At 68.4% G+C, this 57671-nt stretch carries 54 protein-coding genes (1 of these 54 running past the window's edge); 24 read left to right on the top strand and 30 right to left on the bottom strand.

From position 1 onward, the window contains the following. The 4 genes from MK177_05740 to MK177_05725 all read right to left on the bottom strand — a co-directional run. Positions 1–299: the beginning of a TrkH family potassium uptake protein gene (locus MK177_05740; GenBank protein MCH2426820.1), read on the bottom strand. 1270 nt of this gene lie to the left of the window's left edge; the window shows 299 of its 1569 coding nt (coding positions 1–299); its start codon is at positions 297–299; its stop codon lies off the left edge, out of view. Beyond that, on the bottom strand, positions 296–1732 hold the full coding sequence (locus MK177_05735) for a hypothetical protein (protein ID MCH2426819.1): 1437 nt from the start codon (positions 1730–1732) through the stop codon (positions 296–298). Before MK177_05735 ends, MK177_05740 begins: the two co-directional genes overlap by 4 nt. A 100-nt stretch (positions 1733–1832) precedes the next feature. Beyond that, positions 1833–3233 (bottom strand): Trk system potassium transporter TrkA, encoded by a 1401-nt coding sequence (gene trkA, locus MK177_05730; protein MCH2426818.1) that lies wholly within the window; start codon positions 3231–3233, stop codon positions 1833–1835. A 78-nt stretch (positions 3234–3311) separates the two neighbouring features. After that, entirely contained in the window at positions 3312–3887 is a 576-nt protein-coding gene (locus tag MK177_05725) for a 5-formyltetrahydrofolate cyclo-ligase (GenBank protein MCH2426817.1), read from the bottom strand. A 213-nt stretch (positions 3888–4100) separates the two neighbouring features. Here MK177_05725 and MK177_05720 point away from each other — a divergent pair, with 213 nt between their 5' ends. Further along, entirely contained in the window at positions 4101–6197 is a 2097-nt protein-coding gene (locus tag MK177_05720) for a sodium-translocating pyrophosphatase (GenBank protein MCH2426816.1), read from the top strand. 65 nt (positions 6198–6262) lie between these two features. Here the strand turns inward: MK177_05720 and MK177_05715 are convergent, their stop codons facing one another. Next, positions 6263–7429 carry a peptidoglycan DD-metalloendopeptidase family protein gene (locus tag MK177_05715; protein MCH2426815.1) on the bottom strand — a complete coding sequence of 389 codons (1167 nt, stop codon included), beginning with the start codon at positions 7427–7429 and terminating at the stop codon, positions 6263–6265. A gap of 135 nt (positions 7430–7564) precedes the next feature. On the opposite strand from MK177_05715, the gene MK177_05710 reads away from it, so the two are divergent. From MK177_05710 to MK177_05700, 3 genes are read left to right on the top strand one after another with little or no spacing between them, the layout of a single operon-like run. Then, positions 7565–9952, top strand: a complete 2388-nt coding sequence (locus MK177_05710; GenBank protein ID MCH2426814.1) for a CoA transferase — start codon at positions 7565–7567, stop codon at positions 9950–9952. 48 nt (positions 9953–10000) lie between these two features. Continuing rightward, entirely contained in the window at positions 10001–10729 is a 729-nt protein-coding gene (locus tag MK177_05705; GenBank protein MCH2426813.1) for a TylF/MycF family methyltransferase, read from the top strand. Beyond that, positions 10726–11457, top strand: a complete 732-nt coding sequence (locus tag MK177_05700; GenBank protein MCH2426812.1) for a class I SAM-dependent methyltransferase — start codon at positions 10726–10728, stop codon at positions 11455–11457. The genes MK177_05705 and MK177_05700 overlap by 4 nt, the downstream gene beginning before the upstream one ends. A gap of 7 nt (positions 11458–11464) precedes the next feature. Here MK177_05700 and MK177_05695 read toward each other — a convergent pair whose 3' ends face one another. Next, the gene (locus MK177_05695; protein ID MCH2426811.1) at positions 11465–13015 is read right to left on the bottom strand and encodes a sulfatase-like hydrolase/transferase; all 1551 of its coding nucleotides are present in this window, start codon (positions 13013–13015) and stop codon (positions 11465–11467) included. Continuing rightward, positions 13015–13461 carry an SRPBCC family protein gene (locus MK177_05690; protein MCH2426810.1) on the bottom strand — a complete coding sequence of 149 codons (447 nt, stop codon included), beginning with the start codon at positions 13459–13461 and terminating at the stop codon, positions 13015–13017. The genes MK177_05695 and MK177_05690 overlap by 1 nt, the downstream gene beginning before the upstream one ends. 60 nt (positions 13462–13521) lie before the next feature. Here MK177_05690 and MK177_05685 point away from each other — a divergent pair, with 60 nt between their 5' ends. The 3 genes from MK177_05685 to MK177_05675 all read left to right on the top strand — a co-directional run bounded on the left by MK177_05685 (position 13522) and on the right by MK177_05675 (position 15927). Further along, positions 13522–14433, top strand: a complete 912-nt coding sequence (locus MK177_05685) for a 1,4-dihydroxy-2-naphthoyl-CoA synthase (GenBank protein MCH2426809.1) — start codon at positions 13522–13524, stop codon at positions 14431–14433. A gap of 63 nt (positions 14434–14496) precedes the next feature. Then, the gene (locus MK177_05680) at positions 14497–14982 is read left to right on the top strand and encodes an NAD(P)H-dependent oxidoreductase (GenBank protein ID MCH2426808.1); all 486 of its coding nucleotides are present in this window, start codon (positions 14497–14499) and stop codon (positions 14980–14982) included. Between the two features lie 174 nt (positions 14983–15156). Then, entirely contained in the window at positions 15157–15927 is a 771-nt protein-coding gene (locus tag MK177_05675) for a metal ABC transporter ATP-binding protein (protein ID MCH2426807.1), read from the top strand. Between the two features lie 12 nt (positions 15928–15939). Here MK177_05675 and MK177_05670 read toward each other — a convergent pair whose 3' ends face one another. From MK177_05670 to MK177_05655, 4 genes are all read right to left on the bottom strand, one after another. Beyond that, a complete protein-coding gene (locus MK177_05670) occupies positions 15940–16614 on the bottom strand; it encodes a 1-acyl-sn-glycerol-3-phosphate acyltransferase (GenBank protein ID MCH2426806.1) in 675 nt (224 codons plus the stop codon). Between the two features lie 44 nt (positions 16615–16658). After that, entirely contained in the window at positions 16659–17591 is a 933-nt protein-coding gene (locus MK177_05665; GenBank protein MCH2426805.1) for a polysaccharide deacetylase family protein, read from the bottom strand. 97 nt (positions 17592–17688) lie between these two features. Then, the gene (gene upp, locus MK177_05660) at positions 17689–18312 is read right to left on the bottom strand and encodes a uracil phosphoribosyltransferase (protein ID MCH2426804.1); all 624 of its coding nucleotides are present in this window, start codon (positions 18310–18312) and stop codon (positions 17689–17691) included. 65 nt (positions 18313–18377) lie between these two features. Then, positions 18378–19298 (bottom strand): LysR substrate-binding domain-containing protein, encoded by a 921-nt coding sequence (locus tag MK177_05655; protein MCH2426803.1) that lies wholly within the window; start codon positions 19296–19298, stop codon positions 18378–18380. Positions 19299–19387: 89 nt separating this feature from the next. Here MK177_05655 and MK177_05650 point away from each other — a divergent pair, with 89 nt between their 5' ends. The 8 genes from MK177_05650 (at position 19388) to MK177_05615 (ending at position 29143) form a co-directional block, all read left to right on the top strand. Beyond that, positions 19388–20662, top strand: coding sequence for an aromatic ring-hydroxylating dioxygenase subunit alpha (locus tag MK177_05650; protein MCH2426802.1), 1275 nt, complete (start codon positions 19388–19390; stop codon positions 20660–20662). A gap of 3 nt (positions 20663–20665) precedes the next feature. After that, entirely contained in the window at positions 20666–21955 is a 1290-nt protein-coding gene (locus MK177_05645; protein MCH2426801.1) for an FAD-dependent oxidoreductase, read from the top strand. Continuing rightward, positions 21955–22203 carry a sarcosine oxidase subunit delta gene (locus MK177_05640; GenBank protein MCH2426800.1) on the top strand — a complete coding sequence of 83 codons (249 nt, stop codon included), beginning with the start codon at positions 21955–21957 and terminating at the stop codon, positions 22201–22203. Before MK177_05645 ends, MK177_05640 begins: the two co-directional genes overlap by 1 nt. Next, positions 22200–25052 (top strand): 2Fe-2S iron-sulfur cluster-binding protein, encoded by a 2853-nt coding sequence (locus MK177_05635; protein MCH2426799.1) that lies wholly within the window; start codon positions 22200–22202, stop codon positions 25050–25052. The genes MK177_05640 and MK177_05635 overlap by 4 nt, the downstream gene beginning before the upstream one ends. Beyond that, positions 25045–25626 (top strand): hypothetical protein, encoded by a 582-nt coding sequence (locus MK177_05630; protein ID MCH2426798.1) that lies wholly within the window; start codon positions 25045–25047, stop codon positions 25624–25626. The genes MK177_05635 and MK177_05630 overlap by 8 nt, the downstream gene beginning before the upstream one ends. An 87-nt stretch (positions 25627–25713) precedes the next feature. Further along, positions 25714–27117: an amidase family protein gene (locus MK177_05625; protein MCH2426797.1), complete on the top strand. Its 1404-nt coding sequence runs from the start codon at positions 25714–25716 to the stop codon at positions 27115–27117. A gap of 167 nt (positions 27118–27284) precedes the next feature. After that, positions 27285–27770: a thioesterase family protein gene (locus tag MK177_05620; GenBank protein MCH2426796.1), complete on the top strand. Its 486-nt coding sequence runs from the start codon at positions 27285–27287 to the stop codon at positions 27768–27770. Continuing rightward, positions 27767–29143 (top strand): MFS transporter, encoded by a 1377-nt coding sequence (locus MK177_05615; GenBank protein MCH2426795.1) that lies wholly within the window; start codon positions 27767–27769, stop codon positions 29141–29143. Before MK177_05620 ends, MK177_05615 begins: the two co-directional genes overlap by 4 nt. Before the next feature lie 22 nt (positions 29144–29165). On the opposite strand, the gene MK177_05610 is transcribed toward MK177_05615, so the two are convergent. The 5 genes from MK177_05610 to MK177_05590 are packed head-to-tail and all read right to left on the bottom strand — an operon-like array spanning position 29166 to position 34226. Continuing rightward, complete coding sequence (locus MK177_05610; GenBank protein ID MCH2426794.1) at positions 29166–29696, bottom strand: hypothetical protein; 531 nt, start codon at positions 29694–29696, stop codon at positions 29166–29168. Positions 29697–29751: 55 nt separating this feature from the next. Next, on the bottom strand, positions 29752–31368 hold the full coding sequence (locus MK177_05605) for an FAD-dependent oxidoreductase (GenBank protein ID MCH2426793.1): 1617 nt from the start codon (positions 31366–31368) through the stop codon (positions 29752–29754). Beyond that, positions 31369–32928, bottom strand: coding sequence for a hypothetical protein (locus MK177_05600; GenBank protein MCH2426792.1), 1560 nt, complete (start codon positions 32926–32928; stop codon positions 31369–31371). Positions 32929–32952: 24 nt separating this feature from the next. After that, positions 32953–33735 carry a TauD/TfdA family dioxygenase gene (locus MK177_05595; GenBank protein ID MCH2426791.1) on the bottom strand — a complete coding sequence of 261 codons (783 nt, stop codon included), beginning with the start codon at positions 33733–33735 and terminating at the stop codon, positions 32953–32955. Further along, entirely contained in the window at positions 33732–34226 is a 495-nt protein-coding gene (locus MK177_05590) for a MarR family transcriptional regulator (GenBank protein ID MCH2426790.1), read from the bottom strand. The genes MK177_05595 and MK177_05590 overlap by 4 nt, the downstream gene beginning before the upstream one ends. Positions 34227–34367: 141 nt before the next feature. Here MK177_05590 and MK177_05585 point away from each other — a divergent pair, with 141 nt between their 5' ends. Then, complete coding sequence (locus MK177_05585) at positions 34368–35156, top strand: alpha/beta hydrolase (GenBank protein MCH2426789.1); 789 nt, start codon at positions 34368–34370, stop codon at positions 35154–35156. A gap of 21 nt (positions 35157–35177) precedes the next feature. Here the strand turns inward: MK177_05585 and MK177_05580 are convergent, their stop codons facing one another. From MK177_05580 to MK177_05570, 3 genes are all read right to left on the bottom strand, one after another. Next, positions 35178–35450: a YciI family protein gene (locus tag MK177_05580; protein MCH2426788.1), complete on the bottom strand. Its 273-nt coding sequence runs from the start codon at positions 35448–35450 to the stop codon at positions 35178–35180. Between the two features lie 22 nt (positions 35451–35472). Beyond that, the gene (locus MK177_05575; protein MCH2426787.1) at positions 35473–36735 is read right to left on the bottom strand and encodes a flavin-dependent oxidoreductase; all 1263 of its coding nucleotides are present in this window, start codon (positions 36733–36735) and stop codon (positions 35473–35475) included. A gap of 69 nt (positions 36736–36804) precedes the next feature. Beyond that, complete coding sequence (locus MK177_05570) at positions 36805–38010, bottom strand: MFS transporter (GenBank protein ID MCH2426786.1); 1206 nt, start codon at positions 38008–38010, stop codon at positions 36805–36807. A 116-nt stretch (positions 38011–38126) separates the two neighbouring features. Between MK177_05570 and MK177_05565 the strand changes: the two genes are divergently transcribed. Both MK177_05565 and MK177_05560 read left to right on the top strand, forming a co-directional pair. Then, a complete protein-coding gene (locus MK177_05565) occupies positions 38127–38993 on the top strand; it encodes an SMP-30/gluconolactonase/LRE family protein (protein MCH2426785.1) in 867 nt (288 codons plus the stop codon). Beyond that, positions 38990–39910 carry a TauD/TfdA family dioxygenase gene (locus MK177_05560; GenBank protein MCH2426784.1) on the top strand — a complete coding sequence of 307 codons (921 nt, stop codon included), beginning with the start codon at positions 38990–38992 and terminating at the stop codon, positions 39908–39910. Before MK177_05565 ends, MK177_05560 begins: the two co-directional genes overlap by 4 nt. A 25-nt stretch (positions 39911–39935) precedes the next feature. On the opposite strand, the gene MK177_05555 is transcribed toward MK177_05560, so the two are convergent. After that, entirely contained in the window at positions 39936–40457 is a 522-nt protein-coding gene (locus tag MK177_05555; GenBank protein ID MCH2426783.1) for a nitroreductase family deazaflavin-dependent oxidoreductase, read from the bottom strand. Between the two features lie 129 nt (positions 40458–40586). On the opposite strand from MK177_05555, the gene MK177_05550 reads away from it, so the two are divergent. The 5 genes from MK177_05550 (at position 40587) to MK177_05530 (ending at position 45761) form a co-directional block, all read left to right on the top strand. After that, positions 40587–42023: a sulfatase gene (locus tag MK177_05550; GenBank protein MCH2426782.1), complete on the top strand. Its 1437-nt coding sequence runs from the start codon at positions 40587–40589 to the stop codon at positions 42021–42023. 113 nt (positions 42024–42136) lie between these two features. Next, complete coding sequence (locus MK177_05545; GenBank protein MCH2426781.1) at positions 42137–42904, top strand: alpha/beta hydrolase; 768 nt, start codon at positions 42137–42139, stop codon at positions 42902–42904. Positions 42905–43041: 137 nt separating this feature from the next. Beyond that, positions 43042–44124 (top strand): alcohol dehydrogenase catalytic domain-containing protein, encoded by a 1083-nt coding sequence (locus tag MK177_05540; GenBank protein MCH2426780.1) that lies wholly within the window; start codon positions 43042–43044, stop codon positions 44122–44124. 43 nt (positions 44125–44167) lie between these two features. Continuing rightward, positions 44168–44947: an SDR family NAD(P)-dependent oxidoreductase gene (locus MK177_05535; protein MCH2426779.1), complete on the top strand. Its 780-nt coding sequence runs from the start codon at positions 44168–44170 to the stop codon at positions 44945–44947. Positions 44948–44987: 40 nt separating this feature from the next. After that, positions 44988–45761 (top strand): crotonase/enoyl-CoA hydratase family protein, encoded by a 774-nt coding sequence (locus MK177_05530; protein MCH2426778.1) that lies wholly within the window; start codon positions 44988–44990, stop codon positions 45759–45761. A 19-nt stretch (positions 45762–45780) separates the two neighbouring features. Here MK177_05530 and MK177_05525 read toward each other — a convergent pair whose 3' ends face one another. The 10 genes from MK177_05525 to MK177_05480 form a co-directional block, all read right to left on the bottom strand. Next, positions 45781–46617, bottom strand: a complete 837-nt coding sequence (locus tag MK177_05525) for a thioesterase family protein (protein MCH2426777.1) — start codon at positions 46615–46617, stop codon at positions 45781–45783. Further along, positions 46614–47957, bottom strand: a complete 1344-nt coding sequence (locus tag MK177_05520; GenBank protein ID MCH2426776.1) for a M20/M25/M40 family metallo-hydrolase — start codon at positions 47955–47957, stop codon at positions 46614–46616. Before MK177_05520 ends, MK177_05525 begins: the two co-directional genes overlap by 4 nt. Before the next feature lie 7 nt (positions 47958–47964). Then, complete coding sequence (locus MK177_05515; GenBank protein ID MCH2426775.1) at positions 47965–50253, bottom strand: arylsulfatase; 2289 nt, start codon at positions 50251–50253, stop codon at positions 47965–47967. A 77-nt stretch (positions 50254–50330) separates the two neighbouring features. Next, a complete protein-coding gene (locus MK177_05510; GenBank protein ID MCH2426774.1) occupies positions 50331–51320 on the bottom strand; it encodes a sterol desaturase family protein in 990 nt (329 codons plus the stop codon). A 92-nt stretch (positions 51321–51412) separates the two neighbouring features. Next, the gene (glpK, locus tag MK177_05505; protein ID MCH2426773.1) at positions 51413–52903 is read right to left on the bottom strand and encodes a glycerol kinase GlpK; all 1491 of its coding nucleotides are present in this window, start codon (positions 52901–52903) and stop codon (positions 51413–51415) included. A 12-nt stretch (positions 52904–52915) separates the two neighbouring features. After that, complete coding sequence (locus MK177_05500; GenBank protein ID MCH2426772.1) at positions 52916–53569, bottom strand: pyridoxamine 5'-phosphate oxidase family protein; 654 nt, start codon at positions 53567–53569, stop codon at positions 52916–52918. Positions 53570–53606: 37 nt separating this feature from the next. After that, on the bottom strand, positions 53607–54404 hold the full coding sequence (locus tag MK177_05495) for a PhzF family phenazine biosynthesis protein (protein MCH2426771.1): 798 nt from the start codon (positions 54402–54404) through the stop codon (positions 53607–53609). A gap of 14 nt (positions 54405–54418) precedes the next feature. Then, a complete protein-coding gene (locus MK177_05490) occupies positions 54419–55264 on the bottom strand; it encodes a hypothetical protein (GenBank protein MCH2426770.1) in 846 nt (281 codons plus the stop codon). After that, positions 55261–55740, bottom strand: coding sequence for a hypothetical protein (locus MK177_05485; protein ID MCH2426769.1), 480 nt, complete (start codon positions 55738–55740; stop codon positions 55261–55263). The genes MK177_05490 and MK177_05485 overlap by 4 nt, the downstream gene beginning before the upstream one ends. A gap of 15 nt (positions 55741–55755) precedes the next feature. Beyond that, positions 55756–56667 (bottom strand): haloalkane dehalogenase, encoded by a 912-nt coding sequence (locus MK177_05480; protein ID MCH2426768.1) that lies wholly within the window; start codon positions 56665–56667, stop codon positions 55756–55758. A 192-nt stretch (positions 56668–56859) separates the two neighbouring features. Here MK177_05480 and MK177_05475 point away from each other — a divergent pair. After that, the coding region (locus tag MK177_05475; GenBank protein MCH2426767.1) for an alpha/beta fold hydrolase at positions 56860–57671 on the top strand (812 nt) is incomplete at its 3' end.

The following is a 57671-nucleotide window of genomic DNA, read 5'->3' as shown; positions in this document are numbered from 1 at the left end:
AGTGCCCCGAACGCCGAAGCCACCAGCCACGTCGTCCCCACCGCGGTGAAGATCGAGGCGTGGTCGAGGGCGCCGGGCCGAGTCGGCCACCAGAGGGCCATGCCGCCGAGGGCCGTGGCCAGGGTCGCCAGCAGCAGGGCGTTTCCGGCGGTCCCGTCAACGTATTCGACGACCGCGGAAAGCAGCATTCCCACGGAGATAAACAGCAGCGCGAGGCCGGCTACATGCGCCGTGGTGCTGCGGAAGCGGCCCTTGAGCGGGCTCGCACTCTCTCCTTCCACGGCACCTGCGTTCCTCATCCCGTTCGCCTCCGGAATGCCCGGATCCGACGTCCCAGCCTGGCCCGATGGCGTACAACGGAGATTGCGCTGCTGGCGGCCACCATCGCCGGGTAGATCGACAGTCGGCCGATCACCATGGCCGGGAGGATCGCCAGGCGGACCGGCGCAGACCAGTCAGTCGGGTCCAGCAGCGAGCCGTCCAGGGCGCGTACCGGTCCCCCGGTTGAAATCGCGTGGACAGCGACACCCAGCGCCGTCGCCAGGTCGAGGCCCAGGGCGGCCACCACGGTGGCGGTGGCGAACAGCACGCTCACCACCAGGAACTGGATGACCACGATCCGGGCGAGGGTTGACTCGGATGCGACCCGACCCCCCAGCCGCACCTTGGAGACCACCCGCGGGTGGAGTTGGCGGACCATCTCCCTGAGGGCGATCTGGAGCAGGGCCCTGTGCCTCAGGATCTGGAAGCCACCGCCCGCCGAACCGGTCATCGGGCCGATCGACACGAGGCCCAGGAGGAGCACGGGTGCCGCTGCCGCCCAGGTGCCCGCCGGCGCCGACGGGAAGCCGGTGGTGGTCAGCGCTGCCGTCACCGTGAAAGCGGCCCGTCGGATGCCGTCCGGTCCGGAGCCGTCCGTCCATAGGAGGAGGAGACCGGTCCCGACCACCAGCAGGCCCAGATAGGAGCGGAGTTCGGTCGAGCGGAGGAGTCCCCGGGAGCGTCCGACGACCAGGCGCCAGAGGACCACCAGGCTGGTTCCGGTAACCGCCATGCCGACGACCGCCACCCACTGCACGGCGGGGTCCGTGAACGGGTCTCCGTCCACCATCCCACCGGTAGACGCCGTCGCCATGGCCACCAGGAGGGCGTCGAATACGCCCAGCCCGGCCAGGGTGTAACCAACCCAGGTTCCGAGCGAGACCGCGCCGTGGACGTAGAGGATGTTGCGCACCGCCGTGCGCTGGTTCGGCGCCATGGGTCGGCGTCCGTGCAGCCGGGACCGGTCCGCGAACTCGCGCTCCGCACCGAAGAACGGGAGTACGGCGACGGCGACCATGAGGGCTCCCAAGCCGCCGATCCACTGGCTGCCCGCCCGGAGGAAGCGCCCTCCGTGGTCGGCCGAGTCGGGTGTCACGGTCCCGAGGGCGGTGGTCGTGAGCCCGGCGGTCGCGTCGGTCACGGCATCGACTACCGAGCCCGTCGTCCCGACCAGCAGGTGCAGGACCGCGACCATCCCAACCAGGAGCAGGAGGCAGGAGGTGGCACCACCCAGGACATCGGCGTCCCGGATCCGCTCGGCTGGGCGGATCCGGCTGAGCAGGAACGTGGCGGCCAGGCCGGCCAGTCCACCGAGGGTCAGGAGGAGCACGGTGTCGTCGCCGTTGCCGAGCATGTCGGCCAATCCCGAGGTGGTGGACAGGAGCGAGAAGAGCCCCGTGGCAACAACCACGGATGTTGCAGCGGAGGTCGTCCACGATGCCCAGGGCGGCTCCGACGCCCCCGCCGACCGGAGCCCGGCCAGGACGGTGCGGATCATCCGACCGGCCGGGTCACTCGAACAGGGAGGAGAGGAGTGGCGCCGAGTTGGGTCGGGTCACCGCGATGACGTGGTCACGGGCCCGCAGGGTGCTCCGGCCACGACCGATTTGGGGCTTGCCGTCCCGTACGATCGCGGCGATGAGGACGTCCTCGTGGAGGCCCAGGTCGGCGATCGACTGGCCGTCGCAGCGGCAGCCTTCCGCCACGGCGAACTCCAGGACCTCGGCATCACCGTGGAGGGAGGTGGCAACTGCGGTCACGGTCTCACCCTCGCCCCGGACGAAGCGCAAGACGCTGTTGGCCGTGGCGGTCCTCGGGCTGAGGGTCGCATCCACCTCGTGCGCCTCCAGGAGATCCAGCAACTGCAGTCGGTGGACCACGGCAATGGTCTCGGGTCCGGCGGCGCCCGACCGGCTGTGCCGTGCACCGGCCGCCTTGGCGTAGAGGCAGGCCAGGACGTTGGCGTCGTCCGCGCCGGTCAGGGCTATGACCACATCCTGGCTGGCCACGCCGGCCTCCTCCAGAATCGTGGCGTCGGTGATGTCGCCCAGGTAGACGGTCACCCGACGGTCCAATTCGTCGGTCAACTCGTCGGCCCGTTCCTCCTTCTTCTCGATTATGGCCACGTCGAGGCCGCGCTGGATCAGCGATTCAGCCAGCATCTGGGCTGTCCGGCCGCCGCCCAGGAGGAGTGCCCGGGTGGGCATATCATGGGCCAGGCCCATCCGGGCCGTGACGTCCCCAAGGGCACGACGCTTGCAGATCACGGTGAGTAGGTCACCCTTGCGGAGGATCCAGTCGCCGCGCGGGATGATCGTGCGCTCCTCGTCGGCGTCGGCCTCCCTGCGTGTGATCGATCCCACGATGAAGTCCCAGTCGGGCTCCAACTCGGCACCCAGAGCCCTGAGGGAGACACCGACGAGGGGCGCGTGGCCCGGCAGGCGAGCGGTCAGCACCTCCACCTCGCCACCCGCCATCTGGTTGACCTCCATGGCTCCCGGGTACTCCATGAGCCGAAGGACGGCGTGGGCGACCTCCTCGTCGGGGTCGATTACCAGGTGGTCGTCGGCGCCGTCGAACAGGGCAGCCACCTCGGGGCGACGCAACGGACGCGACTCCACCCGGATGATCGTCTTGGACACGCCGGCCCGACGGGCCAGCAGGGCACTCACGATGTTCGTCTCGTCGACCGCTGTAACGGCGACCAGCAGGTCGGCCTGCTCGATGCCCGCCGCCGCGAGCGTCACTGGGTCGGTGCCGCTCCCCCGGAGGGTCATGACGTCCAGGTCCTGGTCCACCTGACGGAAGCGTTCTGTGTCCGACTCGATCAGGACCACGTGGTGGCCCTGGCGGCTGAGGCGTTCGGCAACGTAGGAGCCGACCTCGCCGGCACCCACCACGATTATGCGCACGGCCCAATCCTTCCCCATGGACGGGCGGCCGGGGTGGCAATCCCTCGGCCTACAAATTTCTGGAGGCCCACCACCCGCTCAGCCTCCCGGTCGGATCAGGCCGGCGTCGGTCACCAGCAGGTCCATGGACACGTCCCAGGGGCGTGGGTCGATCTCTGGCACAACCTGGAAGGCGTGGCAGATCCCGACGAGGACAGGGCCGCCCCCCTCCGACCCGCGGCAGTCGGCAAAGGTCCGGTCGTAGAACCCTGCCCCGTGGCCAACCCGGTTGCCCCGGGAGTCGACGGCCACCAGGGGCACCAGGACGATGTCCAGGGTGCACGGGTACACCTCACGCCCGGAGTCGGGCTGCGGTATCCCGAACGGACCCGCCCGAAGGGGGCCGCTCGGCACGACGAAGCGGAGAGCTTCGCCTTCTCTCGTCACGGGAAACGCCACCTCGAACCCAGGCTCGTCGCGCAGCAGTGAGGGGTCGACCTCCCCGCGGACGCCCATGTATGCCCCGACCACCTGCGCATCCCGGACCTCCGGTAGTCCCAGGATGCGCTCGACTACCAGCGCCGAGGCACGTGCCACCAGGTCGGGTGCCAGGGCCCGGCGACGGGTCAGCATGCCGGACCTCACCCGGCTGACGTCGCCCCGCACGGATTCCATGGTGAGATCGTGGCCCACGGATGGGCGATCCGCCACCCTCACCGGAGTGACCTCCGGCGCATTGCTCATGTGCGGCCCGGGGCCCGTATCTCACTAGAGTTCCCCCGGTTCCGGTGCGAGCCCGCCCCACTCGGCGTGTTCCGTCGAACCACTCCGTCCAAAGACAACCGGCCGGAGTGTCGCTACGTCCCACCTGATCGAGGAGACAATTCCTTGGACGCCATTCCATATCTGGCAGCCGCGTCGGCCCTCCTGGGCCTGCTGCTCGCCGGATTCTTCTTCAAGAACGTGAAGGCCGCCGATCCCGGCAACGACCGCATGGTCTTCCTGATGATCGAGATCCAGAAGGGCGCGAAGGCTTTCCTCAAGAAGGAATACAGCTGGGTCTCGGTCTTCGTGGTCGCCATGGCGATCCTCATCGCCTCCCTGATCGCCCCGGCGGCGGCCGTTACCTACGTGATCGGCGCCTCCCTCTCGGCCCTCGCCGGCTACATAGGAATGACGGTGGCCACCATGGCCAACGCCCGGACCACCCAGGCGGCCAAGGACGGTCCCGGCAGGGCCCTGCCCATTGCATTCCGCGGTGGTGCGGTCATGGGCTTCTCCGTGGCCGGCCTCGCCCTGTTGGGCCTGATGGCCGTCTACATCGTCTTCGTCCTCCTACTCGAGGTCGACGATGCCTTCGAGGTCGTCACCGCCTACGGCCTCGGCGCCTCCTCAATCGCTCTGTTCTCCCGTGTGGGCGGAGGCATCTACACCAAGGCAGCCGACGTCGGTGCAGACCTGGTCGGCAAGGTCGAGGCAGGCATTCCCGAGGACGACCCCCGCAACCCGGCGACCATCGCCGACAACGTCGGCGACAACGTGGGCGACGTGGCCGGCATGGGCGCCGACCTGTTCGAGAGCTACGCCGGGTCGATCCTGGCTCCGATCTCGCTCGTGGCCTTCGCCCTCGGGCTTGGTGCCGAACAGGCATCCGCCATGACGAACATCTCGCTACTGTCGTTCCCGATGGCCATCGCCCTGGCGGGAATGCTGGCCTCGATCGTCGGCTCCTTCTTCGTGAAGGGGTCGCCGTCCACCGACACCAAGGCGCTGGCCAAGGCCCTGCACATGGGCACCAACGTCGCCATGGTCATTGCGGCCGCGGCCACCGTGGCGATTGCATACTGGCTGTTTGGTGACAACGACGCCTTCGACAACCCGCTGGGCCTGGCCATCGCCGTGATCGGTGGCCTGATCGTGGGCTGGGCCCTGGGCAAGACCGCCGAGTTCTACACCTCTGACCACTTCTCGCCGGTCAAAAAGATCGCAAGCCAGACCGAGACCGGTCCCGCCACCACCATCCTCGGCGGCGTATCCACTGGCATGATCTCGGTGGCCGCCTCGGTGGGCCTCCTGGGGATCGGCGTCGGCGTCGCATACTGGGGCGGCGAGATGGCCTTCGACTCGATCGGGGCGTTGGACGGTGGCATCTACGGCATCGCCGTCGCCGCCATCGGCATGCTGGCCACCACGGGCATGGTGGTCTCAGTGGATGCCTACGGTCCGATCGCCGACAACGCCGGCGGCATCGCCGAGATGGCCGAGCTGGACCCGAGCGTCCGCGAGGTCACCGATGCCCTGGACTCGCTCGGCAACACCACCGCCGCCGTCGCCAAGGGCTTCGCCGTCGGATCCGCCGCCCTGACGGCCCTGGCCCTGTTCAAGAGCTTCGAGTTCGCGGTCATCCAGGCCGGCGGCTCGCTGTCCCTGAACGTCGGCGAGGTGGAGGTCTTCATCGGCCTCTTCCTCGGCGCCATGCTGCCGTTCCTGTTCGCAGCTCTCACCATCGACGCCGTGGGTCGGGCCGCCCAGGAGATGATCGAGGAGGTCCGCCGCCAGTTCCGGGAGATCCCCGGCCTGCGCGAGGGCCTCGACGGCGTGCACCCCGATTCGGCCCGCTGCGTGGCCATCTCCACCACCGCCTCGCTCAAGGAGATGGTGGTACCGGGCTCCCTGGCGGTGGTAATTCCGCTCGTCCTGGGGTTCATCAGCATCGACGTGCTGGGTGGCTTCCTGGCAGGCGCCCTGGTGACCGGCTTCTGCCTAGCCATCTTCATGGCCAATGCCGGTGGCGCCTGGGACAACGCCAAGAAGTACATCGAGGCCGGACACCATGGCGGCAAGGGCTCCGACTGCCACAAGGCGGCCGTTGTCGGCGACACAGTGGGCGACCCCTTCAAGGACACCTCCGGGCCGGCGATGAACATCCTCATCAAGGTGATGACGATCGTGTCGTTGGTGTTCGCCTCGGCGTTCGTCGGCTGACCGACCCGTCCGAACCGGTTCGCCAGGGGCCCTTCGGGGCCCCTTCGGCCGTTCCGGGCGGTTGCTCAGCCAGGTAGGACGATGAGGGGGTCCTTGGCCTCGCCGCCGGTGCGGACCTCGAAGTGGAGGTGCGGCCCGGTCGCCCATCCGGTGGAGCCGCACCTGCCGAGCACTTCGCCCTTGTCGATCATGTAGTTATTCGACACGCTGACCTCCTCCTGGTGGGCGTACAGGGTGATCACCGGGCCCTCGTGCTCGATCAGGACCACGTTTCCGTAGCCGTTCCTCCAGCCGGCGAAGAGGACCTTGCCGGCCTTGGCTGCCCAGATCGGCTGTCCCCGGACGCAACCGATGTCGACCCCGTTGTGCTGGCGCATCGTCCCGAAGATCGGGTGCTTCCGGGACCCGAACCCCGATCCGAGCCGGCCCTCCATGGGCATGATGAACCCCTGGCCCGATTCCTTCGTCAGGTCGGGTGCCGACTTGCGGAGTTCCTCAGCGATCAGGTTATCGATCAGGATCGCCATCACGTACTGGTCTCGTTCGAACTGGCGGATCTCTGCCTCGTAGGCCCGAATCCGGTCGTCGAGCTCCTCCTTGACGTTCTCCTTGGCGGCGATCCGTCTGTCCAGGACGAGGATCGACGACTCCAGCTCCCGCTGGCGCACCTCGGCCTCCCGGATGGCATCGTCAGCCGAGCGTGCGATGTCCTCCAGGTCCGACTCGAGCGCCCGCAGCCGGTCCACCAGATCGCCCCGATCACCCGTCACGGCATTCAGGATCGCCGACCGACGGACCCCCTCGGTCAGGTTCTGTGACTCCAGGAAGCTTCCCGGCCGCATCCGCGAGATGTAGACGTCGATTGCGAGCTCCTGGATGCGCCGTCGGAGGTCACCCACCTCAGCCGCAGCCTGGTCGGCCTGGACCCAGCGGAGCGTGGCCTCGGACTCGGCTGCCTCGATTGCCTGACGGGCCGCCAGGATCCTGGCCTGCTGGAGTGCCACGGCGTCGTCCAGGGCATGGAGGGCGTCGGAGACCTGGTCGTCCTCGGCGGTCACGAGGTGGAGTGCCTCGGCGGCCGAAGCGGCCTCGTTCCGGGCGGCCTCTCGCCTGTCCCGAGCCTCCCTGATCGACTCGGTCTCCTTCACCGCTCCGGCCGGTACGGCCATCCCCACGACCAGCAGGCAGGCGACGGCCATGGTTCGGCGGAGGGAGGTGGCAGGTCGGTTCATCACGGAAGGGTCGCCCCATCGCGGGCCTGCGCAGGGTACCTGTGCCCCCGGGTCGGCGCCGTACCCGTGGTGACGCCCTGCCCGCAACCGGGTGGTAGACCCTCGACAGAACCCGCTGCCATTTGCCGAGGGCCGATGCCGACCACCGACCGACCGTTGGAGGACCTCCGGGTCCTGGACCTGACCGACGCACGGGGGGACCTCTGTGCGCGGCTCCTCGGAGACCTCGGCGCCGACGTACTACGGGTCGAGCCCCCGGGTGGGGTCCGTAGCCGTCGCCTTCCGCCCTACGGACCCGACGGCAGGTCGCTCCACTTCGCCTACCGGAACACCAACAAGCGGAGCACGGTCCTGGATCTGGGAACTCCCGAGGGCCGTACCAGCCTCCTGGCGCTGGTGGCCGAGGCCGACGTGCTGGTCGAATCCTTCCAGCCCGGCGCGCTGGCCGACCTCGGGATCGGGCCCACTGTCCTCCTGGACCTGAACCCCGAACTCGTCGTGGCCTCACTGACCGACTTCGGACAGACGGGACCGGATCGGGACCTGGTCGCCACCGACGACGTGGTGGTTGCGATGTCAGGGTGGCTGGCGCTGTCCGGCATCCCGGAAAAGCCGCCGCTGCTGCCACCGGGCAGCCTGGCCTCTGACGTCCTCGGCGTCATGGGTGCCTACGCCGTCATCCTCGGCCTCATCCAGGCGAGCCGGGGCGGCGGCGGCCAGCACCTGGACGTCTCTGCACTGGAGGCCGTGGCCCAACTGAACACGTGGGGGCTTCCCAACTCCAGCCACAGCCTCGCACGAGGCTCGGTGCCGCAGGTGCTCCGCTCAGGTGACAGCCCCATGTACCCGACCATTCCGTGCGCAGATGGCCACGTCCGGCAGGTGGTCATGGCCCCCGGACAGTGGCGTGCCCTGTGGGAATGGATGGGCTCGCCCGAGGCGTTCGCCGACGAGTACTGGGAGAGCTTCTTCAACCGCCTCACCAACCTCGACATCCTGAACCCCATGTTCGAGGAGCACTGGGCCACCATCGAGATGCTCGACGGCTGCCGGGAGGCCCAGGCCAGGGGCATCGTGGCCACGCCGATGCTGTCACCGGGCGACATCCTGGCCGAGGAGCACTTCGACGCCCGGGGCTCGTTCGTCCATGCCGAGGTGGCCCGCGGGACGGAGGCCTCCGTCATGGCAGGCTTGTGGGAGGTCGACGGAGAGCGGGTCGGCTACCGCTTCCGGGCCCCGGAGGTCGGAGAACACGGGACGTTCTTCGCCGGGCCACGATTCCAGGTCGACGGACGACCGGGCGGGCCACCCGACATGCCACTGCGTGGCCTTCGGGTCGCAGACTTCGGTCACGGGGGCGTCGGCGTCGAGTGCGGGCGGATGCTGGCCGAGTACGGCGCCGACGTCGTGAAGGTGGAGAGCCACGCCTACCCGGACTTCATCAGGATCTTCCTCGGCAGCGAGATGACACCCTCCTTCGCCTCCTCCAGTCGGACGAAGCGCTGCCTCGGCCTGGATCTGAAGCACCCGGACGCCGCCGAGGTCCTGGACCGCCTGGTGGGGTGGGCCGACGTGATCGTGGAGAACAACTCCACCGGCACCATGGATGAGCTGGGCCTCGGCTGGGAGGACGTCCACGCCATGAATCCTCGACTGGTGATGGTGAGCAGCCAGCTGATGGGCTCTCGGGGCCCACTTGCCGACTGGACCGGCTACGGGCCGACCATCCAGACCGTGGGCGGGTTGAGCTGGCTCTGGGCGTTCGACGACGGTGACGGACCGCCCGGCAGCAACGCCATCCACCCGGACCACCTGGCAGGTCGGATCTGTGCCCTGGGGGCACTGGCCGCCGTGATCGGGCGGAACCGGGGCGGCAGCGGTGCCCACGTCGAGGTCGCCCAGGTCGAGGCCCTCATGGGAACCCTAGGAGACCTGTTCCTGAGCGAGTCCCTCACGCCCGGATCGGCCCGACCGGAGGGCAACGACTCTCCCATGGGCGCCCCCTGGGGAGTGTTCCCCTGTGCCGGCGACGAGCAGTGGTGCGTGGTCTGCGTCCGGGACGACGTGGACTGGATGAACCTTCGCCGCGCCATGGAGAATCCAGCCTGGGCAGGCGGCACCGATCTGGACTCGACGGCCGGCCGACTGGCCGCCCGTGACAGGGTGAATGCCGGCGTCTCGTCGTGGACCGCCACCATGACGCCGCTGGACGTTCAGGACCGCTGCCAGGCGACCATGGTGCCCGCCGGACGGCTCATGGACACGGTTGACCAGTTGGAGGACCCTCACCTGGAGGAGCGCGGGTTCCTCGTGCGGCTCGACCAGCCCGGACTGGGGGCAGTCGTTCTGGAGGGGGCATGCATCACCGGTAGCGGCATGGCCGGGCCGGTCGTCGGGCCGGCTCCGTTCATCGGGGAACACACGCGCCGCTTCTGCGTGGAGGACCTCGGAATGGACCCGGATCTCGTCGAGGAGCTCATCGCCGCCGGGGCGATGGAGGCCGTCGACGGGCCGGCCTCCTAAGCCGATGTCGACCGACCTCCGTCGCCGGGCCGTCGTCGAAGGCCCATGGTGACCGACCTCCGTCGCCGCTACCTCGACCTCCTGGCTGGCTGCCTCTCCCGAGATCTCTTCGGGGAGTACGAGCCGGACGTGGACCCGGCGGATCGACACGAGGGCCTGGACTGGCCGGCCACTGCCGAGACGATGATCGGCAGGCGCCGCCTGGACAACCTCATCGACTGCCTGACCACGGTGCTGGACGACGACGTGCCCGGGGACCTCGTGGAGACGGGCGTCTGGCGGGGCGGCGCGACCATACTCATGCGCGGCGCCCTGGCCGCCTGGGAGGACGCCGACCGCTCGGTCTGGGTGGCCGACTCCTTCCGGGGCCTCCCATCTCCCGACGCCGCGGCGTATCCATCCGACCGCGGCGTGGACCTCTCCGGCATCGAGGCGCTGGCCGTCTCCCGGGACGAGGTGGCCGCCAACTTCGCCCGCTACGGGCTGCTCGACGACCGCGTCCGCTTCCTGGAGGGCTGGTTCGCCGACACGCTCCACGCGGCCCCCATCAGGAGCCTGGCCCTGCTCCGCCTCGACGGCGACCTGTACCAGTCGACATGGGAGGCTCTGGACGCTCTGTACCCGAAGTTGTCGCCTGGTGGCATAGTCATAGTCGACGACTACGGGGCTCTTGCGCCGTGTCGGGCCGCCGTCCACGACTACCGGGACAGGCACATGATCCGTGAGGAGATCGTGACCGTGGACTGGACGGGTATCTGGTGGAGGCGGGACCGGTGAGCACCACAACAGGGACACGCCAGGAAGCGATTCACCAACGTGAAGCGCAGCCATCCGACGCACGCCGCTACGAGACGTACTTCCACCTCCTGGTGGATCTCCATCGGATGCTCCGAGTTGATCGGTACCTGGAGATCGGCGTCAACGAGGGCCACTCCCTGGCCTGCGTGGGAGCCCACACGAGGATCCTCGGCGTGGATCCCGCTCCCCGCGTGGTCGGCCTCGACCATCCCGACTGGTCGATCGTGGTGGCGACGTCGGAGGCGTTCTTCCGGGACCACGACCCGGTCGCGCTGCTCGGCGGTCAGGTTGATCTGGCGTTCGTGGATGGGCTCCACCACGCCGAGGTTGCCCTGGCAGACGTCCTGGCCATCGAACGGATCGCACACCCCGGCACCGTGATGCTGGTCCACGACGTCCTACCGATCGATGGGCCCAGCTCGGAGCGGCAACGCACCGGCATGGTCTGGAGCGGCGACGTGTGGAAGGTGGTCGTGCTGCTGCGTAGGCATCGCCCTGACCTCCGGGTCACCACGCTTGACGTGGGTCCTACCGGGATGGCCGTGGTCACCGGATTCGGAAGCCAGCTGTGCGATGCCTGGGTGGCCGACGCCCTGGCCGGAATCCTGGCGTCGAACTACGACGACCTCGTCGCGATGGGCCTGGACGAGGCACTGGGCGTGCAGCCCGCCACCCGGGACGTACTGGCTGGGCTGCTCGGGGGCTGAGCGGTCCTCAGACCGGGGACTGTACGGCCAGGCGCTCGCCTGGTCGCGCCGGCAGGTGGTCGTCCAGGTCGGCCAGCAGGTCGTCCCGGAGAGGGAGCCGGGACGGATCGCCCCAGAGGTTGACCCGCTGGAAGGGGTCCTCGGCGAGGTCCCAGAGCTCGCCCTCGGTGCCGTCATGGCAGGTGCCTGGCTCGTAGCGGGTGCAGACCATGCCGTCCCTGGTGAGGGTCTGGAGGTGGACCTCCGCTCCGCCGGAATGCACGCTGTCCCACTCGGTCAGGGCCCGTTGGCGTCCCTGTGCCGCGGCATCCGCGGGCGAGGTCGGGAGCGGCTCGCCGTCCATCCAGTCCGGTACCGGGAGTCCGGCGATCTGGCAGAAGGTGGGCGCCAGGTCCACGAGTCCAACCGGATCCGCCACGACGGATGGAACCATGCCGGCCGATGGCGCCGGTCGCCACACCAGCGGCAGGCGCATCAGGGAGTCCACGTGGTAGGGGCCCTTGAACAGGAAGCCGTGGTCTCCCTGGAACTCGCCGTGGTCGGTCGTGAAGACGACGTCGATGTCGTCGGCCCAACCGCGGGCCGCTGCTGCCGCCAGGACCTTCCCGAGCGCTTCGTCGATGAGCTCGTTCTCGATGTGCGCCATGGCGTTGACCTCCCGGACCTGGTCCGGGGTGAGGGTCGCTGGCACCCAGCTTGCCGGCGCCTCGTAGTTCGAGACCAGGGAGCCGTCATACCAGCGACGCCAGTGGGCTCCCTTTGCGTCGATGGCGGCCTCTCGCGCACTGCGGTCCTCCAGGTAGCCGTCCGGAAGGTCGAGGTCCCGCCACGAGACCCGATGCTGCTCAGATGTCGGAGGATCCCAGGGATGGTGGGGATCCGGAAAGCTCAGCCAGCAGAACCAGTCGTCGTCAGCAGCCAGGCTGTCCAGCCAGGCAATGGCGCGATCCGCCACCCAGTCCGTGTGGTAGGCCTCTCTGGGCACGTCGTTGAACCGGACCTGGGGAGCGTCCGTGTCACCGCCCCGCCCGCTACTCACCTCGAGCGTCGCGTCCAGCGCCGGGAAGAAGCTCGCCATGTGTTCCGGGTGGTTGGCTCGGAGCCATCCGCCGAAATGGAAGAGGCCCGCCGAGCCATGGCCGGCGAACTCCATCCGCTCAAAACCGCGATGCGGCCGGCCATCCTCGTCGGTCGCTCCGGTGACCCCCATCCGGTTCTCGGGAAAGCGCAGAAACGGGTCGAGGAACGGTTCGAAATGGGCCTTTCCGAACAGCCCGGTGCGGTAGCCGGCATCGTTCAACAGCCCGGCCACCGTCGGTGCGTCCGCCGGGAGCGGCACCCCGTTCATCCAGACGCCGTGGTTCCGGACGTGCTGCCCGGTCAACATCGTGGCCCGTGACGGCATACAGACCACGTTCTGCGGGTGGGCCCTCTCGTAGCGCACTCCATCGGCGGCGAGGCCGTCGACCGTCGGCGTCCGGGCGATCGCCCCGCCGTTGCACCCCAGGGCGTCGTAACGCTGCTGGTCCGTGGTGACAAAGAGGATCCTGCGTCCCATCAGGCAACTCCCGTATCGGTCGGTGGTGTCCAGCCCCGCGAGGTGGTGCCGTCCTCGATCAGTGCCCTGAGGCCCTCGAGCGCATCGACGATGGCGCCGTCGAGGACGGAGACCAGGGGCTTCGGGTCGATCTCCTGTTCGTAGACGACCCGACTGCCCTCCAGGGCCTCGAGCACCGTGATGCGGCCGCGATGGTTGTCGATCTGCATGGGTCCCGTGATGCGATATTCGAAGCATCGGGCCTGGTGGTCAATCCTCAGGATCTCCTCGAGGAAGAAGCCGCCGACCGCAGTCGCAATGGTCCGGACGTTCCCCTCGACCGTCGAGCCGACCATGCCCGGAAACCATTCAGCCTGACGTTCCGGGGCGGCCACCACCTCCCAGACGACTTCAGGAGGCGCGTCGATGAGGATCTCGCGACGGACGTCGGGCCGGTTCTCAACCACCTGGCTGATCGTAGGCACCGGTTCTGAGCGGTCGGGTATCGGGCCGTATGCTCCTGGTTCATGGATGACTCCTCGGTCTCGGCGATCTTCGACCCCGATCGGTGGGCGCCGGTCTCGGGTTTCGACCTGGCCGACATCACCTACCACCGGGCCATCGACCAGGGCACCGTGCGGGTTGCCTTGGACCGGCCGGAGGTCCGCAACGCCTTCCGACCCCACACCGTCGATGAGCTGTACCGGGTGCTGGACCACGCCAGGATGACCCCCGACGTGGGGACGGTCCTGTTGACCGGGAACGGGCCGTCACCTGTCGACGGGGGCTGGGCCTTCTGCTCCGGTGGCGATCAACGGATCCGCGGCCGCGACGGCTACCGCTACGCCGACGGCGAGACTGCCGAGTCGGTGGACCCGACCCGGACCGGACGCCTGCACATCCTCGAGGTGCAGCGCCTGATCCGCTTCATGCCCAAGGTGGTCATAGCCGTCGTGCCGGGTTGGGCGGCCGGAGGGGGGCACAGCCTGCACGTGGTCGCCGACCTCACGCTCGCCAGCCGGCAGCACGCTGCGTTCAAGCAGACGGACGCCGACGTTGGCAGCTTCGACGGCGGCTTCGGGTCGGCCTACCTGGCCCGCCAGGTGGGTCAGAAGTTCGCCAGGGAGGTCTTCTTCCTCGGCCGGGAGTACTCGGCCGAGCAGGCCCATGCCATGGGCATGGTCAACGCGGTGGTCGAGCATGCGGACCTGGAGTCCGTCGCCCTCGACTGGGCTGCCGAAATCAACGCCAAGAGCCCGACCGCCCAGCGGATGCTCAAGTTCGCCTTCAACATGATCGACGACGGCCTGGTCGGCCAACAGGTATTCGCCGGGGAGGCAACCCGGCTGGCCTACGGGACCGACGAGGCCCGGGAGGGCCGGGATGCGTTCCTTGAGAAACGTCCGCAGGACTACTCGGACTTCCCGTACCACTTCTAGTTGCATGGAATCCTGACGGCATGGAGTGGCCATCCGACCTCTCTGCAGGTCCGTCACGACACCGTGGCTGATCCTCCCCGACTGCTGATCGTCTGGCATTCCGCCTCAGGCGGCACCAGAAGGCTCGTGGACGCCATGGTGGACGGGGCCACCGACCCGGTGATAGCCGAGACGCTGGGGTCGACGGTCGACGTGCGGGTCATGGGGGCCCTCGACGCCGGCGTCGACGACGTTCTGGCCGCCGACGGCTACCTGCTCGCCACGCCGGAGAACTTCGGCTACATGTCGGGCGCCATGAAGGACTTCTTCGACCGGACCTACTATCCGTGCCTCGAGTACACCCGGGGACGCCCCTACGGCCTGCTGGTGAAGGCCGGTGGTGACGGACTCGGTGCGGTCGCTGCGGTGGTTCCGCTGGCCGCCGGCCTGGACTGGCGTCCGGTGCTCGAGCCCCTGGTCGTGCGGGGTGACGTCACCGACGAGCACCTGTTGGCCGCCCGGGAGCTGGGAGGCTCACTAACCGCCGGCCTCGCCGGTGACCTCTGGTGAGTGCCGGTCCTCGACGGCCCACGGCCGCCAGGGCGGCTCCGGTGTCGTCGGTCGCCAGGACCTCAGTGCTCTCCAGGCCCCCGCCATAGGGACCTTTGGTGTGGGGCGACTATTTCTACCGACCTAGTGGCCAGGTTGTCGACCGGGCTGAACGAAGCGAGAATGATTCTCATCATGGATCCGCGACAGATGGGCGACCAGCCCGTGATCGGACTGAGCAATGTCACCGTGGTGCGGGGAGGACTACGGGCTCTCGACTGCATCGATGTCGACTTCCGCTCGGGAACGGCCACTGCGCTGGTGGGCCCCAACGGTTCCGGCAAGACCACCCTGCTGGAGGTCCTCGCCGGCCTACGGGCACCGACCACCGGCCTCATCGTCGGCGAGCGGCCGTCGGTGGCGCTCGTGGCGCAACGCCACGCTGGAACCTGGATGCCCCTGACCGTCGGCGAGGTCCTCCGCATGGCGCGCTTCCGCTCCACCCTCCTGCCCCGCCGTCTCGGACCGTCTGACCACGCCGCGGTGGATGCTGCGGCCGGACGCCTCGGCGTCCGGACACTCCTGGACAGACCGCTGGACCGCCTGTCCTTCGGGCAGCGTCAGCGCGTCCTGGTGGCCCAGGCCCTGGCACGCGAGGCGGACCTCCTGCTCCTCGACGAGCCGATCACGGGCCTCGACCTGATCAGCCAGGAGAGGATCCTGAGCGTCATCGGCCAGGAGCGGGAGGCGGGTCGCATCGTCGTCCTGTCCACCCACCACCTCGACGAGGCTAGGCACTGTGACCAGGTGCTGGTGCTAGACGGTCGTCTGGTGGCAGCCGGAACGCCCGATGAGGTGTTGACCCCCGACGTGCTCCGACAGGCCTACGGGGAACGGGTCCTGGACGACCACGCGCGCGGCCTAGTCCTGGTCGACGACCACGGCCACGGCCACGAGTACGCCTGACCGCCGTCCTGTTCAGGTGATTCGCCCGGTCACCCGATCCGAGACCGCCAGGCACCTGGCGATGGCGGCCATGATCTCCTGGAGGGCGAAGCTGGGCTGCTCGGCCTCCATGACGCCCAGCACCTCGCACCGCAGCGCCAGAGGGAAACGCCGCCACGGTCTGATGTGGGGGAGGTTCCGGCCCCGTGGCCAGAGACGCTCGGTACCACTCGCGCCGACTGCGACCACCGGACGACCTGTGGTCAGGGCCAGGCGACCGATTCCCGGGCGGGCGGTACCGACGCCGGTGGCCGCCCATTGGGCCTCCGGCACCACCCGACCCTCGGGCATGATGGCCACCGACCAGCCATCGGCCATCACCTCGGTGGCGATGTCCAGGGCCTCCGTCCCGTGGACCGGTATGCAACGAAGCCGATGAAGCAGGCCACCGATACCTGGCCTGTCGAAGTAGGAGCCGGCCACGAGGGGGCGGATCGGCCAACCCCATGAGCTGAAGGAAGCGGCGGCCATGAACAGGTCCGCCATGCTGCGATGGTTGCCGGCGAAGATCACCGGCTCGTCTGGCACCTCGGGCCTCGGACCCGCATCGAGCGTCGCCAGGAGGCCCAGACCGCGCGCCACCCGTCGTTGTACGGCCGCCAGGGACGAGGCCTCGACCGGATCCGGTGCGTTCGGGAACTCGCGCATGGTTCCAGAGCGTAGGGAGGCGGCGCCGCCGAACCCCGTTCCGGTCAGGGTAGCTCCGGCAGGTGGCAGCCCAGCGAGGCGTCATGGCGGGAGCGACCGGCGTTGCGGGCCCAGAGGCAGATCGGTCCACCGGGATCATGGTCCCCGACCATGATGTGGAAGTCATGGTCTGTGGTCGTCGCTCCGAGCACGGTAGGGACGGGGCCCCCGGCCACGACCAACTCCAGTCCGCCGTCCGGGGCGTCGGCGTCGAACGCCCATCCACTGATGTGCACCACCCCCCCGGATCGCCAGACCCGTTCCACGAGGCCAACGGGGACGTCGCCGGGTCCACGGGTGGCGATCCGGGCCTCACGTTCGGCGGCGGGCCGGCAGGCCGGCAGGGCCTCGAACCGCCAGCCGTCGGCAATGAAGGCCGGCAGGACCTCGGCCACGATGTGCAGGGCCAACCACTTGCGGTCGTGGAGGAGGACCACCGAGCCGTCGTGGCGCTCGTTGGCCAGGTAGGCCAACGCCACCGGTACCCATGGGTCCCGCCACTCCTGGGGGTCCGCCGTCCAACCGACATGGACCATCCCCAGGCTTCCGGCCACGGCATCCACGACCTCGTTTCGGTTGCCGTAGGGGGCCCGGAAGCAGCTCGGGCGGAAGCCTCCCAAATACTCGACCAGGCTCGATGTGCTGTCCAGGTCCGCGGCCACGGCCCACGGATGCATGTCGGCCATCCGCCGGTGGTTCCAGGAATGGTTGCCGACCGTGTGCCCGCGGCTCAGGAGGTCCTGGACCTCCTCCTCCCCCCAGCGGGGTTCCAGGTTGCGACCCAGGGGGAAGAAGGAGGCACGGGCCCCGTGCCGGTCCAGGAGGTCCAGGAGAAGCGGTGTCAGCATCTGGTCGGGTCCGTCGTCGAACGTGAGGTAGACGACCCCAGGATCCCGGCCGACGGGTTCCGGGAGGCTGGTGTCTGTGGGGGTGCCCACACCTGCTGCTGATGCGGGGACAGCGTGGCCGGTGGCGGGTATGGCCAGGAGTGCTACCGCCAGCAGCAGGACGAGGGACCGGAGGCGGTGCCGGATGTCAGGTCGTCCCGAAGATCCGGTCGCCGGCGTCTCCGAGGCCCGGGACGATGTATCCCACCTCGTTCAGGCATTCGTCGACCGCTGCGGTCCAGATGGCCACGTCCGGATGGGCGTCGTGGAGGGCGGCGATGCCCTCCGGGGCCGCCAGCAGGCAGAGGAAGCGGATTGCCGAGGGGTTTCCGGCCATCACCCGGTCGAGGGCAGCGATGGCCGAGTTGCCGGTGGCCAGCATGGGGTCCACCACAATGGCCATCCGGCCCTCCAGCGGCGGGAACTTGCAGTAGTACTCGACCGCCTCAAGGGTCTCATGGTCACGGTAGAGGCCCACGTGGCCAACCCGGGCCGACGGGAGGACCTGCAGAACACCGTCCAACAGGCCGTTGCCGGCCCTCAGGATCGAGATCACCACAGGCTCGGCGACCAGCTCCGGCTGGTCGGTCTGGGTCAACGGCGTCGTTATGCGCACGTCGCGCAGCGCCAGCTCCCGGGTCACCTCGTAGGTCAGCAGCAGGCTGGTCTCGGTAAGGAGCCGTCGAAACCGCTCGCTGGAGGTGGTGTCCCGGCGCATCTGGGTCAGCTTGTGGGCGACCAACGGGTGGTCGACGACATGGAGCTCGGGCATCGACCCACCCTAGGCTGCTCGGCCGACGGGGTACGGATACGGCCCGGGGCTCCACGCCCGGGCACTCAGGCGTGGGCGACAAGCCAGTCCCGGAGGGCCTCGGTAGCCGAGGTCAGCGTCCGTCCGGCGGGGGCGTTCAACCACATCGGCTCGTCGGTGGTCACGGACTCGAGTACCGGTCGGACGAGCATCCCCCGTACCACCATGTCGTCCACCAGGTGGTGCCAGCCGAGGCCCACCCCCTGGCCCTCCATGGCGGCGTGCAGCAGGACGGTGTAGTCGTTTGTGATCTCCTCCCCCATTCCCTCGGGGACGCCAATGCCTACGGCCCGGAACCACTCCGACCAGCGCATGCGCGACCGGTGGCGTTCCTGCAGGGTCAGCAGCTCCGCTCCCATCAGGACAGCGAGGCTCCAGGGACGCTTGCCGATCGAGTCGGCGTACTTGGGGCTGCAGACCGGATAGACGGTCTCATCCATCAGGGCCCACCGCTGGCAGCCCGGCCATCGGGCCCGGCCGACCGGGATGAACAGATCAACCGTGCCGGTGTCGAAGTTCCGGTCGGAGTCGGTGGTGACACAGCGCACGTCGATCTCGGAGTGGGCCGCCTTGAACCGTGCCAGGAGTGGCATGAGCCAGCCGCTGGCCGTCGCCGTGGAGACCGAGATGGTCACCACCTCGGTGGCTCCGTCGTGCAGGTGCTGGACGTCGCGGACGGCCTGGTGTACACGGGTTAGGCCGGCTCCGACGCCGTCGGCCAGGATCCGGCCCGCCTCGGTGAGGCTGATCCCGCGGTGGTCCCTCTCGAATAGGGCGCATCCGAACCACCTCTCCAACTGTCGGATGGCATGGCTGATCGCCGACTGCCCCACCTCGAGCTCGTCGGCGGCACTGGAGAAGCTGTGGTGCCTGGCCACGATGGCAAAAGTCGTCAGCCCCTGGATGGACGGGAGGTCGCTGGTGGCGGGGGTATCGATCTCTTTCATGCATCCATGAGATTACTCATCCTTTACAAGGAGTGAAAGCACGCGTACCGTCGTCCCGCCGTAGCCGGTGAGCCGCGGCACCCGCGCCTATGAGCACACGAAACGAAGCGCTGAGCGCCACTGCTGCATCCCCCTGGGCTTCCGAGGAGGCCTGGGTCGGTACCCGTCGCCCCATGCTGGAGGCACACGCCCTCCCGGCCGCCGCCTACGCCGACCGGTCATTCTTCGACGTCGAGCAGGAGCGGGTGTTCGCCACCTCCTGGGTGTGCGTCGGCGTCCACGACGAGCTGGACGCACCGGGCAGCGCCATCGTGCGCACGGTGGCCGGGCGATCCGTGATCGTCACCCGCAATGCCTCGGGTGAGCTGCGGGCGTTCCTGAACGCCTGTCGACACCGGGGCACCGAACTGCTCGCCGAGGACTGCACCCTGGGCCGCACCATCCGTTGCCCGTACCACCGATGGGGCTACGACCTGGACGGCGACCTGGTGGCCACTCCACAGTTCGCCGAGGCGGGCGTGGACTGCTTCGACCCGGCCGACTTCGGCCTGCACACGGTCCGGATCGCCACCTGGCAGTGCCTGCTGTTCGTCTGCCTGTCGGACGAGACGCAGCCGATCCACGAGTGGTTCGGTGACCTCGGCCAGCGCCTGGCCGGCTACCGGTTCGCCGACTGGCGCAGCCACCACACCCTGACCATGGAGATCGACGCCAACTGGAAGCTCGTCTCGGAGAACTTCCAGGAGTACTACCACCTGCGCTGGATCCACCCGGAGCTCGCCAAGGTCTCCCGGGTCCAAGACCACTACCGCTACCAGGGCGGCGGAATGTACTGCGGGCAGACCACCACGCCGATCTCCAGCGACGAGCGAGGCGACTGGGTGGCCATGCCGCCTGCCGAGGGCCTCGACCCGTCCAACTCGGCCAGCGGTCGGTTCATCGCACTGTTCCCGAACGTGCTGCTCAGCATCCTTCCCAACCACGTATTCGTGATGCGCCTGGACCCCGTCTCTCCGGGCACCACCCGCGAGACCTGTACCTGGCTGCTGCCCCCGTCCACGGACTACGTGGCCGACGAGGACTTCGCCCTCACCCGGGACTTCTGGCTGGACGTCAACGCCGAGGACATCGACATCGTCCAACGGGGACAGCGGGGCCTGGCAAACGGCGGCTACACGCCGGGCCGCCTGTCCCCCCGCTTCGAGGAACCTCTGCACCGGTTCCACAACATGCTCGCCGACCGGTTCAACGCGATCTCCCGGATCCCCGACGGTGACGAATCAGACGACCAGCCGCTCTACGGCACCGGGGTCAACCCGCTGCCGTGGCGCACGTTCGAGAGCCAGGCAAGGAAAGGGAATTAGCCCATGGGGAAGCGACCCCCGAAGTACTCAGCAGGCGCGCTGATCAAGCACGGCCTGACACGAGGCGACTGGCCCAGGATGTGGCGCCGCCCCGAGATGCGTGACTCCTACGACGTCGTCATTGTCGGCGCCGGCCTGCACGGCCTCGCCACGGCCTACTACCTGGCCGCGAACCACGGCATCACGAACGTGGCCGTGCTCGACAAGGGCTACGTCGGTGGAGGCGGGTCGGGCCGAAACACCGCCATCGTGCGCTCCAACTACCTCACGCCCGAGGGTGTGGCCTTCTACGACCGCTCGCTCGAGCTGTACCGGACAATGGCTACCGACCTGAACCTGAACATCATGTTCTCCGAACGAGGCCACCTCACGCTGGCCCACACCGACTCCGCGCTGCGCACCATGCACTGGAGGGCCGAGGTCAACAAGCTCCAGGGCATCGACTCCAGCGTCATCGATCCGCAGGAGGTCAAGAAGCAGGCACCCAGCCTCGACGTCTCGGCGAACACCCGCTACCCGATCCTGGGGGCACTCCACCACCCGCCAGGCGGCATCGTCCGCCACGACGCAGTGGTCTGGGGCTACGCACGCGGTGCCGACCACCACGGCATCCACATCATCCAGGAGACCGAGGTCCTCGACATCAACGTCGAGGGCGGCTCCGGCCCTGGTGGCAAGGGCCCCGGTGGCAAGGTCACCGGCGTTAGGACCAGCCGCGGTGACATCAGCGCTCCGATGGTCGTGAACTGCACGGCCGGCTGGGCGTCGCTCATCTCCAACATGGCCGGCGTGCCGCTGCCCATCACCACCCACCCGTTGCAGGCCGCCGTCACGGAACCCTGCAAGGTGTTCCTGCCGACCGTGGTGGTCTCCGGATCGCTGCACGTCTACGTCAGCCAGACCGACCGCGGCGAGCTCGTGTTCGGCGCATCGGTGGACCCGGTCGGCACCTACCGGGTCAACGGCACACTCGAGTTCACAGAGGAACTTGCCGGTCACGTGCTGGAGCTCATGCCGGGCATCTCCAAGATGCGCCTGCTGCGCCAGTGGTCGGGGTTGTGCGACATGACCCCGGACTATTCACCCGTAATGGGATTCACGCCCGTCGAAGGCTATTTGGTCGACGTCGGCTGGGGCACCTACGGATTCAAGGCCGGGCCGGTGGCCGGCGAAACCCTGGCGGAGACGATCGCCACCGGCCGCACTGCGGACCTGATCTCCCCGTTCGGAATCGAGCGCTTCACCCACGGAGACCTCGTTGGTGAAAAGGGCGCTGCGGCGGTGGGTCACTGATGATCGTTGTTCCATGTCCAAACTGTGGTCCCCGGAACTCCGGCGACCTCCGGAACTGCGGCGAGCTGATGGCCCGCCCCGATCCCTCGACGACATCGCTGGTCGAGTGGCGTGAATACCTCTACATGAGGGAGAACCCCGCGGGCTGGGTCACCGAGACCTGGTACTGCCGGGGCGGATGCCGCCGGTACTTCACCATCGAGCGCAACACCGCTACCAACGAGATCCGCGGTCAGGAGGCGTCATGAGCAACCGGCTCACCGCCCAGCCGGGCGAGGTGATCGACAGGTCCTCGAGCCTGTCCTTCACCTGGAACGGAAAGACCGTCACCGGCTTCGAGGGCGACACCATCGCCTCGGCGATCGCCGCCGACGGCGCCGACGTGTTCTCGCGCAGCATGAAGTACCACCGCAGGCGCGGCATCCTGACCGCCGACCACTGGGATCCGAGCCTGTTCGTACAGGTCGGTGACGAGCCGAACGTCCGCGCGGGCAGCCGCCGCCTGGAGGCCGGCATGGTCGTCAGCGCCCAGAACGTGTGGCCCAGCCTCAGGTTCGACCTGGGTGCCGTGAACCAGCTGGTCGGGCGCTTCCTGTCCGCGGGCTTCTACTACAAGACCTTCATGCGCCCCGCCTTCCTGTGGCCGGTGTACCAGAAGGTCCTGAAGAAGTTCGCCCCGGGTGGCGAGATCCACTGGAAGACCAGCAAGCACGGCGCCTACGACAAGAGGTACGTCCACCCTGACGTCCTCGTTGCCGGTGGCGGCCCCGCCGGCATGGGGGCTGCGCTGGCCGCCGCCGATGCCGGTGCATCGGTCCTCCTCGTCGAGCAGTACGGCGACCTGGGGGGCCACCTCCTCTGGGGTGATGACGCCCAGCGGGCCAGGGGCGCCGAGTTGGCGGTGGCCTGCCGGGCACACGCCGGCATCGAGGTCCTCGTGGACTCCACGGTGACCGGCCGCTACGACCACAACTGGGTCGCCATCATGCAGCGGAGCCACGCCATTGCCCCCGAGCGCCTCATCAAGGCTCGGGTCGGCGTCCTGGTCGTCGCCCCCGGGCTGGTTGAGCGTCCGTACGTGTTCGCAGGCAACGACACCCCGGGTGTCATGCTCTCCGGTGCCGTACGTCGGCTCATCAACATCTGGGCCGTCAAGCCGGGGAAAAGGGCAGTGGTCCTGAGCGCCAACGCCGACGGTGACGCTGCGCTGGCCGACCTGGAGCGGGTCGGCGTGGAGATCGTCGCCGTGCTGGATGCCCGAAAGGGCGAGAGAATCGTGTCGGTCGAGGGACGTGGTCGGGCCTCGAAGGTCACCGTGAGCGACGGTCGGACGCTTGACGCCGACCTGGTGGTAACGGCGACCGGTTGGACGGCGCCCACCTCGCTGCTGAACATGGGCGGTGACCGGCCCGTGTACGACGCATCGGCGGCCCGCTACTTCTCCAACTCCCTGCCCGACAACATCCTGGCCACCGGTGGCATAGCCGGTGACGGGTCCACCGCCGAGCTGACTGCCCATGGTCGGGCCACCGGCGAGTTGGCGGCCAACCGTGCACTGCGACGACGCCACGACCGGGTTTCGCAGACCTCCCGGGCAGCCACCCCCACATGGGAGAAGCCAGCCGAACGGGTCGACAACCGGACCCCGCTGGCCCGTGTGCCGCATCCCGAGTGTTACCGCAGCACCACCCACGGCATGGTCGACTTCTCCGAGGACGTGTCCTCGAAGGACCTCGTCCAGGCCTCAAAGGAGGGTTTCGACTCCATCGAGCTCATGAAGAGGTACACCACCGTGACCATGGGTCCCTCCCAGGGCAAGTTGGAGACGGTCAACGCCGCATCGGTCCTGGCCGAAGCCAACGGCGTCTCCATGGCCGAGATCGGCACCACCGTGTGGCGCCCGCCGTACGCCCCCATCTCGCTGGGTGCGCTCGCTGGTCGGATCCACGAGCCGGTGCGCCGTTCCGCCCTCCAGGACTGGCACGACGCCCACGGCGCCTCCCCGCTGTTGGCGGGACAGTGGGTCCGTCCGGACCACTACGGAGACGCCATGGCAGAGGCGGCCAACGTGAGGACCAACGTCGGCCTGATCGACGTGACCCCACTGGGCAAGCTGGACCTGCGCGGCCCCGACGTCTCCAAGCTCCTGGAGCTGGTGTACGTGAACAAGTGGTCGAAGCTGGACGTCGGCCGGGTCCGCTACGGCACCATGGTCGCAGAGGACGGCGTCGTCTCCGATGACGGGGTGACCGCCCGCCTGGGCGAGGACCACTGGCTGATGACCTGCACCTCGTCAGGTGCCGGAGCGGTCTGGGAGATGCTGGAGGACTGGCTGCAGACGGCCCACCCCGAGTGGGACGTGCACGTCACCGCGGTGACCGGCGGACTCACCAGCATCAACGTGGCCGGCCCGAACTGCCGCACGCTCCTGGAACGCATCGTGGAGGGAGTCGACCTCTCGGGCGACGGCTTCCCGTACTTCAGTGTGCGCCGCGGCACGGTGGCCGGCGTGGCCGACTGCATCATCTGGCGGATCGGCTTCACCGGGGAGCTCTCATACGAACTACACGTGCCCTCCGGCCATGCCCTCCACGTGTGGGAGACCCTCCTGGAGCAGGGCGCGGACCTGGGCTGTGCGCCGTTCGGCGTCGAGGCTCAGCGGATCCTGCGCCTCGAGAAGGGCCACTACATCGTGGGCCAGGACACCGACGGCCTCAGCAAGGCACCGACGGCCGGGCTCGGCGGCCTCGTCAAGCTGGACAAGCCGGACACCATCGGCCTGCCCGAGCTGAAGGCCGCCTATGAGCGGAGTGACCTTCCTATCCTGGTCGGCCTCCAGACCGACGATCCCGCGATCGTCCCGACGGAGGCCTCCCAGATCGTGGACGGCGACACGGCCAGGATCATGGGAAGGATCACGTCCAGCCGCATGTCGCCGAACCTGGGGAGGTCGGTCTGCCTGGCGCAGGTGGATCCCTCGCTGGCAGCTGCCGGCACGTCCGTCACCGTGCTGCTCGCCGACGGACGGCGCGTAACTGCCACCGTCCAGGAGCACCACGCCCACCTCGATCCCGAAGGAGCACGCCAGCGTGTCTGAGATCACCTTCAAAAGCCCGGTGGACGTCGGTCCGCTCACCTCCCCCGACGGGAGCGTGACGGTGGCCGACGCCGCCTCCACCACCAAGGTCCAGGTCAGGGCAGGCACCGATACGTCTGCAGCCGCGGCCCTGGGCGTGTCCTACGGCAGGAGCCAACGCCGGGCCGACGGTGCGCTGGTGTGCGGGACCCGTCCCGACGAGTGGACCATCTACGGCGATGCTGGCCAGGCGGGTGCCATCTCGGCGACGATCCCCACCGAGGGCTTTGTCACCGTCATCGACATCACCCACGGTCGGGCCATGCTGCGGATCAGCGGCTCCAACACAACCTCGGTGCTGAACAAGATCTGCAACCTGGACCTGGGTGACGAGCTGACCCCGAACGGCGCCGTCTTCTCGGCATCGGTCGGCAACGTGGGCTGCGACCTGGTACGAGACGACCAGGGAGGCCAGCCGTCGTTCCTAATCGGCTGTGAGCGCTCCTTCGGGAAGTTCCTCTTCATCGCTGTGGCCGATGCCTGCACCGAGTTCGGGCTGACGGTCCCCGCCGGTTGGGAGCTCCACGGCCACTAGGCCCGTGCTCCCGGTGGCATGAACTCCGGCGCTCAGGTTCCGGTGGCGAGCGGTCCATCGACCGGTGTGCCCTAGGGTGCGCCGGCGATGGACCTCGCCGGCTTTTCCGCCACCGAGCAGAAGGCGCTGCTGGACGCCGGTCGGGCATCCTGCCGCGAGTTGCTGGCCTCCTGCCGGTACCGGGCGGAACTGACCGAGCCGGTGGTAAACGCCATCCCGACCACCGACTGGGAGACCGCCGAGGCCCTCGCCGGACGCCTCGACGACGACCCGGAGCTGTCGGCCGGGGCGCCGCTGCGGGGCCTTGTCACCGCCCACAAGGACCTGGCCGACACGGCCGGCGTGCGGACCACCTACGGCTCGCCAGTCTACGCAGAGCACATCCCCGAGGAAGACAGCCCACTCGTCGCCCACCTGCGAGGTACGGGGCTGGTCTCGATCGGCAAGACGAATACCCCGGAATTCGGCAAGGGATCCCACACCTTCAACCCGGTGCACGGCCTGACCCGCAATCCGTGGGACCCCGCCAAGAGCGCCGGCGGTTCCAGCGGGGGGGCCGCCGTAGCCCTGGCCTGCGGATCGGTCTCGGTCGCCGACGGATCCGACCTGGGTGGCTCCCTACGCAACCCAGCCTCCTTCAACGGCGTCGTGGGTTTTCGCCCCACCTCCGGCGCCATCATTCACGACGTGGTCCGTGATCCTCGGATCCGGCAACCCATGTCCGGGCCGATGGGTCGAACAGTGGCCGACGTGGCGCTCCTGCTGGGCGCCATGACCGATCAGGTGGTCGCCCCGGATCCTGCCAGCGAGAGGCCCCGGGTGGCCTTCTCCCCCGATCTGGGGGACCTCCCCTTGGATCCCGAGGTGCGTGCGGCGACCCGGAATGCTGCGGACATGCTGGCCGATGCAGGCTGGGACATCGTGGAGGCCTGCCCCGACCTGACCGGCGCCGACCGCTGCTTCGAGGACCTCCGCGGCCTCTCCATGGCACTCAGCTTCGCCCATCTCGTCGACGACGACCGGGTAAAGGAGACGGCCCGATACGAGATCGGTCTCGGGCTGGCGATGGGCGTCAACCGTATAGCCGAGGCGGTCGAGGCCGAGCAGCACCTACGGGCGAGCTGGGGTCGCTTCTTCGCGGTGGGCAGTTTCGACATGCTCCTGAGCGCCACCAGTCAGGTTCCGCCGTTCCCGGTCGGCATCGAGTGGGTGGAAGAGATCGACGGCGTCCACTTCGACCAGTACACGCACTGGATGCGGTCCTGCTCGCGGATCACAGTGCCCGGCGGTCCGGCCGTGTCGGTTCCCGCTGGCTTCACGGCCGACGGACTCCCTGTCGGCGTCCAGCTCGCCGCGCCTCGGGATCACGACCACGCCCTGATCGCCTTCGCCGCAGCCGCCGAGGAGGTGTTCGGCCCCTGTCCGGCCCCGGACCTGGGCGCCCTGGCAGTTCTTGACCCTGCCACCCTTCCGCCGGGGCCCCTGGGGTAACGGCCCACACCCACCGGTGTGTCCGATGACCCCGGGATGGTGATTGTCCCGGATCCCGGCACGGTCGTAGATTGCGCGCGTCAGCGCCACCTCTGGTGGCACCACCCCATCGCCCGCGGCCTCCCCGGAGTCGTGGTCGGTACGGCCGGACTGTGGAGGTCAGGTCGATGGCAGCATCCCCCGAGCCGCTCCGGATCTGGCGAACCGTCGTACCGGCCGAGTGGATCGACTACAACGGGCACCTGAACGAAGGCTTCTACGGCGTAGCGTTCGGCGACGCCTCCGACGCCCTGCTTGACCACCTCGGGTTCGGTCCTGACTACCGGGAGGCCCACGGGACCTTCTACACCGTGGAGACCCGTATCCGCTTCCTCCGCGAGGTGGAGGAAGGCTCCGAGATCCACACGGAGACACTTCTGCTGGGCGCGGACGAGAAGCGCCTCCACGCACACCACGCCCTGTTCTCCGGTGAGGATCCCGATCCGGCGGCCACCCAGGAGACCATGATGCTCCACGTGACCGACGGTCCCGACGGCCCCACGGTGGCACCCATGGCCGAACCGGTGCTGGGCAGGGCCCTGAGCCTGGCGGCCGCCCACTCTTCGACCCCATTCGGTGACCATGTGGGTCGGGGCGTCAGGACCCTGGGGTGAACATCGCGCCGGCCGGGGGGTCGGCGGCGGGCACGGGCCGGAACTCGGCGGTCTCATCCCTGCTCGGCGTGTGGGCCCTGTTCCTGGCATTCCTGTTCCTGCAGGTCGGAACCGGCCTCCAGCGGATCCTCCTGCCGATGCGGGCCGAGTCAGAGGGGTTCAGCGCCGGATCCATGGGCATGGTCATGGCCATCCACTTCGCCGGCTACCTGCTGGGCGCCAAGGGCATCATCAGGGCGCTGGCGTCGGTCGGACACATCCGGGTCTTCGCAGCCCTGGCATCTACCGCGTCGACCGCCGTGCTCGTCAACGCCGTTCTGGTGTTCCCCGCGTCCTGGGCCGCCGTGTACTTCGTGGGCGGAGTGTGCAACGCGGGTGTGCTCGTCATCCTGGAGAGTTGGCTCAACGATCGGGCCACCAACGAGACCCGGGGCAGCATCCTCGGCGCCTACATGATGATCATGATGGGTGGGACGGCCATCGGCCAGTTGCTCCTGAACGTCGGCTCTCCCGACGGCTTCGAGCTGTTCGTCCTGTCCTCGGTCCTGATCTCGCTGGCGGTGGTGCCGGTGACGCTCTCGGCGTCCACGGCCGCTCCCGTCCCGAGCAGCGACCCGATGCCCCTCCGGGAGCTCTACCGGACCATTCCGGCCGCAGTGGTGGGCATCATCCTGTGCTCGTTCGTCCAGGCGGCCTCCACCTCAATGGCTGCCGTGTTCGGTACGGAGTCGGGCCTGGGTGCCGGCCGCATCACGCTGTTCACCTCGGCTGCCGTCATCGGCGCCATCACCCTGCAGATCCCACTCGGACGCCTCTCTGACCGCTACCCGCGACGCGCCGTGATCATGGTCACGGCCGCCACGTCCTGCGGTCTGGCCGTCATCGGTGCCCTCATCTCGGCCTCCAGCGTCGCCATCATCGTCGTCAACATGGCGTTCGGTGCGTTCGTCTTCCCTCTGTACGGCCAGTTCGTGGCCCTCGCCAACGACTGGGTAACTCCCGAGAAGCGCGTGGCCGCCGCGTCGACCCTGGTGCTGGCGTCCAGCTTCGGCGCCATGGCCGCCCCCATGGGAATCGGCATGGCCCTCGAGGCCTTCGGACCCTCCGCCTACTTCTGGTCTCTGGCCGTCTGCCTGGCCGTCCTGACCGTCTACCTCGCCTACCGCGTGCGGGTCCGCCAGGCCGTACCGGTCGAACGCCAGTCCACCTTCCAGCCGATCCTGGCCCGGTCCGGCGAGATCGCCCACTCGGTGGGCAGGTGGGTCCTGCATCCCCTGGCCGGTTGGCAGCACCACCACCACCGGCACGAATGCGAGATCGACGAGCGGCACCCCAGCCACTGGACCTGGCCCAGCGACGGCGCCGGAGGCTGAACGGCCCACGGCGCCGGGTCGGTCAGTGGATGCGTGTCCAGCGCTCCTGTCGGGCACCGGAGGCCCCGTCGGCCGGACGGTTGTCAGCCGGCCATTCGCTATCCCGCAGCCAGGTGATCCGGCCGTCGGCGCCCTCGGCGTTCGTCCAGCCCTGACCCGGCCAGGCCGGTGTTCCCTCCGGCGCGGTGACTTGCAGGAGGAATGACCAGCCGGGCAGCCAGTCCGCTGGCGTATTCGGTGGTGCGTCCCACCGCTCGAAAGCGTCCTTGCCGACGGTCAGGGCCGCCGTGGTGTCGTTGACCGGTCCGTAGTCGACGAGCGTCTGGAGGCGGGCAACTTCACCCAGGAACCAGGCGTGGTTCTCGTAAGTGGTAGTGGCCAGAATGGCTCCCGGGTGGTCGCCGTCGGTACGCCGCCACCCGGTCATCTCCAGGCCGGTGTGTTCGTTAATCCACGCCAACTGGCAGACGAACGCCGCCATCCCGTCGTCGAGATGGTCCGGGTGGATCCACCGCCGTCGCTGGAAGAGCTGCACGCCGCCAGTCTCACCCACCAAAGCCGGCTTCCCGAACCGGCCGGCCGTTCAGACCAGGCGACGCATCACGATGCTAGTGGTGACCACTGGCGGCCCCCAGGATCCCCAGGGCCCGCTGCACGGCACCGTCGGCGGCGAGATCGGCCTCCCGTTCCACCTGGGCCAGCATCGTGCGACGCCTCAGGAAGTCCTCGGGTTCGGTAATCCGCTCGTGGTCGGCCATCACCCGCACCTCAGCCTCGGTGAGCGGCACGAGGCCACCCATCGGGTCACCCATCAAGCGGTCCTCGGCCACCAGCTCCAGGGCCTCGAAGGCACGCATTCCCTGCCTACGCCACAGGGTGGCAGCCACCACGGGATCCATGCCGAGGCCCGCCGAACGCTCCGTGAAGCGGCGCCGGGCAGTCCGTCCCGGTTCCCCGTACCAGCGTGTGGGCGGCGTCATCGGCTTCAGCCCACACGACCGGGCGGCATCGACCACCTCTTCGCCCACGTTCAGGCAGTCGGAGAGCTTGCCACCCAGGATCGAGACCACGCCCAGCCCCTGGTGGACCTCCACGGCATGTTCCCTGGACAGCTCGGTCCAGTCCCGCCCCTTCGAGGAGCCCTCAGGCGCCACCACCAGGGAGCGCACCCCGCAGCGCTCCGCGATCACATCACCTCTTCCCAGGGGCCGGGGCATGTCTATCCGCTCGTTGATCTGGGCCAGCAGGAACGCCCTGTCCTCGTCGGTGACCGCCACGGCCGGATCCTCTACCGGGGTGTCGGTCGTCCCAATGACCGACCGGTCCCCCATCGGCAGTATGTAGAACAGGCGCTCGTGGTCGTCGTAGAAGGCCAGGATCCGACCGGAGTCGGTGATCCGGCGTACGACCAGGTGAATGCCCTTGGAGAACACCAGGCGGTGCCGGGTGCTCGTGCCCGTCAGGCGGCCCACGTCCGGGACGTACGGCCCACCGGCGTTCACGACCATCGTCGCGGTGGCCTCCAGATCGCGGCCGCCCGCCACGTCCCGCAGGCTGACCCGCCAGCCGTCCGTGGCATGTGATGCGGCTAGCACCTCCACCCGGTTGGCGATGACCGCACCGTGGCGGGTGGACTGCAGTGCCATCTCGGAGACGAACCGGGCGTCGTTGTCGACCAGCAAGAAATCCGAGTACTCGATACCGCCCCGCACCATCGAGGTGTCGACAGCCGGTTCGAGGCGCTCAATGGTCGCAGCGGACCGATGCCGTGGCGGCTGGGTGGCGAGCCTTCCCAGTCCCCAGTACGCCACGGCGCCAAGCGAGGCGAACCACGGCGGGAACGGCGCGCCGTGGTCCAGGGCGGCCAGGAACCGGGTCTCGAGCAGTCGGGTCGGAAACGCCTTCGCCAGCCGGTTCCGGGAATCACACAGGCCGGCTACCAGCCTCAGGTCGCGGCTCTCCAGGTATTTGAAGCCGCCCCACACCATGCAGGAGGACTCCTGGCTGGTGCCCGAGGCGAAGTCGTGTCGCTCCACGAGGGCGACCCGCAGGCCGTGGGATGCCAGAGCCAGGGCCGAGACGGCGCCGTTTATCCCGCCACCCACCACCAGGGCATCGAATACCCCTCCGTCCAGGGCTTCGAGCGCCTCGACGCGCCGATCCGGTGGCCGTTCCACGGGTCTGTTGTAGCCGGTCCGCAGCACTGTCACACGGTTGCCTCGCATTCAGCGCAGGATCCGGGTCTTTCCGAAGATGCTGCCGAAGAGGACCCGCCCCTCCTCGTCGAGGTGGACCCCGCCTCCGAGGGTGTTGTACCTGGAATCACCCAGCACCCAGTGCCCACGGGCCCCGCCGGTCGTCCAGTCCAACGCCTCTATGGTCCAGCGGCCGGCCCTCGTCCCACACGTGTACACGGTGTCGGACCCCTGGCTGACATACGGCACCGAGTTCGGCGAGCTCACCACGGTGTTCACCCAGGCCTCCCGGAACTCCCGGGCCTCCGGATCCCATTCGTACTTGTGCAGGCCGAAGGGCGTGTACTGCTCGTGGTGGCCAAGGAAGAAGCACAGCAGTCGGGCGCCACGGGCCGGAAGCCAGTCCGGGCGGGAGCCCGGCTCGTTGTTGACCGTCATGGCCCCGTACCCGGACACGGTTATCGACTGCTCGGTCTGGATGGCCGGCAGGGCCGGATCGCCCATGTTGGCCGGCCCGATTCCGGCGATGCGACGTGACGGGGCCCCCGGGAGCTGCGTCCAGTCGTCGGGGATCCGACCGCGCCAGAACAGGGTGATGTTCACCACCTCGTCGCCGTCGCCTATGACCACGAACCGGTCCTCGTCGGGGCCGAATCCCATGAGCGACGGTGTGGTGCCCGAGCCGTGACCGGTCCCGTTGCGGTAGGCCGCACTCCAGGCGCCATCCACCTCGTCCAGGGAGAACCTGTCACCGGTCCAGACCACGCGGTGGGTGTGGTCCACCGAGCTGATGTAGATGCCCCCTGCGTCGTCGCAGCACAGGCTTGTCCGTACCCAGCCGTAGCCGGTGTTGCCCCGTTGGGCCTCCATTCGGGCGCAGTGGTCGGCCGCCTCCTCGGCGGCGCCGGGAATCCGGATGGCCACGTGGTCGGAGAAGTCCCGGGCCAGACTGACCAGCCAGCCGTGGTCGGTGGACAACACCAGTCGGCCGTCCGGGGTCATGTTCACCCCGACGAAGAAGCCCTCGATCCCATCGGGCTTGTCCCAGCGTGCCTTCTCGACGATCGCCGACGAACGGTCTCCGGGATCCACTTCGGCGTACGCGACCGCGCAGGACTTGCGGCCCAGGAACAACGTGTTGTCCAGGTCCAGCAGGGCGTAGACGCCATCCAGGCCAGTCATGAAACGGGAGGCCAGGTCCACGGCGTGGCCGATGGCCTCGTCGCCGGACAGGTCGTCCAGCCCGGCGACGCCCGCTTCCCACTCCTCCCTCGTGGACGGATCGCCGTCCCCGACGTCGAGGGTGGACAGCACCTCGAGGGTTTCGTAGTCCAGCTTGACCACTCTCTCGCGACCGTTGCTCCAGATGACGCGCCGCCCGTCGGGATACTCGCCGGAGATGAGGCCTCCGAAGTGACCCGGGCCCAGCCAGGTGTGCTGCAAGTCCCCGGTGCCCAGCACCTCGCCGACCTTGGGGCCTCCGGCCGGCAACGCCCCGGCGATGGGCGTGCAGTCCTGCTGGTCGCAGCGGCCATGGGCAATGGGGTTCTGGCTATTGGCCAGAAATGGGTTGCGATAGCCGACTGTCACGGGTCCCCCGGAACGAGGCCCGGCTCAGGCGGTCATCGGTCCACCGGCAAGGTGGACCCGCTCAACGACCCGCTGGCCGTCGAAGTCGAACAGGGCATAGTGCTGCGTGCTGCGGTTGTCCCAGGCCACCACGTCGCCCTCGGCCCAGGTGTGCCGGTAGGTGAACTCCGGCCGAGTCACGTGGCGGAGCAGGAACGGGAGGATTGCCAGGCCTTCCTCGGGCGGCAGATTGATGATGCCCCGGGTGAAGATGTCGTTCACGAAGAGCAGCCGCCGGCCGGTCTCCGGATGGGTCACGACCACCGGATGGACGGCCTTGGCGTCCGCTGTCTGTTCGTGAAGGGCCTTCCGACCGTCCAACAGGCCCTTCATGCCGTTTGAGAGGTCGTCGTAGGCCGCGCAGCAGTTCGTCCACATCGTGTCTCCCCCGGTCCCGGGCGAGGTTCGCATGCAGAGAACGGCGGCGCTGGGGATTACGTCTCGGAAGGTCCCGTCGGTGTGCCACTTGTCGGCCTTGTAACCGCCTGCGCTGTCGAACCGGCAGATCAACGGATGGTCGGGGTGCCTCGGCAGGTGAGCCTCCGGTTCGACCGGGTCGCCGAACGCTCCGGCCAGGCCGATGTGCTCCTCGGGCGTCGGGTGGAGCCCCCTCATGACGACAACGTGGTGGTCGAGCATCGCCCGGTGAACTTCCCGCCGGGCCGTGCCATCGGACAGCAGGAGCCCCAGGTCGGCATCCAGCACCTCGACGCCGATGCGTCCCGACAGTGGTCGGAGTCGAAGGCCCATGGTCGTGCTGTCGGTCATGGGCGTGTACTCCCCGGTCCTGGCGCGTGCCGATCTGAATGGTGCCTCCACCAGGCGCTCGACGCGATGCCCTGCAGTCGCTCGTAACCCCGCATGAGGCCCCGTACGGCGGCCAGGCCGGCGTCGTCGTCGATGTCGGCGAATACCAGGTTGTAACGGTCGACGAGGTCGTCGAACTGGAGGTCGTGTGCGGCGGATCCTGCCTCCGTGAGGGCGACCAGGAGACCACGACCGTCGGCCGGGTCCGGTAGGCGCTTGATCCAGCCGCGCCGCTCGAGTCGTCGCAGGGTGGCGGTGAGACCACCCGAGGTCTGGACGATCCACTCCCTAATGAACGTCGGGCTGACTGCCTCGGCGTCGTTGTTCGCCAGCAGCATCAGCACCACCGCCTCGGCCGACGTGCAGGAGTGTCGTCGGTGGTGGTCGGCCAGGAACTGCTCGTTCAGCCGCCCGAGGCGGGTCAGGAGGAGCCCGAGGGTCGCCGTCGGCATGTCCGGAGGGTACTCCGATGCTATCTTGCTGGCAAGGTACCTGGTGTTGCGCGGCTCCCAAACTGCGGGTTCACCTACAGAACGTTGCCGACGGTACGGTCGACCAGTCGTACCGACATGATCCACCAGAGGAGACATGCCATGCCCTTTGCCGACGTGAATGGCCAGACCATCCACTACCTGGACACCGGCGGCGACGGGCCAGCCATCCTGCTCAGCCACGGCTTCACCATGGGCCATGAGATGTGGGTCCACCAGGTGGGACCGCTGAGCGGAGCCGGATGGCGGGTCGTCACCTACGACGAGCGGGGCTGGGGGCAGACCGCTCACACCGAGCCCTTCGACTACTGGGACCTTGCCGGTGACGTGCTCGGACTAATGGACCACCTTGGCATCAACCGGGCGGTGCTCGGCGGCATGTCCCAGGGCGGCTTCCTGACGCTGCGGGCCGCCCTCACCGCCCCCGAGCGGGTCCGGGCCATGGTCCTAGTCGACACCGAGGCCGAGACCCTCTCCGACGAGGACCGGGTGCAGTACCAGGGACTGTTCGACGCCGCAAGCGCCATGGGCCTGACCGGCGAGATCGGTGACGCCCTCGAGATGACCCTGTTCGCCCCCGGCTACGACGACGCCCGCTACTGGCGGGGCAAGTGGACCTCCAAACCGATCGCCGCCTGGGTGGGGGCCAAGAACTGCCTCTTCGAGCGGGACTCGATCGTCGACCGCCTCGGGGAGATCACCTGTCCGAGCATCGTCTTCCACGGCGACGCCGACATGGCCATCCCACTGGAGCGGGGGCGCCTCGTATCGGAATCGCTCTCAGGACCGTCAACCTTCGTGGTCGTGCCCGGCGCCGGCCACACCAGCAACCTCGAAGCGCCCGACGTGGTCAATCCGGCCATGCTGGACTTCCTGGCCGGCCTCGACTGACACGTGAGCACGGGGCCGCCCTCAGGTACCCAGGATGGGCCTGAAGCCTGTGATCGTGACCCGTTCGAACAGGCCTGCCACGGCGTAGGGATCCCCGGCCGCGAACTCCTCGGCCGCCTCCCGGGAGTCGACGTCCAGGACGATCAAAGAACCGCACATCCGGCCGTTGTCTTCCAGCAGGGGTCCACCGTAGAGGACGTCGAAGCCTCCGACGTAGGCCAGGTGCTCCGGCCGGGTCGCAGCGCGGAGGTCACCGGCATCGGCTCGATCCAGGGCGTGGATCACGTGGGGCATGGGGTACTCCTCGGCTCGGCGTTCAGGTGGGGGTTCGATCGTGGGACAGGGCCTGGAGTGTGGCCAGGTCGAAACCTGCCAGCTCCTTGTAGGCGTTCGCCTCGTGCTCCAGTTCACCGGTGGGAACGCAGGTGTGCCGGTCGCGACAGGAACGATCGCAGCGCTCCTCCACCCACTGCATGACCCGCTCTGGGCCGGCCTGGCGGTTGGCGAGCACGAGGCGGCTGGTCGGTTCCCGACGGTCCGCGTCATAGGACTCCAGCGCAGCGGCGACCCCGACGTCGGCAGACAGGGCGACAGCCAGAGCCTCGCCGTCCAGGATTGCCTGGCTGGCGCCATTGCTCCCGTTGGGCCGCATCGGATGGGCTGCGTCGCCCAGCAGGGTCGCCCGGCCGTAGCTCCACCGTTCCAGCGGATCCCGGTCGACCATGGGGAACTCGTAGGCAACCTCGGTGGACGATAGGAGCTCGCCGACGTGGATCCAGCCGAAGTCCCAGTCGGCGAACCAGGGGGCTATGTCGGCGGGATCGACCGCCGCATTCCAGTCGGCGGTGGCGACGTCGACGTCCACCGGGCGCTCGGCCACCCAGTTGGTGAGGACGGTGCCACCGGGTTCGACGGGGCCGCGGATCGGGTACACGACGGCCTTCTGCCGGTCGTGGCCGGCCATAAACATGGTCCTTCCGTCCAGGAACGGCGGCGCCTCCACGGCACCCCGCCAGAGCACCAGCCCCGAGTAGCGGGGCGGACCCTCGTCGGACACGAACGAGCGGCGCAGCGCCGAGTGCAGTCCGTCGCAGCCGACCAGGGCCTCCCCCTCGTACTCACCGACCAGGACGCCCGAACGACGATCCACGAACCGGGCCAGCACCCCGTCCTTGTCCTGGTCGAAGCCGTCGAGGTGGTGGCCCGTGAGGATTCGGTCGGGTCCGAGGGTCCGGCGTACAGCATCGAGGAGCACCATCTGGAGGCGCCCCCGGTGGATCGAGTACTGGGGCCATGGATTGCCGGCAGCCAGACCACGGGGCTCTGACCAGATCAGGACACCGTCGTCTGAGCAGAACCGCAGCTCGGAGGTGGCCACCGCGGAGGCCGCCAGATCCGACTCCAGACCCAGGTCGTGGAGCACCCTCACCGAATGGGGCAGCAAGTTGATGCCCACACCCAACTCCCGTGGCTGGGACACGGTCTCGAAGACCGTCACGTCGTGTCCAGCCCGATTCAGGCACAGCGCCGCGACCAGCCCACCTATGCCACCACCGGCGATCAGGATGGAGCGACCCATTCTCAGGACCCGCCCGCCACAGCGAAGTCGAGGTACTCCGGGGTGGGCAGAACCTCCATGGTTCGGAACCTACGACCCGGAGCTACCCGTACCGACACCCGTTGACCGGTCCGAGGTCTCCCCCACCACGGTCAAGAGCCACAGCACGCCCGCGACCATGACGACCGTGAGAGCGACAGCCGCAGCCCCCAGGCCCAGTGCGTCGGCCACTACGCCGACCAGCAACGGGCCCATGATCCGTCCCGTGTCAATGAGTACCGAGACGGCCGCCAGGAACGAGGCGGTTCCCTCCACGGGCGCCACGTCGCTTCCGAGGGTGAACAGGGAACCCGAGCTGAGGCCATTGCCCACCCCCATCACCACCCCAGCAACCAGCACACCGGCCGAGGTGTCGGCGGATGCCAGGAGGAGGAACCCGGCGGCCAGGAGGCCGTAGGCCGGGACCATGGCCGCCAGGCGTCCCAGGCGGTCCATCACGTATCCCGACACCGGAAAAAGGAGCAGGTCCGCCGCATAACCGGCGGCCACGAGTGCACCGATCGCCGAGGGGCGGAGACCCAGGGCCACCCCGACCAGCGGGAGTATGACCATCCGTCCCTCCCGGGCTGCCATGGCCAGCGCTCCGAACACGCCGACCGCCAGCAACGGTCGAGTCTCGTTACGGACCACGGTCGCCAGTCCCGGTCCGCCCGCACCGGTCGGCACAACCTCCCGCTCCGGCCGACGAGCGGTCGGGATGACTGCCGGAAGCCCGATCGCCGCTCCTAGGCCTGCCGCCGCGATGGTCCACCGGCCGCCCACCAAGTCGACCAGCACTCCCCCACATGCGGTTCCGACGAGGACCGAGAGGCGCATGGAGCCACCCATCATGGACATGGCCCGCCCCCGTAGCCACACGGGAATGCGGCGGGTCAGGTCAGCCTGGCGGGAGAGCATCACCCCTATGGAACCGACGCCGAACGCCAAGTGGCCCAACCCGAGCACGAGAACGTGTCCGACGAGGGCCATGGTGGCCGAGGCGACGACCATCAGAGACAGTGACCCGGTGGCCACCCGCGCCGGGCCCCAGCGGTCGGTCGAGCGGCCGACAAGCCACGCACCGGCCGCGGCCCCGGCACCTCCTGCGCCGACCACCACGCTGGTCGCCACGTACCCGTATCCCCCACCGAGCAGCCAGATGGGGAGAGCCACGAGCAAAATGCTCATACCGAGGCTGGCCGCCATCCACGGTGCGTAGATGGGCCAGACGTGGGGCGAGAGTGATCGGAAGCCCATTCGGACGGAGGCTAGACGGGCCTCCCACCTCGAGGCCCACCTTCTCCAAACACCTGCACCGGCCGTATGGTCGGCGGTGCACACAAGTGGCCGGCGGCTGCAACACGCCGCCTGCGATGGACGCCTCGGAGGTCATCGTGTCGGAACTTGAGCTGCTGGTCGACGGCCTCGACTTCGGTGAGGGGCCCCGCTGGCACGACGGGCGCCTCTGGTACAGCGACTTCTACCAGAGCCGCGTGTACGCGGTATCTGCTCTCGGGGAACGCGAGACCATCCTGGACCTGGGCACGGAGCAGCCGTCGGGCCTGGGCTGGCTGCCGGACGGCTCGCTCCTGGTGGTCGCCATGACGACGCGACGGGTCCTTCGCGTAGTGGACGGCGATGTCACCGTCCACGCCGACCTCTCGGAGATCGCCACCTGGCACTGCAACGACATGGTCGTGGCCGCCGACGGAACCGCCTATGTGGGCAACTTCGGATGGGACATCGAGCATGACCGGGGCCATCCCCGGTCCGCCACCCTCGCCGTCATCGGGCAGGACGGCGCCGTCGAACCGGGTCCGGACGACCTGCTCTTCCCGAACGGCTCGGTGATCACTCCCGACGGCGACACGCTCATCGTCGCCGAGACCTTCGGGGCCAGGTTCTCCGCCTTCGCTCTGGATGCCGACGGGCGACCCGGGGAACGTCGCGAGTGGGCGTCGGTGCCAGGTACCGCCCCCGACGGGTGCACCCTCGACTCCGGCGGGGGAATCTGGTTCGCCGACGCCGCCGGGTCCGGCGTAGTCCGGGTACTCGAGGGTGGCACGGTCACGGATCGCATGCCCACACCCCAGCCGGCCTACGCCTGCACCCTGGGTGGCGACGACGGACAGACCCTGTTCATCGTCACCGCCCCGGGCGCCGGATCCGACCGGGCGGGTTCCGGTGACGGCTGCATCTGGACGACCCTCGTGGAACACCCCGGAGCCGGCCTCCCATGACACACGGGATCACCATCACGCCGGTCACGCCGGTGCTGGGTGCAGAGGTCCGGGGGATCGACCTGGCCGAGGGCGTCGACGACGCCAGATTCGCCATCCTCCACCGGGCGTTCCTGGACCATGGCGTGCTGGTGTTCAGGGAGCAGACGACGATGGCAGCAGCGGCCCAGGTGGAGTTCGCCCTACGCCTCGGGCCACTCCACGAGCATCCGGCGGCCCCCGCCGAACACGAGAACCCGGCCGTGTTCCTCATCCGGACGCACCGCGACTCCCCCATCTCCAACGGCAACGGCTGGCACTCCGACGTCTCCTGTGACGAGGAGCCACCGTCGGCCACCATGCTCCAGGTCCACGTGCTGCCCGCGGGGGGCGGCGGGGACACCCTCTTCGCCGACATGGAGGCCGCCTACGCCACCCTCCAACCGGAATTGCGGCAACGCCTGTGCCGCCTGTCGGCCCGCCACGGCTCGGAGCACGTCTACCGGGGTCGCTACGCCGACAGGGGTGCCGTCGATGAGGGCACCGCCTATCCCCAGGCGCTCCACCCGGTGGTCCGGACCCATCCCGAGACCGGCCGGCGGAGCCTCTTCGTGAACCCTTCCTTCACCGTGGGGATCGAATGCCTGGATGAGGCCGAGAGCGACGACCTGCTGTCCCACCTCCATGCACACTGCGCCCGGCCAGAGTTCCAGATTCGCCTCCGCTGGGAACGCAACGACGTGGCGTTGTGGGATAACCGCCGGGTCCAGCACTTCGCCATCTGGGACTACTGGCCTGACGAGCGGCGCGGCCACCGGGTAACGGTGCAGGGCGACCGACCGTTCTTCGATTCCGACGGCGAGGAACCGCCACCGTCGCCGCTACGGATGTCAATCGGCCGGCTGGCCGGACCTGTACCGGACCGGTACGGGCTGTAACGGTCCCGGTCCCGGCCGACCGGGATCAGTCCGTGATGGCCTCGGTTTCGGCCAGCCGGACCAACGGAATCACCCGATCCGTCTTCGCCTGGTAGTCGGCGTACCAGGCCCGGTCCTCAAGCAGGGCTGCCCACAGGGCGTCACGCTCGGGGCCGCCGTCGAGCACCACGTGCTCGGACCAGAACATGCCACCCTGTATCCGGACCTTCACCCGGGGATTGGCCTCACGGTTCCGCAGGTTCAGGACCCACGACGGGTCGCTCGTGGAACCGGCGAACGAACCCACAACGATCCGGTGCCCGTCGGCGTCCCGCCAGAACGGCAACGCCACCTTGTGCTCATCGCCGGACCGTCGTCCGATGGTGTGGAGCAACACGTGGTGCATTCCTGCGACGCACCAGACCGCATCGTCGTCGGACATCTCCATGCCCATGACGTGTCCCCGCGAGATCTCGATTATCTGGTCATGGGACGGCGTCTCCCATTCCATCTCCACCTTCTGGCTGAGCCCCTTCTGGCTGGATTCCTGGCTGGATTCGTTCGTCATGGCCGCCGACCGTAGCCCCGCCGAATGGTCTCGACCCGACCCGGCGGCCATGGCCCGAACCGGCATCCGGGTCCCGGTTGGGCCGTCGAGGTTGTCAGCCACGACAATCGCTTCGACCACGGAGGCACGATGGCCCGTCGACCGAACGTCATCCTCATAAACTGCGACGACCTGGGTTACGGCGACCTCGGCTGCTACGGGTCGACGCAGCACCACACCCCGGCCCTGGACCGGATGGCCGACGACGGGGTCAGGTTCACCGACTTCTACATGGCCTCTCCGGTCTGCTCGCCCAGCAGGGCCGCCATGCTCACCGGCAGCTACCCCCTGCGGGTCGGCTTCGGCGGCAGGAGCATCGACAACGCACCGGTTCTCTTCCCCGGGCAGGCCCACGGGCTGCATCCCGACGAGATCACCATCGCGAGGCTCCTGCAGGACGGCGGATACGCCACCCGCCTGATCGGCAAATGGCACTGTGGGGACCAGCCCGAGTTCCTGCCGACGCGACACGGCTTCGACGGCTGGTTCGGGCTCCCGTACAGCAACGACATGGGTCGGCAGGCGTGGCCCGACGAGGATCGTCCGTACCGGGAGATCATGGCCCGGCTCGGCACACCGGTGCCGGACGACGCCCCGATGCTGCAGGAGCGACCTCCGCTACCCCTGATGCTGGATGCCGAGGTGGTCGAGCAGCAGCCCGACCAGGCAGCCCTGACCGAGCGCTACGTCGACGACGCCGTTCGATTCATCAGGGCCAACCGCGACCGTCCGTTTTTCCTCTACCTGGCCCACATGTACGTCCACCTGCCGATCTACGTCCGGGACCGCTTCGTGCAGGACTCCCGGAACGGCCGGTACGGCGCGGCAGTGCACTGCATCGACTGGTCCACCGACGTCCTCCTGGCGGAACTGCTGTCGGCTGGCATCGACGAGGACACCGTGGTGGTGTTCACGAGCGACAACGGTGCCCTGATCCGCGACGGTGGCGGAAGCAACGGCCCACTGCGCGCCTCCAAAGGAACGACATGGGAGGGAGGCCAGCGGGTCCCCTGCATCGTCCGCTGGCCGGGCACCGTGCCATCGGGTCGGGTGGTCGCCGACGTCGCCAACGCCATGGACCTGTACCCCACGATCGCCGGATGGTGCGGGGTGGCGGTCCCGGACGACAGGACGCTGGACGGTCGGGACCTGGGAGGGCTGCTCTCCGGGGGCGATGGCCCCGGGACGAGGCCCTTCTTCTACATCCTGGGAGGCAACATCGAGGCCGTTCGCCTCGGTCGCTGGAAACTCCACGTCCGCAAGTGGACCGACGAGCGGTTCCGGCTCTACGACCTGGAGACTGACATAGGCGAGCGCCATGACGTACTCGACGAGCAGCCGGAGGTGGTGGCCGACCTGCTTGCCCTGATCGATGGCGGTCGGGCCGACCTGGGCGATGACGCCACGGATGTCGTGGGCGCCGGCGTCCGACCGGTCGGGCGGGTGACGGGTCCCGTCACCCTCACGAACTTCGATCCCGATACCCCGTACTTCATGGCCGAGTACGACCTGACAGAGCGGGGCTGAGCTCTCGCCATGGCGGAAGGCATCTGACCGGGGGACCTTTCCCATGCCATCTGGCAGAAGAGGGTTCGAAGCGCTGCGGACCAGCAAGCAGAAACTTCACAAGGGGAGCCAGTATGTCCAAGGTATTCGTACACGGAAATCCGGAGACGGATGCCATCTGGTCGGACCTCGTAGGAGAGTTGACCGACCGGGGTGTCGACGGGATCGTCCTGCTCTCGCCTCCGGGCTTCGGCTCACCCTCTCCCGACGGTTGGGGAGCCACCCGCTCCGAATACCGCGACTGGCTGGTGCGGGAGTTGGAGTCCGTCGTGGAGACCAGTGGCGGCCCGGTGGACGTCATCGGCCATGACTGGGGAGCTGGTCACGTGTTCGGCCTGCTGTCCGTCCGACCTGAACTGGTGCGATCCTGGGCCTGCGACTGCACAGGGCTCATCCATCCGGACTACGTGTGGCACGACATGGCTCAACTCTGGCAGACCCCCGACGTCGGAGAACAGGTGGTCGCCAGTATGCGAGCCGGCACCCGGGAGGAACGGATCGCCATGATGGCCTCCCTCGGCATGGCCGCCGCCGCCGCAGCAGATGTAGCTGACTCCATCGACAGCATCGCCGCCTGCATCCTGCCCCTCTACCGCACTGGAGCCCAGCCGGTGATGGCCCAGCTCGGCGAGGCACTCGCCGCCGCCGACCTCCCGCCGGGACTGGCTGTCGACCCGTCGGAAGATCCCTACGTGGGCCCGCCCGGAAGGGCCGCCGAGATGGCCGACCGGCTCAGCGCCCGACACGCTCCGCTGGAGGGCGCTGGTCACTGGTGGATGTGTGAGCGTCCCGGCGAGTCGGCCGGGACCCTGCTGGAGTTCTGGAATTCACTGTCCCGGTAGCACGCCGCCCATAAGAATCGGGCGGCTGGCTTGAACCGAGACATACTGCGCCGCGTATTGGCCCGGAGGCCCGTCGAGGTGGACAATGCTCACCTCTGCCGCAGCGCGGACTACGACGACACGGGAGCCGCCAGAGGATGCTGGGACTCATCCAGGAGGGGAACGGCGAAGAACACGTCCGCCTGTCCGAGCACATCGAGCACGCTGCCGCAGTCGGGCCACGCCAGGTCAGGGTGGAGGTCATGGCGGCCGGCGTGTGCGGCAGCGACCTGAGCTGCGTCACGGGCAAGTACTACATGCCGACTCCGCTGGTGCCCGGCCATGAGGCCGCCGGTGTGGTGGCGGAGGTCGGCGCCGCCGTCACCTACTGCGCCGTCGGGGACCATGTGGTGCTCTCGACGTTCGGCAACTGCGGTCACTGCCCGACCTGTGAGGCCGGTGACCCCGGCAACTGCGGGTTCGGAGGCCTCCGCCACACCCACACCGAGGGCGACACGGAACTCTGGGGATTCGCCAACCTGGGCGCCTTCTGCCAGGAGACGATCGTCCACGAGAACCAGGCCGTTCCAATCCCGAAGGAGGTACCCCTAAGTTCTGCAGCCCTCATCGGATGCGCGGTCATGACCGGTGCCGGTGCCGTGTTCAACCGTGCACGCGTGGAGTTGGGCGACACGGTGGTGGTCATCGGTGCGGGCGGGGTCGGGCTGAACGTCATCCAGGCGGCCCGGCTGAGCGGAGCGTCCCAGATCATCGCCATCGACCGGGTGGCGTCCAAGGAGCGAATGGCTGTCGAGTTCGGTGCCACCGACTTCATCCTGGCCGAAGGCGACGACTTCGATTCCATCGCCGCCGTGCAGCAGACCAGCACCAGTGGCGTCGACCACGCCTTCGAAGTGGTGGGCAGCACGAAGCTGCTTGCCGATGCCATCTCGATGGTCCGGCCCGGGGGGAACATCTGTGCCGTCGGGGTCCCCGACCTGACTGCGACGGTGACCTATCCGTTCCAGGCCCTGCACCAGAACAAGAACCTCCTGGGCATCCGGGCAGGTGGCGGCCGGCCCAGGGCGGACTTTCCGTTGATCGCCGACCTCTACCTGAAGGGCATGTTCCGACTCGACGAGCTGGTGTCCAACACCGCCGGCCTGGACGGACTCCAGGGCGCCTTCGACGCCCTCAAGGCGGGTGCCGAAGCCCGCACCGTGCTCCTCCCCCACGGCTGACCGGCCGATACGACCGACCACCCGAATAGTCCAGGAGTCCCCCATGCCACGCATGAACCTCGAAGGCAGCTCGTCCGTCGTCACCGGCGGAGCATCCGGCATCGGCGAAGCCAGCGCCCGACAGCTTGCCTCCGCAGGTAGCCGCGTCGTCATCGCCGACCTGAACGACGACCGCGGCCAGGCCGTGGCCACTGAACTTGGCGGCCTCTTCGTCCACTGTGACGTGACCAGCACGGATGACGCCGACACCGCTGTGGTCGCCGCGTCCGAGATGGGCCCGCTGCGGGCGCTCGTGAACTCGGCCGGTCTGGGCCACCCGGGTCGCACCATCTCGAGGGACAACGAACCCATGGACCTGATGAAGTTCGAGTTCGTGATCCGGGTGAACCTCATCGGCTCGTTCAACGTTCTGAGTCGTGCTGCTGCTGCCATGGCACGCACCGAGCCCTTGGACCAGGACGGCCAGCGGGGAGCCGTGGTCAACATGGCATCGGTTGCCGCCTTCGACGGCCAGATCGGCCAGGCCGCCTACTCGGCCTCCAAGGGCGGCATCGTCGGCATGACCCTGCCCATCGCCCGGGACCTGGCTGTGGCCGGAATCCGAGTCAACACGATCGCCCCCGGCCTCATCGACACCCCCATCTACGGGGAGGGCGAGCAGAGCGACGCCTTCAAGGCCCATCTAGGCCAGTCGGTGCTGTTCCCCATGCGACTCGGGTCGGCCGAGGAGTTGGCCTACATGGTCATGGAGTTGATCACCAATCCGTACATGAACGGCGAGGTCATCCGGGTGGACGGTGGCATCCGGATGCCCCCCAAGTAGGCCCACGCGGCCGAGCTGACGAATCACGAGGAACCATTACATGAGCGAGACGAACGAGACCGATCAGCCGGCAGTCCTGACCGAGCGTCGCGACCGGATTCTGGTCATCACCCTGAACCGGCCAGACGCCATGAACGCCATAAACGGCGACCTCTCCAACGGGCTCTGGAACGCCGTGCAGGACCTAGACGACGATCCCGGCCTGACCGCCGGCGTGGTCACCGGAGCCGGACGGGGCTTCTGCTCCGGCATGGATCTGAAGGCCTTCACCCGCGGTGAGGACATCGGCCCCATGCTGAAGTTCGTCCGGAACGGAGCCCAGAAGCCCCTCATCTGTGCCATCGAGGGCTTCGCCCTGGCCGGCGGACTGGAGTTGGCCCTGTCGTGCGACCTGCTGGTGGCGGCCAAGGGGGCGAAGCTCGGCATCCCGGAGGTCGGTGTAGGCCTGTTGGCCGCCGGGGCGGGGCTGTTCCGCCTGCCCGGCCGCGTCGGCTACGGCAAGGCCATGGAGATGGCCATAACCGCCGATCCCATCACCGCCGAGGAGGCAGCCGACCACGGCCTGATTGCACGCCTCACCGAGCCGGGCCAGGCGCTCCAGGAAGCCCTGGCCCTGGCGGAGCGCGTGGCCCGGAACGCGCCGTTGGCCGTCGCCGCCTCCAAGCAGGTCATCCGGGCCACACAGGGCGCCACCGAGGAGGAGCTGTGGGCGATACAACGGCCACTCCAGGAGAAGGTCTTCGCCTCAGACGATGCCCGGGAGGGCCCACGGGCGTTCGCCGAGAAGCGCCCTCCGGAGTGGTCTGGTACCTGAGTTCCCAGACCTGGTTCGCTCAGCCGCCCTCACCGGCGTCCGGTAGGAGCATGGCCAGCTGGCGGGATCGTGCGATGAGGCGGCCCTCGGCATCCCAGAGGTAGCCGTCCTCGATCATCCGGCCGTCCTGGAGGTCCTCGGTGACGAACCTCCCCATCATCCAACCCGGTGAGGGCCTCGCCCTGACGTGCACGGTCAGCTCGATTGTCGGTACCCAGCCGACGCGACCCAGGAGGGCAAAGATGGACGGGGCAAAGGCGTCGGAGAACAGGACGGCGCCCAGGGTGTCCGGCTCCCGACCGTCCACGAAGCGGATCCACCCGAGGGTCTCGGCTCTGGAGGACCTTCCGGCGACGGAGGTGTCCGGATGGACGCGAAGGTCGACGCGACTCGAGATAAAGAGGCTGACCCCCTGCTCCAGGAGGTCGCGCTCCACGCACTCCGCCACCGGGGGCATCTCTGGTGGCGGAATCGTCAGGCGGTGTCCGTTCCGGGATGCGGTATCCAGGTCCCCCATGGCCGCAATCACCTCGAGGCGCTGTGTCCCGTCCTGGAGCAGGGTGGCGCGTCCGGTCGTGACCGAACGCCCCGACCGTACGAGCGATGTGTGGACCTCTCCGGGGCGACCCCCCGACCCGGGTCGCAGGAAGTGGGTGGTCACCGACATCGGGTCCTGGTGGTCGCCGAGCCGGCGAAGGGCCTGAAGGGCAATGGCTGTCAGATAACCCCCGTTCGGGTTGTCGCCGATGTTCCAGCAGTCGCTCACGTCGACGGCGTACCGGCCGTCCCCCAGCGACGTGAGTGTCGTCTCGCGATCCAGGTCGAACCCGTCGACTGGCCGATCAGTCGTGTTCATCCGAGCATGTCCTGACAGACGTCCAGGTACATACCTGTCGTAAGCCGTAGTGACTCCACGTCGATCCGCTCGTCATGGCCGTGGAACCGGCGGGAGAACTCCCCGCCGCTGATCGATGGGCTGAGCAGGCCGGCCCCATAGGCCACGGACCCCATCTCCCGGTAGACGCGGGCGTCGGTGAACCCCACGATGAACTGGGGGCTCAGGCGGGCCGACGGGAACGGCTTCGTGATGGACCTCTCCAAGGCATCCCAGAGCGGGGTGTCGATCCGGCTGGCCGATGCAGCGTCGTCGATTATGACCTCGGTCTCCACGTGATCGGCCAGGTCACCGAGGGCCTCGCGAAGATGGGCGGACACCTCGTCGGTGTGTTCGCCGGGCATGGTCCGGATGTCCACGTCGATGCTTACGCGGTCGGGTATGACGTTTGTCTTGCCGGGGCCTTCGCCCACGTTGGGCGAGAAGGTGGTGTGGGTGCAGGCGTGAAGGTGACCGGCGGTCCCGGCGTGCGGGACATCGGCCAGGAACTCGTCGATCCTGTCCTCGTCCAGGAGTTGGTCGCGGGCCTCGTCAGGCAGGCCCATCGATTCGACCTGGGCCCGCCAGAGCTCGTGGAAGCGGGGCTGCGGCTTGTAATCGGCCAGCCGTTGGACCACGGCGGCCGCCTTCACCAGGGCGTTGTCGGTCCGGTACGGCATGGAGCCGTGGCCGGGGGTCCCTCGTACTGTCAGCCGCCTCCATGCCGCACCCTTCTCGGCGACGTTCACGCTTATGACGGGCGACGCATCGGTCCCCGAATGGAGCCCGCCGTTCTCGGTTAGGACGTAGTCGGCCCGTATGGCGTCGGCCTCGTTGGCGGCCATCCAGCGGGCACCGTGGGCGCTGCCGGACTCCTCGTCGGCTACGGCGAAGAAGACAAGGTCGCCCCTCGGGCGGAAGCCCCGGTCGGCCAGCGCACGGAAGACCACCGCCTGTGCGGCGGTCAGGTTCAACATGTCCACCGCGCCCCTCCCCCAGACCTCGCCGTCGACGAGTTCCCCTGCGAACGGGTCCCGACTCCAGCCGTGCGGGTTGACGGGCACCACATCCGTGTGGCCCATCAGGCAGAGCGAGGGGGCGTTCGGATCGGAACCCTCGATACGGGCCACCAGCGAGGTCCGGCCGGCCGTCGGCTCGAACCGTTGGACGTCGAGGCCCGCGCTCCCGAGGTAGGCCGCCAGCAGGTCGGCGTTGCGAACCTCCTGACCGGATTCGGGCGTTCCGTCGTTGACGCAGGCGTTGCGGATCAGGGCCTGGAGCAGTTCGACTGTCTGGTTGGTCAGGGCGTCGTCGCTGGCCATCGGCCCCTCACTGCATCTCGGCGGCGGCCGCCAGCTCGATGGCAGTCTCCTCTTCGGGGCGGAACGACCGCGTGGTGCCGATCTCAACACGGGCCAGGCGCCCGGCGAACTCGTAGGGCGCTTCGTAGGCACTGCTGATGCCAGTGGGGTTGCGTCCGATGTCCATGCCGATGGAGGAGACCATGACCGGTACGAGCGGGACGATGACATCGGCCACCTGGACGCCGTCGACCACTAGATGGGCGCGTCCGGGCCCGCGCCGAACCCGATCCTGGTGGACCTCCAGCACGCTCGAGCCGACGGGGACGGGATCCAGAGAACGCACCACCGTGTGGTTCGAGTAGGCGTTGTGGTCATATACGAGGTGCCCGTCGTCGTCTACGTAGACCACCAGGCCATTGTTCACGGTGCCGAATCCCAGGAGGACTCCGGCCTCGTCCCCGACCGGTCTCTCCACCTCGAAGCGCATGGTCCAACTGCGTGAGCCCAGGGCAGGTGCCGAGTCCATGGGGACTCGCTGGGTGGGTGGCAGGTACACGAACTGGTCTCGGGCCCGAGGGGTACCGGGGGTGGGGTGGCCTGCGAACAGGCCCCCGGAGCGGTCCATGATCGGTAGAACCTGGTAACGCTCGGCCTCCTCCCAGAACATCTCCACCATGTCCGCCAGCCGCTCAGGCTGGGTCGCTGCCAGGTCGTTGCACTCGGAGAAGTCCTCGTCCAGGTGGTACAACTCCCACACGTCGTCGTCCAGCGATGTGTCGGGCCGGTGGAAGGCCACCGCTTTCCAGCCGTCGGCCCAGATGGCGCGATGGCCGAACATCTCGAAGTACTGCCGTTCCTTCTGGGTGGGAACGGCGACGGCGTCGTTGGCGTTCTGCTTGAACGTGTAGGCGAGGCTGGTGCCCTCGATGGGCTGCTGGGCAACCCCCGCGATCTCCCCGGGAGCGGCGATCCCCAGCAGTTCGAGGAGGGTCGGCGCCAGGTCGATCACATGGTGGAACTGGGTCCGAACCTGGCCCAGCGCTGCGAGTTCGATCCCTCCAGGCCACGAGATGATGAGTGGATCGCGGATTCCGCCGGAATGGGTGTTCTGCTTGTACCGCTTGCCCGGGGTGTTGCCGACCTGGGCCCACCCCCACGGGTAGTTGGTGCTGCTGGTTCTGGTACCGATGTCCGCCAGCCGGTCCAGGGCTTCGTCCAGGGGCTGGTCGTCACCGTTGAAGTGGCGGAACGAGTCAAGCACACCTAGGGCCCGGCCCTCCTGGGAGGCCCCGTTGTCGCTGAGCGCCACGACGATGGTGTCCTCGGCGATACCCAGGTTGTCGAGGGTGTCAAGCAGGCGGCCCAGTTGCGCGTCGGTGTGGTCCAGCATGGCGGCGAACGCCTCCTGGAGGCGACAAGCCACCGCCCGCTCCTCGGCTGAGAGGTCTGCCCACGCCTCCACGCCAGGGTTGCGGGGAGCCAGTTCCGTTCCGGCCGGGATGACGCCCATTTCCAACTGACGCTCGTAGACCTGCTGGCGGGCGACGTCCCAGCCGTCGTCGAAGCGTCCCCGCCACTTCTCGAGGTAGGCGTCGGGCGCCTGGTGGGGCGCGTGGGTGGCTCCGAACGCCAAGTACAGGAAGAAGGGACGCTCGGGAACCATCGTGTGCTGGGTCCGCACCAGGTCGATGGCGCGGTCGAGGAGGTCCTCGGTGACGTGGTATCCGTCCTGAGGTGTGCGGGGCGGGTCGACGAGCCGGTTGTCCTCGTACAACTCGGGGTGGAACTGGTCGGTCTCCCCCTGCATGAACCCGTAGTAGCGGTCGAAGCCGCGCTGCAGCGGCCAGTCTCCGAATGGTCCGACGGCCGATGCCTCGCGCATGGGGGCGAGATGCCACTTGCCCACCGCCCACGTTGCGAAACCCTCGTCGCTGAGCATCTCGGCCATGGTTCCGGCCGAGCGGGCGATCCTGCCCCGCATGTTGGGAAATCCGGTGTCGAAGTTAGAGACGGCCCGCATGCCGACCGCGTGGTGGTTGCGACCGGTCAGGAGGCAGGCCCGGGTCGGCGAGCACAGCGCCGTGGTGTGGAAGTTGGTGTAGCGCAGGCCGCGTTCAGCCAGGCGGTCGTAGTTGGGGGTGTCCACCAGCCCTCCGTAGCAACTGAGGTGGGCGAAGCCGGTGTCGTCCAGGAGCACCACGACCACGTTCGGAGTACCGCTGGCCGGCAGGACGGGATCGGGCCACCAGGGGGTGGACTCGCTGGTGGCGCGACCGATGACCTGGTCGGCCTGGCTGGTGGCGGATTCGTTCATGCCCCGAGCGTGGCCCAGATCGGCTCTCCTATCGTCACCGGAGGCCAGTGCTTCAGGCCGGGCCTTCGGTCCCTGCCTCAGACAACCTGCTCGGTCCGACGGCGACCCTTCAGGCGCTCCTCCATCTCGCGGGTCCCGTCGTGCCAGGTCCCGGTCACCTTGTCGATCGGCGTCGTCGTGTTGCCGTAGTTGACCTCGAAGCAGCGGTGGTGCAACTGGTGGAACAGGTCGCCCGCAGGCACCGACCACCGGCGGACGAGGCGGACCCGCTCGAAGCCCGAGTGGGACGGGGCCGGGCCGGGCCCTTGGTACATGCCGCACGCCAGGATGACCACGGGGTGCACGGGCACGACCCACCAGAGCAGGAACACCGAGAAGTAGATGAGGTGCTCCAGCGGGTGCATCGAGATGCCGCTCCACGGACCGGGACTCACGTTCCTGTGGTGCAGTTGGTGGGCGATCCTGTATAGCGGCCTCCAGTGGAGGAGCCGGTGGTTGGCCCAGAAGTGGGCCGTCGACCAGAGCACCACGCCGAGAGTGGCCATGAGGAACACGTACGCCGGGTTCGACGCCCAGTCGGGGCGGCCGACTAGCCCGCTGGCATAGGCCCAGTGGGTGAGCGACTCGTACGCCGTCCAGAAGAACCCCCCGCTAACGAGCGTCCAGAACATGTTGTCGCGGACCTGGCTGCGCCACAGGAACCTGCGGCTCTCGACCGGCCAACGGCCGTTGAACTTGAAGTCTCGGTCCTGGCTGCGTCGCCGGTACAGCAGCAGGTGCAGCCCACCGGCAACGAGGGTGAGCAGGGCCAGGTTACGGATCCAGATCTGGAGGATCCATCCCAGCCGGAGGGTTGCCATGGACTCCTCAGAGGGCAGGAGCCACCTCCAGATCACGACCGACAGGATCAGGTAGAGGCCGACCCAGGGGTAGAGCAGGCTGCCGATGAACCACCGCACTGTGGCGACCGGCCTGGGTGGCCAGGCCCAGAGCGGCGGAATCTGGATCGGAACCGGCGGGTGGTACTCCCCGTTGGCAACACCTGCATAGGGGGTTGACTCGGCCATCACGGCCCTCCAGCGTATTCTCATGGCATCGAAGCGCTGACCCGGGGTTCCGGAGCCAACAACCCGGCAGCGCGCCGGATAGCCGTCGCGCCTCAGGCCCAGTCCAGAGTGCGCTCCACGGCTTGCGCCCACCGGATGGTGAGCCGCTGTCGCTCGTCAGCATCCATGTCGGGCTCCCAACGGCGGTCCTCCTGCCAGTTGGCCCGAATGTCGTCCAGGTCGGACCAGAACCCCTCGGCCAGGCCAGCAGCATACGCAGCACCCAGAGCCGTGGTCTCGGCCACCACCGGACGTACCACGTCCACACCCAACAGGTCAGCCTGGAACTGCATCAGCAGGTCGTTGACCACCATGCCCCCATCGACCTTCAACTCGGGAATCGCAACCCCGCTGTCGGCCAGCATGGCGTCGAGCACTTCTGCCGTCTGGAAGGCGGTTGACTCCAACGCCGCCCGGGCCAGATGCCCTCGCTCTGTGAAGCGGGTGAGGCCGACCACGACGCCGCGTGCATCGGATCGCCAGTGTGGGGCGAACAGCCCAGAGAAGGCCGGCACCAGGTAGACGTCGCCGTTGTCGTCCACCGAGCAGGCCAGTTCCTCGATCTCGTCGGATCCGGCGATCAGCCCTAGGCCGTCGCGTAGCCACTGCACGGTCGCTCCGGCCATGGCCACCGAGCCCTCCAGGGCATAGGTGGCTGGCTGTCCGGCCACCTGGACGGCCACGGTGGTCAGGAGGCCGTTGGTCGACGGCACGGTGTCGGTGCCGGTGTTCATGAGCAGGAAGCAGCCGGTGCCGTAGGTGTTCTTTGCCTCGCCCGCTGCATGGCAGCCCTGTCCGAAGAGGGCGGCCTGCTGGTCGCCGAGGATGCCGGAGATGGGCACGCCGGCCAGCGGACCGGTGCCGATACCCAACCGACCGATGGAGGGAACGATCTCGGGCAGCATCGACTCCGGAATGCCCATCTCGGCAACCAGTGCCGGCTTCCAGTCGAGCGTGCCCAGGTCCATCAGGAGGGTCCGTGAGGCGTTGGTGACGTCGCTGGCATGCCTGCCGCCGCCGGCGCCACCGGTCAGGTTCCAGAGCAGCCAGGAGTCGATGGTGCCCGCACACAGAGCACCGGCCTCGGCCCGTTCCCGCAGGCCCGCCACCTCCTCCAGCAGCCACGAGACCTTGGGCCCGGTGAAGTAGGTAGCCAGCGGAAGGCCGGTTGTGGCCCGGAACCGGTCCGGACCGGCATCGCCTGCCAGCCGGTCGACGATCCCGTCGGTCCGGGTGTCCTGCCAGACGATGGCGCGGTGGACCGGCTCGCCGGTGGCCCGGTCCCACACGACTGCGGTCTCCCGCTGGTTCGTGATGCCCACAGCCACCAGGTCGGCGGCGGTCAGGTCGGCCCCGGCCAGTGCCTCGTCGACCACAGCCAGGGTGTTCACCAGGATCTCGACGGCATCGTGCTCCACCCATCCGGGTTGGTCGAAGTGCTGGGCATGGGGGCGCTGGGCCATCGCCACGACCCGACCGGCATGGTCGAACACCATGAACCGCGTGCTGGTGGTTCCCTGGTCGATCGCCCCGACGAAGGCCATAGCCCCGGTCCTCTACCGGTCGCCCCGCGACCAGAAGGCGACGTGGCCGGGAACAGTGGCATCGCCGGTGACCTCGTCTGGAAGCGGCTCCCCCACCCCCACCCGAAGTGGGATCAACCCGGCCCAGACGTCGGCATCCATATCCACCTCGTCGTCGATGGGCGGCCCGGTACGGACCTTCATCGAGCACTCGTCCAGAGGAAGGGACAGCACCAGGGTGCCCGCCACCTCCTTCTCCGTGGGCGGGCGGATCTGAGCCGTACGGCCGGGAACCGCGTGCTCCACCAGGCGGTCCAGTGCCGCCACCTTCTCGGCATGATCGGTGATCTCGGTGGCAGCGCCCATGACCACCACCGAGCGGTAGTTCATGGAGTGGTGGAATCCGGAACGGGCCAGCACCAGGGCGTCTACCAGCGTCATAGTGACGCAGACCTGTACGCCGGCCCTCCCTGCACGCAGCAGGCGACTGGCCGGCGATCCGTGGAGGAGCAGGCGGTCGCCGTGGCGTGCGTGCAGCATGGGTATGACAACCGGATGTGCGGCTTCGCCTTCACCGGCGACAATCCCCACGTGGGCGAATACCGCTTCGTCGATCACCGATTGGATCGCCGTCTTGTCGGTGACAGAGCGATCCGGCTTCCGCCGCAAGGTCGTCCTGTCAGCCATCACACCTCCGTTGGGTCCCACGTTGGCTACAAGCCCGTCAGGGCAGGAGTGTCCCACGCACGACGGTCACGGCGCGGCCGGTGATGCGCACACGGTCACCGACCAGCTCGACCTCCAGTTCGCCGCCCCTCTGGGACGCCTGCTCGGCCCGGAACGCAGCACTACCCAACCGGGGTACCCACCAGACGGCCAGCGTGGTGTGGGCGGAACCGGTCACCGGGTCCTCTGGTATGGCCACGTTCGGGGCGAACACCCGGGACACCACGTCGAAGCCCTCTCGCTCGTTGCGCGCTGTCAGGATCACCCCTCGTTCTGCCAGGGCTGACACTGCTCCCAGGTCGGGAATGCAGGAGCGCACGTCGGCGTCTGCACCGGCTTCCAGGAGGAGGTCGGTGCGCCCGTACGCAGCGGCCAACACCTCGACGCCAAGGGCTGCGCCCATCTCCGCTGTCACATCGACCGGAACCAGTTCGTCGACTGGAAAGTCGAGGGTGATGTCCCCATTTTCTCCTACGGTCGCCGACAGTCGGCCGGACCGCGTGTGGAAGCCCATGGTGTCAGTCGAACCGTGCTCCGTGGCCAGAACGTGTGCGGTGGCCAACGTGGCATGCCCACACAGGTCAACCTCGGACCCCGGGGTGAACCAGCGGAGTTCCCACTCCCCCGCTACCGCCGTCGACGGATGGCAGAAGGCGGTCTCCGAGAGGTTCATCTCCCGGGCGACGTCCTGCATCCACTCCTCCTCTGCCGGTGCGTTCAGAATGCAGACGGCGGCCGGGTTGCCCCTGAAGGGCCGGTCGGTGAAGGCATCGACCTGGACGAACTCGTTTGGCATGTCTTGGAACCCGGTCAGGCAGATCGGATTGAAGCGGCGAGGTTATCGACGTTGGGACGCACCAAGAGGGTGTAGGTGTCCGCTATCGACACCTCCCGGTGGGCCCGTTGCGCCTCCAGGCGGGACGGGTCGGCCACCACGGCCATGAACGCCGCCCGGCTGGGAAAGAGGTTGAAGCGCACCTGGTCCCAGCGTCGACCGTCTCCGATGATGGTCCCCTCGACTCCGAACCAGCCTGAGATCCGGGCCCCGTGTGCCGACGCCACAGCGAACGCCGTCGTCTGGTAGGCGGCCATGTCGGCCTCTGCGTCGCCCTCGGCGAACCGCAGCACGTGGATCACCATCAGAGGGCCGTCCCCGTCGCTGGGCGGGTATTCGACGTCATCCCAGGCGACCTCCCCGAGGTGGCCGGCCGGTGGATCGACCGGCAGGCAGCCGGCCACGATCGTTTCGGCCATACCGGCCTCCTTGTGCAGGTGCTTCTCACGGAAGTCTTCTCGCTGCTGCATCTCGATGAACGACCGCCGGGTCGGGTACCGAACCACAGCGACCCGGTCCCACACAGGTGAGTCGCCAAGGAGTTGCTCAGCTACGTCTCCCATGAACACGACGCTGGCGCCTATGTCGTGCAGTATGTCGATGGGCGAGTATCGCTCGTCGGCCTCCCTGCCGGTCACGCCGGTCACACCGGTCACACCGGAGCCTGGCCCGGTGTCGGACACCTCCCGGTACACGGCTTCGGCCCGGTAGCGCATCAGGTTGACCATCCAGATGGGACCGTCCCGGTCCGGCGGTGTCGTCGCCAGGCGCATCCCGTAGGAGCGGTCGACCGTTCCGTATGTCGGTTGTTTCGAGGTCATCGCCACCCCTTCGGGCCGTCGATCCGTTCCATCCACACGATGATCGACGGGCCGAACTGCCAGACCATCAGGTCGCCTTCCCTCCAGCGGAGTACCTCCACGTCCATGTCGACGGGTCGTAGGACCAGCCGCCCCTCCTCGAAGGTAGCAACCACGTGGATCTCTGTGCCCCCTAATCCGCTGACGTCGTGCACGCCGTTCTCCAGGGTGCCGTCGGCCCGCATGTCGTGGGTTACGCCTCCGCTGCAAACCACAACCCGGTCCCCCGCCTGCTCGACCCGCTCCGCGTGGGTGGCGAACGGTGACTCGGGTTCCGCCGGTGTACCGTCGATCTCGGCCCGAATTGTTCGCCACGCTCCTCGGAGGTCTGGTGCATTCGGATGCAACGGGGTCGTACATCCGGCCAGCACCGGAGCCGGCATCTCCGCCCAGTAGCCATCCGGGGTATGGGCCACCGGGATCTCGTCGACGTGCACGGGTCTGGTCCCCTGTCAGGAGGTGTCGCTAATGAAGTCCCGGATCACTGCTGCCAACTCCGGTCCGGCATCCTCCTGAAGGAAGTGGCCCGCGCCGACGATGGTCGGGTGCTGGCGCCCTCGGGCACCGGGCACCTTGGCCAGGAAGGGGGCGTCACCACCTGCGGTGACCGGGTCCGAGTCGCTGAAAGCGCAGAGGAACGGCTTCTGGAAGGCCTCCAGGACCCGCCACGCCGCCTGGTTGGGCGCCGTCTCAGGATCATCCGGGTTGGTGGGCACGAATGAGGGGAAGATGCGGGCGCCGGCCTTGAAGGTGTCGTCCGGGAACGGGGCGTCGTAGGCGGCTACCACCGCCGCGGACAACTCCGTGGTGCAGGCTCTCCCAACTAGGTCACCGACGGGGAACACAGGGGTGGTCTGTGAGAAGCGCTGCCAACGCAGAAATGCCTCGCTGGCCGGACCATGGCCAGTCGGCAGGCCGCTGTTGCCGATGACGACCCTGGCGAACCGGTCGGGCTCGTCGGCAACCAGGCGTAGGCCGAGGAGGCCTCCCCAGTCCTGGCCGAAGAATGTGGCGTCCCGGAGGTCGAGGTGGTCGAAGACGAGCTCGGAGAGCCAGGCCACGTGTCGGGCGTATGAGTAGTCGGTCTGTCGGGTGGGCTTGTCGCTACGTCCGAACCCGACGAGGTCGGGCACGACGACCCGGTGGCCGGCATTTACGAGGATCGGAACCATGTGACGGTACAGGTAGCTCCAAGACGGTTCGCCGTGGACGAGGAGCACCGGTGCCGCATCGGCCGGTCCCTCGTCCAGGTAGTGGACTCGCAGGGTGCCGCCCTCGCCGTCCCGGATCTCGGCGTAATTGGGTTCGAAGGGGTAGTCGGGAAGGTCGGCAAACCGCTCCTCGGGCGTACGAAGGGCCTCCATCAGGCCCCATCAGAGAGGCGGGACACGAATAACTTGATCTGGGCGACTTGCTCAGGCTTCTCCATGGCTCCCCCGGTGCATCGATGCCTGGTCGAAGTGTCGTGCCCGGCCGGATCGTCTGCCAACATGGCTGGCCGCCGGCGGACCGCAGTGACCCGCCCGCTCCAGCCCGTCCATCAGCCGGAGGTTTCCATGGTCCCCCTCGAAGAGACATTCGACTCGACGTTTCCGTTCGCCCCTCACACCTTCGACGGTCATGGTTTCGTCCAGCACTTCGTGGACGAGGGGCCGCGTGGTGCCGAACCAATCGTCTGCCTGCACGGAGAGCCGACCTGGGGGTACCTGTACCGACACATGATCGGTCCGCTGGCGGTGCACAACCGCGTGGTGGTCCCCGACCACATGGGCTTCGGCAAGTCCGAGACGCCCCAGGACCGGGAGTACACGTTGTGCTCCCACACCGAGAACCTTCTGGCTCTGGTCGAGCACCTGGACCTCCAGGACATCACTCTCGTCGGACAGGACTGGGGGGGACCCATCGCGGCCGCCCTCACCGTGCGCCACCCGGATCGGATCAAGCGGATCGTGTTCGCCAACACCCTGGCCGGCTACGGGAGGGTGGACGCGTCAACGGTCACGCCGACGTCGGAGTCCAGGTGGTTCCGCTGGATCGGCGAGGGGCTGGAGTCGGGGCGGACCGCCGACGTCCTGCTGAACCTCGGATCCACGGTCCTGTCGGTCATGAAGATCATCGGATTCACCAACTCGGCGGCGGTGGATGACACCTGGATTAGGGCGTATTCGATGCCGTTCCCGGACCGGGAGTCGGCCATCGGGGGACTGGAGTTCCCCCTGGATGCCTATCTGGGCCGCATCCGCGACTATGTCGTAGCGGGGGCCGCGGGGGTGGCCGATCTCTGCGCCAAGCCCGCCATCCTCTTCGAGGGCATGGAGGACGGGGCGATCCCGCCAGACCGGGCGATCGCGGACTTCCGGGCGTTGTG

The sequence above is a fragment of the Acidimicrobiales bacterium genome, from assembly GCA_022452145.1.
Lineage (GTDB): Bacteria > Actinomycetota > Acidimicrobiia > Acidimicrobiales > MedAcidi-G1 > UBA9410.
This window is presented reverse-complemented; position numbering and strand designations above follow the sequence as displayed.

Bases quoted from the DNA above. Each gene is read 5' to 3' on its own strand.
- MK177_05550 (MCH2426782.1), top strand. From the start codon at position 40,587: ATGGCCCGTCGACCGAACGTCATCCTCATAAACTGCGACGACCTGGGT.
- MK177_05655 (MCH2426803.1), bottom strand. From the start codon at position 19,298: ATGAAAGAGATCGATACCCCCGCCACCAGCGACCTCCCGTCCATCCAG.
- MK177_05695 (MCH2426811.1), bottom strand. From the start codon at position 13,015: ATGGGACGCAGGATCCTCTTTGTCACCACGGACCAGCAGCGTTACGAC.
- MK177_05725 (MCH2426817.1), bottom strand. From the start codon at position 3,887: ATGGAATCCGTGCGGGGCGACGTCAGCCGGGTGAGGTCCGGCATGCTG.
- MK177_05540 (MCH2426780.1), top strand. From the start codon at position 43,042: ATGCTGGGACTCATCCAGGAGGGGAACGGCGAAGAACACGTCCGCCTG.
- MK177_05640 (MCH2426800.1), top strand. From the start codon at position 21,955: ATGATCGTTGTTCCATGTCCAAACTGTGGTCCCCGGAACTCCGGCGAC.
- MK177_05595 (MCH2426791.1), bottom strand. From the start codon at position 33,735: ATGACCGACAGCACGACCATGGGCCTTCGACTCCGACCACTGTCGGGA.
- MK177_05565 (MCH2426785.1), top strand. From the start codon at position 38,127: ATGGACGCCTCGGAGGTCATCGTGTCGGAACTTGAGCTGCTGGTCGAC.
- MK177_05590 (MCH2426790.1), bottom strand. From the start codon at position 34,226: ATGCCGACGGCGACCCTCGGGCTCCTCCTGACCCGCCTCGGGCGGCTG.
- MK177_05570 (MCH2426786.1), bottom strand. From the start codon at position 38,010: ATGGGCTTCCGATCACTCTCGCCCCACGTCTGGCCCATCTACGCACCG.
- MK177_05520 (MCH2426776.1), bottom strand. From the start codon at position 47,957: ATGGCCAGCGACGACGCCCTGACCAACCAGACAGTCGAACTGCTCCAG.
- MK177_05545 (MCH2426781.1), top strand. From the start codon at position 42,137: ATGTCCAAGGTATTCGTACACGGAAATCCGGAGACGGATGCCATCTGG.
- MK177_05515 (MCH2426775.1), bottom strand. From the start codon at position 50,253: ATGAACGAATCCGCCACCAGCCAGGCCGACCAGGTCATCGGTCGCGCC.
- MK177_05635 (MCH2426799.1), top strand. From the start codon at position 22,200: ATGAGCAACCGGCTCACCGCCCAGCCGGGCGAGGTGATCGACAGGTCC.
- MK177_05530 (MCH2426778.1), top strand. From the start codon at position 44,988: ATGAGCGAGACGAACGAGACCGATCAGCCGGCAGTCCTGACCGAGCGT.
- MK177_05525 (MCH2426777.1), bottom strand. From the start codon at position 46,617: ATGAACACGACTGATCGGCCAGTCGACGGGTTCGACCTGGATCGCGAG.
- MK177_05625 (MCH2426797.1), top strand. From the start codon at position 25,714: ATGGACCTCGCCGGCTTTTCCGCCACCGAGCAGAAGGCGCTGCTGGAC.
- MK177_05645 (MCH2426801.1), top strand. From the start codon at position 20,666: ATGGGGAAGCGACCCCCGAAGTACTCAGCAGGCGCGCTGATCAAGCAC.
- MK177_05510 (MCH2426774.1), bottom strand. From the start codon at position 51,320: ATGGCCGAGTCAACCCCCTATGCAGGTGTTGCCAACGGGGAGTACCAC.
- MK177_05580 (MCH2426788.1), bottom strand. From the start codon at position 35,450: ATGCCCCACGTGATCCACGCCCTGGATCGAGCCGATGCCGGTGACCTC.
- upp (MCH2426804.1), bottom strand. From the start codon at position 18,312: ATGCCCGAGCTCCATGTCGTCGACCACCCGTTGGTCGCCCACAAGCTG.
- glpK (MCH2426773.1), bottom strand. From the start codon at position 52,903: ATGGCCTTCGTCGGGGCGATCGACCAGGGAACCACCAGCACGCGGTTC.
- MK177_05500 (MCH2426772.1), bottom strand. From the start codon at position 53,569: ATGGCTGACAGGACGACCTTGCGGCGGAAGCCGGATCGCTCTGTCACC.
- MK177_05555 (MCH2426783.1), bottom strand. From the start codon at position 40,457: ATGACGAACGAATCCAGCCAGGAATCCAGCCAGAAGGGGCTCAGCCAG.
- MK177_05480 (MCH2426768.1), bottom strand. From the start codon at position 56,667: ATGGAGGCCCTTCGTACGCCCGAGGAGCGGTTTGCCGACCTTCCCGAC.
- MK177_05490 (MCH2426770.1), bottom strand. From the start codon at position 55,264: ATGACCTCGAAACAACCGACATACGGAACGGTCGACCGCTCCTACGGG.
- MK177_05685 (MCH2426809.1), top strand. From the start codon at position 13,522: ATGGATGACTCCTCGGTCTCGGCGATCTTCGACCCCGATCGGTGGGCG.
- MK177_05535 (MCH2426779.1), top strand. From the start codon at position 44,168: ATGCCACGCATGAACCTCGAAGGCAGCTCGTCCGTCGTCACCGGCGGA.
- MK177_05675 (MCH2426807.1), top strand. From the start codon at position 15,157: ATGGATCCGCGACAGATGGGCGACCAGCCCGTGATCGGACTGAGCAAT.
- MK177_05495 (MCH2426771.1), bottom strand. From the start codon at position 54,404: ATGCCAAACGAGTTCGTCCAGGTCGATGCCTTCACCGACCGGCCCTTC.
- MK177_05575 (MCH2426787.1), bottom strand. From the start codon at position 36,735: ATGGGTCGCTCCATCCTGATCGCCGGTGGTGGCATAGGTGGGCTGGTC.
- MK177_05605 (MCH2426793.1), bottom strand. From the start codon at position 31,368: ATGCGAGGCAACCGTGTGACAGTGCTGCGGACCGGCTACAACAGACCC.
- MK177_05650 (MCH2426802.1), top strand. From the start codon at position 19,388: ATGAGCACACGAAACGAAGCGCTGAGCGCCACTGCTGCATCCCCCTGG.
- MK177_05710 (MCH2426814.1), top strand. From the start codon at position 7,565: ATGCCGACCACCGACCGACCGTTGGAGGACCTCCGGGTCCTGGACCTG.
- MK177_05585 (MCH2426789.1), top strand. From the start codon at position 34,368: ATGCCCTTTGCCGACGTGAATGGCCAGACCATCCACTACCTGGACACC.
- MK177_05670 (MCH2426806.1), bottom strand. From the start codon at position 16,614: ATGCGCGAGTTCCCGAACGCACCGGATCCGGTCGAGGCCTCGTCCCTG.
- MK177_05620 (MCH2426796.1), top strand. From the start codon at position 27,285: ATGGCAGCATCCCCCGAGCCGCTCCGGATCTGGCGAACCGTCGTACCG.
- MK177_05560 (MCH2426784.1), top strand. From the start codon at position 38,990: ATGACACACGGGATCACCATCACGCCGGTCACGCCGGTGCTGGGTGCA.
- MK177_05715 (MCH2426815.1), bottom strand. From the start codon at position 7,429: ATGAACCGACCTGCCACCTCCCTCCGCCGAACCATGGCCGTCGCCTGC.